Annotated in this window: 48 protein-coding genes (1 of these 48 only partly in view); 18 read left to right on the forward strand and 30 right to left on the reverse strand. The window is 70.9% G+C overall.

Annotation, left to right across the window (positions count from 1 at the left end):
- Positions 1-461 precede the first annotated feature (461 nt).
- Together ACZ4VI_RS27135 and ACZ4VI_RS27140 are read right to left on the reverse strand one after the other, a co-directional pair.
- Complete coding sequence (locus ACZ4VI_RS27135; protein ID WP_468003320.1) at positions 462-1,004, reverse strand: SMI1/KNR4 family protein; 543 nt, start codon at positions 1,002-1,004, stop codon at positions 462-464.
- Positions 998-9,511, reverse strand: a complete 8,514-nt coding sequence (locus ACZ4VI_RS27140; protein WP_468003606.1) for a golvesin C-terminal-like domain-containing protein — start codon at positions 9,509-9,511, stop codon at positions 998-1,000. Before ACZ4VI_RS27140 ends, ACZ4VI_RS27135 begins: the two co-directional genes overlap by 7 nt.
- 417 nt (positions 9,512-9,928) lie before the next feature.
- Here ACZ4VI_RS27140 and ACZ4VI_RS27145 point away from each other — a divergent pair, with 417 nt between their 5' ends.
- Positions 9,929-10,447 carry a hypothetical protein gene (locus ACZ4VI_RS27145; RefSeq protein WP_468003322.1) on the forward strand — a complete coding sequence of 173 codons (519 nt, stop codon included), beginning with the start codon at positions 9,929-9,931 and terminating at the stop codon, positions 10,445-10,447.
- Positions 10,444-11,574 (forward strand): peptidoglycan recognition protein family protein, encoded by a 1,131-nt coding sequence (locus tag ACZ4VI_RS27150; protein ID WP_468003324.1) that lies wholly within the window; start codon positions 10,444-10,446, stop codon positions 11,572-11,574. The genes ACZ4VI_RS27145 and ACZ4VI_RS27150 overlap by 4 nt, the downstream gene beginning before the upstream one ends.
- Positions 11,575-11,694: 120 nt before the next feature.
- On the opposite strand, the gene ACZ4VI_RS27155 is transcribed toward ACZ4VI_RS27150, so the two are convergent.
- Complete coding sequence (locus ACZ4VI_RS27155) at positions 11,695-12,243, reverse strand: hypothetical protein (RefSeq protein WP_468003326.1); 549 nt, start codon at positions 12,241-12,243, stop codon at positions 11,695-11,697.
- Complete coding sequence (locus ACZ4VI_RS27160; protein ID WP_468003327.1) at positions 12,243-12,377, reverse strand: hypothetical protein; 135 nt, start codon at positions 12,375-12,377, stop codon at positions 12,243-12,245. The genes ACZ4VI_RS27155 and ACZ4VI_RS27160 overlap by 1 nt, the downstream gene beginning before the upstream one ends.
- 126 nt (positions 12,378-12,503) lie before the next feature.
- Between ACZ4VI_RS27160 and ACZ4VI_RS27165 the strand changes: the two genes are divergently transcribed.
- Complete coding sequence (locus ACZ4VI_RS27165) at positions 12,504-13,163, forward strand: TetR/AcrR family transcriptional regulator (protein ID WP_468003329.1); 660 nt, start codon at positions 12,504-12,506, stop codon at positions 13,161-13,163.
- 4 nt (positions 13,164-13,167) lie between these two features.
- Here ACZ4VI_RS27165 and ACZ4VI_RS27170 read toward each other — a convergent pair whose 3' ends face one another.
- From ACZ4VI_RS27170 to ACZ4VI_RS27220, 11 genes are all read right to left on the reverse strand, one after another.
- Positions 13,168-13,650, reverse strand: coding sequence for a cupredoxin domain-containing protein (locus ACZ4VI_RS27170; RefSeq protein ID WP_468003331.1), 483 nt, complete (start codon positions 13,648-13,650; stop codon positions 13,168-13,170).
- A 257-nt stretch (positions 13,651-13,907) separates the two neighbouring features.
- On the reverse strand, positions 13,908-15,314 hold the full coding sequence (locus tag ACZ4VI_RS27175; RefSeq protein WP_468003333.1) for an NADH-quinone oxidoreductase subunit N: 1,407 nt from the start codon (positions 15,312-15,314) through the stop codon (positions 13,908-13,910).
- A complete protein-coding gene (locus tag ACZ4VI_RS27180) occupies positions 15,311-16,816 on the reverse strand; it encodes a complex I subunit 4 family protein (RefSeq protein WP_468003335.1) in 1,506 nt (501 codons plus the stop codon). Before ACZ4VI_RS27180 ends, ACZ4VI_RS27175 begins: the two co-directional genes overlap by 4 nt.
- Before the next feature lie 3 nt (positions 16,817-16,819).
- Positions 16,820-18,673, reverse strand: coding sequence for a proton-conducting transporter transmembrane domain-containing protein (locus ACZ4VI_RS27185; RefSeq protein WP_468003337.1), 1,854 nt, complete (start codon positions 18,671-18,673; stop codon positions 16,820-16,822).
- Entirely contained in the window at positions 18,670-18,975 is a 306-nt protein-coding gene (locus ACZ4VI_RS27190; protein WP_468003339.1) for an NADH-quinone oxidoreductase subunit NuoK, read from the reverse strand. The genes ACZ4VI_RS27185 and ACZ4VI_RS27190 overlap by 4 nt, the downstream gene beginning before the upstream one ends.
- On the reverse strand, positions 18,972-19,478 hold the full coding sequence (locus ACZ4VI_RS27195) for an NADH-quinone oxidoreductase subunit J (RefSeq protein ID WP_468003607.1): 507 nt from the start codon (positions 19,476-19,478) through the stop codon (positions 18,972-18,974). Before ACZ4VI_RS27195 ends, ACZ4VI_RS27190 begins: the two co-directional genes overlap by 4 nt.
- A 50-nt stretch (positions 19,479-19,528) precedes the next feature.
- A complete protein-coding gene (locus tag ACZ4VI_RS27200) occupies positions 19,529-20,425 on the reverse strand; it encodes an NADH-quinone oxidoreductase subunit H (RefSeq protein ID WP_468003341.1) in 897 nt (298 codons plus the stop codon).
- The gene (locus ACZ4VI_RS27205; RefSeq protein ID WP_468003343.1) at positions 20,418-21,623 is read right to left on the reverse strand and encodes a hypothetical protein; all 1,206 of its coding nucleotides are present in this window, start codon (positions 21,621-21,623) and stop codon (positions 20,418-20,420) included. Before ACZ4VI_RS27205 ends, ACZ4VI_RS27200 begins: the two co-directional genes overlap by 8 nt.
- Entirely contained in the window at positions 21,614-21,970 is a 357-nt protein-coding gene (locus ACZ4VI_RS27210; RefSeq protein ID WP_468003345.1) for an NADH-quinone oxidoreductase subunit A, read from the reverse strand. The genes ACZ4VI_RS27205 and ACZ4VI_RS27210 overlap by 10 nt, the downstream gene beginning before the upstream one ends.
- A gap of 147 nt (positions 21,971-22,117) precedes the next feature.
- Positions 22,118-22,960 (reverse strand): DUF2182 domain-containing protein, encoded by an 843-nt coding sequence (locus tag ACZ4VI_RS27215; RefSeq protein WP_468003346.1) that lies wholly within the window; start codon positions 22,958-22,960, stop codon positions 22,118-22,120.
- Positions 22,961-23,045: 85 nt separating this feature from the next.
- Entirely contained in the window at positions 23,046-23,522 is a 477-nt protein-coding gene (locus ACZ4VI_RS27220) for an Lrp/AsnC family transcriptional regulator (protein WP_468003347.1), read from the reverse strand.
- A gap of 127 nt (positions 23,523-23,649) precedes the next feature.
- Here ACZ4VI_RS27220 and ACZ4VI_RS27225 point away from each other — a divergent pair, with 127 nt between their 5' ends.
- Together ACZ4VI_RS27225 and ACZ4VI_RS27230 are read left to right on the forward strand one after the other, a co-directional pair.
- Complete coding sequence (locus tag ACZ4VI_RS27225; protein ID WP_468003349.1) at positions 23,650-24,654, forward strand: DMT family transporter; 1,005 nt, start codon at positions 23,650-23,652, stop codon at positions 24,652-24,654.
- Positions 24,647-25,828, forward strand: a complete 1,182-nt coding sequence (locus ACZ4VI_RS27230) for an amino acid aminotransferase (RefSeq protein WP_468003351.1) — start codon at positions 24,647-24,649, stop codon at positions 25,826-25,828. The genes ACZ4VI_RS27225 and ACZ4VI_RS27230 overlap by 8 nt, the downstream gene beginning before the upstream one ends.
- Positions 25,829-25,835: 7 nt before the next feature.
- Here the strand turns inward: ACZ4VI_RS27230 and ACZ4VI_RS27235 are convergent, their stop codons facing one another.
- A complete protein-coding gene (locus tag ACZ4VI_RS27235; RefSeq protein WP_468003353.1) occupies positions 25,836-27,767 on the reverse strand; it encodes a glycoside hydrolase family 5 protein in 1,932 nt (643 codons plus the stop codon).
- 215 nt (positions 27,768-27,982) lie between these two features.
- Between ACZ4VI_RS27235 and ACZ4VI_RS27240 the strand changes: the two genes are divergently transcribed.
- The gene (locus tag ACZ4VI_RS27240; RefSeq protein WP_468003355.1) at positions 27,983-30,043 is read left to right on the forward strand and encodes a SpoIIE family protein phosphatase; all 2,061 of its coding nucleotides are present in this window, start codon (positions 27,983-27,985) and stop codon (positions 30,041-30,043) included.
- 34 nt (positions 30,044-30,077) lie between these two features.
- On the opposite strand, the gene ACZ4VI_RS27245 is transcribed toward ACZ4VI_RS27240, so the two are convergent.
- Positions 30,078-32,822, reverse strand: coding sequence for a SpoIIE family protein phosphatase (locus ACZ4VI_RS27245; protein WP_468003357.1), 2,745 nt, complete (start codon positions 32,820-32,822; stop codon positions 30,078-30,080).
- A 241-nt stretch (positions 32,823-33,063) separates the two neighbouring features.
- Between ACZ4VI_RS27245 and ACZ4VI_RS27250 the strand changes: the two genes are divergently transcribed.
- Both ACZ4VI_RS27250 and ACZ4VI_RS27255 read left to right on the forward strand, forming a co-directional pair.
- Positions 33,064-34,572 carry an AlkA N-terminal domain-containing protein gene (locus ACZ4VI_RS27250; RefSeq protein WP_468003359.1) on the forward strand — a complete coding sequence of 503 codons (1,509 nt, stop codon included), beginning with the start codon at positions 33,064-33,066 and terminating at the stop codon, positions 34,570-34,572.
- 29 nt (positions 34,573-34,601) lie between these two features.
- Entirely contained in the window at positions 34,602-35,099 is a 498-nt protein-coding gene (locus ACZ4VI_RS27255; protein WP_468003361.1) for a methylated-DNA--[protein]-cysteine S-methyltransferase, read from the forward strand.
- Here the strand turns inward: ACZ4VI_RS27255 and ACZ4VI_RS27260 are convergent.
- Positions 35,096-35,812, reverse strand: coding sequence for an SIR2 family NAD-dependent protein deacylase (locus ACZ4VI_RS27260; RefSeq protein ID WP_468003363.1), 717 nt, complete (start codon positions 35,810-35,812; stop codon positions 35,096-35,098). The two genes, ACZ4VI_RS27255 and ACZ4VI_RS27260, sit on opposite strands and share 4 nt — an antisense overlap.
- Positions 35,813-35,876: 64 nt before the next feature.
- Here ACZ4VI_RS27260 and ACZ4VI_RS27265 point away from each other — a divergent pair, with 64 nt between their 5' ends.
- Genes ACZ4VI_RS27265 through ACZ4VI_RS27275 form a run of 3 tightly spaced genes read left to right on the forward strand, consistent with a single transcriptional unit; the run spans position 35,877 to position 36,741 of the window.
- Positions 35,877-36,083: a type II toxin-antitoxin system VapB family antitoxin gene (locus ACZ4VI_RS27265; RefSeq protein WP_468003365.1), complete on the forward strand. Its 207-nt coding sequence runs from the start codon at positions 35,877-35,879 to the stop codon at positions 36,081-36,083.
- 3 nt (positions 36,084-36,086) lie between these two features.
- A complete protein-coding gene (locus tag ACZ4VI_RS27270) occupies positions 36,087-36,563 on the forward strand; it encodes an NUDIX hydrolase (protein ID WP_468003367.1) in 477 nt (158 codons plus the stop codon).
- 1 nt (position 36,564) lies between these two features.
- Positions 36,565-36,741 (forward strand): hypothetical protein, encoded by a 177-nt coding sequence (locus ACZ4VI_RS27275; protein ID WP_468003369.1) that lies wholly within the window; start codon positions 36,565-36,567, stop codon positions 36,739-36,741.
- 21 nt (positions 36,742-36,762) lie between these two features.
- On the opposite strand, the gene ACZ4VI_RS27280 is transcribed toward ACZ4VI_RS27275, so the two are convergent.
- The 3 genes from ACZ4VI_RS27280 to ACZ4VI_RS27290 form a co-directional block, all read right to left on the reverse strand.
- Positions 36,763-37,257: an NUDIX domain-containing protein gene (locus tag ACZ4VI_RS27280; protein WP_468003371.1), complete on the reverse strand. Its 495-nt coding sequence runs from the start codon at positions 37,255-37,257 to the stop codon at positions 36,763-36,765.
- Positions 37,254-38,327, reverse strand: a complete 1,074-nt coding sequence (locus ACZ4VI_RS27285) for an ADP-ribosylglycohydrolase family protein (RefSeq protein ID WP_468003373.1) — start codon at positions 38,325-38,327, stop codon at positions 37,254-37,256. Before ACZ4VI_RS27285 ends, ACZ4VI_RS27280 begins: the two co-directional genes overlap by 4 nt.
- 121 nt (positions 38,328-38,448) lie before the next feature.
- Entirely contained in the window at positions 38,449-40,113 is a 1,665-nt protein-coding gene (locus ACZ4VI_RS27290; protein WP_468003375.1) for a BCCT family transporter, read from the reverse strand.
- A 113-nt stretch (positions 40,114-40,226) separates the two neighbouring features.
- Here ACZ4VI_RS27290 and ACZ4VI_RS27295 point away from each other — a divergent pair, with 113 nt between their 5' ends.
- Entirely contained in the window at positions 40,227-41,381 is a 1,155-nt protein-coding gene (locus ACZ4VI_RS27295; RefSeq protein ID WP_468003377.1) for a glycerate kinase, read from the forward strand.
- 399 nt (positions 41,382-41,780) lie between these two features.
- On the opposite strand, the gene ACZ4VI_RS27300 is transcribed toward ACZ4VI_RS27295, so the two are convergent.
- A complete protein-coding gene (locus tag ACZ4VI_RS27300) occupies positions 41,781-42,980 on the reverse strand; it encodes a PucR family transcriptional regulator (RefSeq protein ID WP_468003379.1) in 1,200 nt (399 codons plus the stop codon).
- A 179-nt stretch (positions 42,981-43,159) separates the two neighbouring features.
- Here ACZ4VI_RS27300 and ACZ4VI_RS27305 point away from each other — a divergent pair, with 179 nt between their 5' ends.
- From ACZ4VI_RS27305 to ACZ4VI_RS27330, 6 genes are all read left to right on the forward strand, one after another.
- On the forward strand, positions 43,160-43,981 hold the full coding sequence (locus ACZ4VI_RS27305) for an ABC transporter ATP-binding protein (RefSeq protein ID WP_468003381.1): 822 nt from the start codon (positions 43,160-43,162) through the stop codon (positions 43,979-43,981).
- Positions 43,982-43,986: 5 nt separating this feature from the next.
- Positions 43,987-44,757: an ABC transporter ATP-binding protein gene (locus ACZ4VI_RS27310; protein WP_468003609.1), complete on the forward strand. Its 771-nt coding sequence runs from the start codon at positions 43,987-43,989 to the stop codon at positions 44,755-44,757.
- A complete protein-coding gene (locus ACZ4VI_RS27315) occupies positions 44,754-45,644 on the forward strand; it encodes a branched-chain amino acid ABC transporter permease (protein WP_468003383.1) in 891 nt (296 codons plus the stop codon). Before ACZ4VI_RS27310 ends, ACZ4VI_RS27315 begins: the two co-directional genes overlap by 4 nt.
- The gene (locus ACZ4VI_RS27320) at positions 45,637-46,776 is read left to right on the forward strand and encodes a branched-chain amino acid ABC transporter permease (protein ID WP_468003385.1); all 1,140 of its coding nucleotides are present in this window, start codon (positions 45,637-45,639) and stop codon (positions 46,774-46,776) included. The genes ACZ4VI_RS27315 and ACZ4VI_RS27320 overlap by 8 nt, the downstream gene beginning before the upstream one ends.
- Positions 46,773-48,047, forward strand: a complete 1,275-nt coding sequence (locus ACZ4VI_RS27325) for an ABC transporter substrate-binding protein (RefSeq protein ID WP_468003387.1) — start codon at positions 46,773-46,775, stop codon at positions 48,045-48,047. The genes ACZ4VI_RS27320 and ACZ4VI_RS27325 overlap by 4 nt, the downstream gene beginning before the upstream one ends.
- 107 nt (positions 48,048-48,154) lie before the next feature.
- A complete protein-coding gene (locus tag ACZ4VI_RS27330; RefSeq protein WP_468003389.1) occupies positions 48,155-48,685 on the forward strand; it encodes a GNAT family N-acetyltransferase in 531 nt (176 codons plus the stop codon).
- 146 nt (positions 48,686-48,831) lie between these two features.
- On the opposite strand, the gene pssA is transcribed toward ACZ4VI_RS27330, so the two are convergent.
- The 8 genes from pssA to ACZ4VI_RS27370 form a co-directional block, all read right to left on the reverse strand.
- A complete protein-coding gene (pssA, locus tag ACZ4VI_RS27335; RefSeq protein WP_468003611.1) occupies positions 48,832-49,707 on the reverse strand; it encodes a CDP-diacylglycerol--serine O-phosphatidyltransferase in 876 nt (291 codons plus the stop codon).
- Positions 49,700-50,356: a phosphatidylserine decarboxylase gene (locus ACZ4VI_RS27340; protein WP_468003391.1), complete on the reverse strand. Its 657-nt coding sequence runs from the start codon at positions 50,354-50,356 to the stop codon at positions 49,700-49,702. The genes pssA and ACZ4VI_RS27340 overlap by 8 nt, the downstream gene beginning before the upstream one ends.
- Positions 50,357-50,525: 169 nt before the next feature.
- Positions 50,526-51,731: an acyl-CoA dehydrogenase family protein gene (locus tag ACZ4VI_RS27345; RefSeq protein WP_468003393.1), complete on the reverse strand. Its 1,206-nt coding sequence runs from the start codon at positions 51,729-51,731 to the stop codon at positions 50,526-50,528.
- Between the two features lie 2 nt (positions 51,732-51,733).
- Positions 51,734-52,258, reverse strand: a complete 525-nt coding sequence (locus tag ACZ4VI_RS27350) for a MaoC family dehydratase (RefSeq protein ID WP_030320137.1) — start codon at positions 52,256-52,258, stop codon at positions 51,734-51,736.
- A gap of 5 nt (positions 52,259-52,263) precedes the next feature.
- Complete coding sequence (locus tag ACZ4VI_RS27355) at positions 52,264-53,247, reverse strand: HpcH/HpaI aldolase/citrate lyase family protein (RefSeq protein WP_468003395.1); 984 nt, start codon at positions 53,245-53,247, stop codon at positions 52,264-52,266.
- A complete protein-coding gene (locus ACZ4VI_RS27360; RefSeq protein ID WP_468003396.1) occupies positions 53,244-55,256 on the reverse strand; it encodes a protein meaA in 2,013 nt (670 codons plus the stop codon). The genes ACZ4VI_RS27355 and ACZ4VI_RS27360 overlap by 4 nt, the downstream gene beginning before the upstream one ends.
- Before the next feature lie 14 nt (positions 55,257-55,270).
- Positions 55,271-56,608: a crotonyl-CoA carboxylase/reductase gene (ccrA, locus tag ACZ4VI_RS27365; protein WP_468003398.1), complete on the reverse strand. Its 1,338-nt coding sequence runs from the start codon at positions 56,606-56,608 to the stop codon at positions 55,271-55,273.
- 367 nt (positions 56,609-56,975) lie between these two features.
- Positions 56,976-57,363, reverse strand: partial view of a TetR family transcriptional regulator gene (locus tag ACZ4VI_RS27370; protein WP_468003399.1) — the end only. The gene runs 440 nt beyond the window's last position; the window shows 388 of its 828 coding nt (coding positions 441-828); the start codon falls outside the window, past its right edge — the gene reads right to left on this strand; it ends in the stop codon at positions 56,976-56,978.

Raw genomic sequence — 57,363 nt, forward strand, 5'->3', positions numbered from 1 at the left:
GCACACCACTGCCGGCTCTCCCGGTCCATGCGTGATCACCCTTCCGCCCGAGTCGACGAGTTCTCCAGATGATCAAGCGGATCCCTCCCCGGAATGATCACGGCGTGAGTGAGTGATGTCCGTCATATAGGCCGCCGCCTCACGCGTTGGGCAGCTGCCCGCCGCTACAGGTGGCGCGACCGAAGCCACCCAGGGTGGTGCCGCGCTGGACGTGCTCGCCCCGGATCGCGATCGTGCAGGCGCTGCCTGCCCGCCCTCCTCGTCGAGGCCGACAGCCACGCTGGTCGTCTGCCCCAGGGGATCCGTAACGCTCTTCTTCCACGGCAGGATCACCGCCCTCTCGACGGTCGCAGTACCGGCCGTACCGCGGGGGCCCCTGTGCCCTTTTCTCCGAATGACGATCGCCCCCAGTAACCCTGGGGGCGATCGCCATTCACATGTGCTTGCGGCTCAGCTGCCGATCAATCGATGCGGTCGCTCAGGCCCAGCACCTGCGGGCTGTCGCTGGGGAAGTCCCTGGGCATACCGGGTACGTGGATGGTTCGCCGGTACACGCCGGTCAGGAACTCGACAGCGCCGACCGGGAACTCCGACCAGTCTCCGTTGTCTCCGCGGACGACCACCGGCCACAAGTCCGGGTCGGGAGGACTCGTCTTCCAGTAGATGCTGTCCCCCGAATTGGACTCCGCCCAGCAGACCAGGCCACCCGGCTCCGGGTAGGGCACGTAGTCCTCGGTGTCGCCCATCTCGTACAGATCCTGAAGGATCTCGTCCTCCCTGGACTCGGACGCCCATGACGCCTCGGCGCCGGGTCGGGGAACGGACACCGTCAGGAAGTCGTCGACGACCAGGACGGGATACGCCTCCGCCAGAGAACGGAAGTCCGAGGGCAGCGCCGTCCCGAGGCCGGCCTCAAGGGCAGCCCAGTCCACGCCGCGCCCCTCAGGCACACGCCACCGTGTCATCGACGGCAGCACCGCCTCCAGCTCTTCGACCCTCAGCATGTCGTCTGCCAATCCGTGATGTTCTTGACCACAACGTTCTCGAACAGTACTCCGTCCTCGGTGTAGGCCGACATGGTGATGCTGTCCGCATATCCCGTGCTGTGGCTGTAGTTGACCTTGCCGGTGTACATGACCCACTTCTGCGCCGCGAGCTGCTTCTCCATCTTGATCTCGCAGCGCCGCATGCCGCTCCTGTTCATGCGCTTGAAGCCGGTGAACAGGTTCTCGTCGACCCAGTCGCCGCTCACCTTGTCGCCCACGATGTGCGTGCGGTCGAGGATGTTGCCCTTCCCCGACCTGGGGGTGTTCTGCTCCGGGTCCGGGAATCCGTACACGTCCACCGAGCCCGTGTCCCTGTCCGCGAGCGGCGGCTTGAGGTCGCCCGGGCAGAGCAGCGCGGTCGCGCCCTGGGCACGGCCCGCGCCGTCCAGCGGCATGTAGTTGAAGCGGGACGACTTCGGCTCGGACTCGCACCGCTTCTTGTTGTCCGTGTCCGTGCCCCCACCGTCACCCGGCCGGGGGCCGGGACGCGGCTGAGCGGTCGGACCCGGCGCCGGCTCGTCGTCGGCTTCCTCCATGGCTTCGTCGATGGCGTCGTCGATGGTGTCGATGGCTGCCTCGACGGCGACGGTCACGGCTGCCGCCACGACCGCCGCGGCCACCGCGACGACCACGACAGCGGCCACGGGCACCAGTACGGCGAGGAAGGCCAGGTGGCCGTCGAGTTCGACGAAGCTGGTCGGATTGCCACCCGTGAAGGCGTACCTGTTGCCGGTGTACGGGTCCGTGCCGAGGTTCATGTCGGCGAGGGCCCCGGTGTACATGTCCCGGGTGGTGAAGCGGTTCAGACCCGGGCTGTAGTCGCGGAAGCCCATGTCGTACGTACCGGACTGCGCGTCCCAGCGCTTGGAGTTGTACCGGTAGGGGTTGTACTCCTCCTTGGACGGGTTGGCCGCGTCGGGCTTGTCGATGCCGGTGAACTCGGACGTGTCGTCGCCGCCGTAGGCGGTGTAGCCGTACGTGGACTTGGTGTTGCCGGTCTTGTCGGTCACCGCGTCGACGTCCGTGCGACGGTTGTAGCTGTAGTAGGCGTCCTCGGTCGTACCGTCCGTGTTGCGCTTGACCTGGGAGAGCCGCTCGCCCCACGGGCTGTACTGGTAGGAAGCCGTCAGCTGGCCGGCGACCTCCTCACCGAGCACCTCGCTCGACAGACCGAGGTAGCTGAAGCTGGTCGTCTTGCCGTCGGCGGTCTTGGACTGGGTGCGGTCGAGCGGATCGAAGGTGTACTTCGTCGACTTCATCGCGCCGGTCCCGTCCATCTTCTGGGACTCGACGACGTGGTCGAAGCCGTCGTACACACTGCGTCCGACGACCTTGCCCGCGCTCGTGACCGACTCCTGGCGGCCGAACGGGTCGTAGTTGTACTGGAACGCCGTGCCGGCCACCGACGCGCTCAGCAGCCGGTTGCGGTCGTAGGTGAACGTCGTGGCCGTGCCCTGGACGTTCTGGCTGACGACGTTGGCGTTGTCGTCGTGGACATAGGTGTCCGTGCCCGAGCCGTTGCCCGTCTTGACCGACTTGGCGAGGCGGTCGACAGGGTCGTAGCTGTAGTCCGTGGTGGAGTCGAGGTACGCCGCGTGGTTGTCGGCGTTCATCTTCTTCGCCACGTCCTGCGCCACGTTGCCGTGGGCGTCGTACGTGTAGGAGTGCGAAGCGACCAGCGAGCCGGCCGCCTTCTTCTCCGTGCTGCTCCTGACCGCGCCGTCGAGGTAGTAGACGAAGTCGACCGTGTTGCCGTTGGCCTTCGTCTCCCGCAGGACCTGACCGCGATCCGTGTACGTGTACGACGTGACCTTGGGAGCGGGATCCGTGGGCGTGTTGCCGATGGAGACCGTCTTGGTCAGATCACGTGCGTCGTAGGAGTACTGCGAGAACTGGTCGGGATGGGTGACCGAGAGCGGCTGGCCCGTGGAGTCGTAGGTGTAGGAGGTGGACTTCTTCTCCTGACCCGTCAGCGACTCGGTGACCTTCTGGATCTGGTCCAGGCCCGTGTACGCGATGGCGTACGCGTCGACCTTGGAGCCCGGTGTGGTGTCGTCGATCGACGTCAGGTTGCCGTTGACGTCGTAGGCGTAGGCGAAGGTGCGCTTCTCGGTGTCGGTGTCGCCGGAGTTGTTCCGTACCAGCTTGACGCCGTCGGCGACGACCGCGCCGGCGCTGTTCTGGAACAGCTGGAGCTTGGCCGCGTTGCCCTGCGTGAGGGTGAACGAGCCGAGGCTGACCCAGCCGCCCGCGCCCGTGCTCTGGTCCCGGACCACGTCCGTGGTCGTGCCGTCGGACTTGGTGACCGTGTACTTGGCGGCTGTGGCCGCGCCGGCGACCTGGGGGTACCTCACGTAGGCCGTGTAGGTGCCGTCCTTGGGGATGTTCAGCGTCCAGGTGAACGCGTCGGTCCCGGTTCCGGCGGCGTGGACCTGATGGTCGTAGCCCTGCTGACCGGTCAGGCTGCCCTTCGTCCAGGTGCCGGTGAACGTGGTGTGCTGCGTGTCGGAGTTGTCGACGAGGGTGACGCCGGTACCCACCGGCACACCGTCGTCCGACTTCGTCCTGAGCTTGCCGTCCGGGTAGAACGACCAGCTCATCGTGCGGTTGGCGGAGCCTCCCGCCGAGTTCAGGGTCCGGGTCGTCTGCCGGCCCAGCTCGTTGTAGTCGTACGTGGTGACGATGTCCCACGGGTCGGTGGCGGACTTGGTCCAGCCGTTGTCGTAGTAGGTGAAAGCGGTGTCGTTACGGACCGTCTGGCCCTCGGACGGCGGCATCGAGGTCTTGGAGACCCGGCCCACCGCGTCGTAGAACGTCTGGGTGTAGACGTTCGGGTTGTTGTACCGGGCGTCGGCCGGGTCGTACGGCTGGAACTGCTTGACCGGGCGGTTCATCGCGTCGTACTCGGTACGCATGGTGAAGTCGTCCGCGGCGGCGGTGTCCACGCCACGCGGAGTGATCACCTTGACGGTGTTGCCGGCCTGGTCGTACTCGTACTTGGTCGTCCGGTACGTGATGTTCGGGCTGGTGCCCGAGTGCGGAGCCTTGACCTGCGTCGTCTTGCCACGCTCGTCGTAGGTGGTCAGGGTCTCGTTGTTGTCGGCGTCCTTGGTGGAGACGACCAGCGAGTCCTTGTCGTACGTACGCGAGGTGGTCTTGCCCAGTGCGTCGGTGACCGAGACGGACCGGTGGTTCAGGTCGTAGGCGGACTTGGAGGTGAAGTCGGTGGTGTCGGCGGTCGCGTTCTTCTTCGGGTCGATGACCGTGACGAGGTTGCCGACGTTGTCGTACTCGTAGGAGATCTTGTCGCCGACGGAGTTGACCACCGACGTCAGCTCGTAGATCTCGTTGTAGTTGTGGGTGGTGACGTAGTCGTTCGGGTCCGCGGTGGTGGCGGTTCCCTTCGGCTGGGTGGTCGTCTTCAGGTGACCGGTCTTGTCGTGCGTGTAGAAGGTGGTGCGTTCCGGACCGGTCGGCGTGTCCTTCGGGTCCGAGGACGAGAGCATCTGGTCCGCGGCGTCATAGGTCGCCGTCATCACCGCACCGTTGGGAGCGGTGGAGGAGGTGACGTTGTCGTTGGCGTCGTAGACCGGGGCCGGCGTGGTGAGCAGGACACCGGCTGCCTGGTCCTTGGGCACGGTCTTGCTCAGCGGACGGCCGAACGTGTCGTACGTCTGCGTGGTGCTCTTACCGAGCGCGTCGGTGATCCGGGTGACCTGGCCACGCTCGTCGTAGACGAAGGTCGACGACTTGTTCAGCGCGTCCGTGATGGTGCTCGGGTAGCCGACCGGGCCGAAGCCGCTGTAGCTGGTCGGGTTCCCGTTCGGGTCGGTCGACTTCGTCGGCTGGCCGTACGCGTCGTACTCGTACGTCGTGGTGTAGTCACCGGCGACGGAGGTCGTGGCGACGCCCTTGGGGTCGGTGACCGTCTTCAGGTTGCCGAAGGTGTCGTAGCCGAACTGCCACTTCCGGCCCTCCGGGGAGGTCTTGGTGAACAGGTCGGCCGAGTAGCCGTCCGCACGCGTCTGGTACGCGTACTGGGCCGAGTTCGCCGGGTAGACGCCCGGGTCACAGTCCGAGGGCAGCGGGATGCCGGTCTTGTTGTTCTCTGCGTCGCGCTTCCAGAGCGGGTAGCCCGTCTTCTGGTCGAAGCAGTACGCGGTCTTGGCGCCGTTGGCCTCCTCCAGGTACGTGACGTTGTTGTCGGCGTCCCACGCCATCTTCGTCGTCTGCGACTTGGCGTTGGTCGTCTGGACCGGACGGCCGAAGTCGTCCGTCACGAAGTTCGTGGCGCGGTTCTCCGCGTCGGTGACCTTGGTATCGGTGAACTTCGCGTTGGTGGCGTTCGCCGCGTAGGCGAAGCCCGTGGTGCCCAGGAGACGGTCGGTGATCGTCTTGGTCCACCAGTGGTACTTCGGGTCGTCACCGGTCTGCGGGGCGTAGTAGGCCATCGCGGTCGCGTTGCCGCGCGGGTCGGTGGCCTTGACGAGCTTGACGTTCTTGTTGCCCTGGGTGGCGTCGTACTCGAAGGTGAACACCTTCGGCTGGGACGAGCCCGCGCCGTCGGTGAGCGTGGTAAGCAGGCCCTTGTCGGAGTACGCGAAGGTGAGCTTGCGCAGCGAGATGTCGGTCATCGACTTGATGTGGTCGATGATCTTCGGGTTGCTGCTGTCGGCCTTCGTGTAGTACTCGACGGTCAGCGACTGCCTACCGGCCGGGTCGGTGATGTACTTGAGGAACTTGGTCGGCTTGTTGTTGGACTTCCGCTCCTCGTACGTGTACGTCTGCGTGTTGCCGTTCTTTTCGATGACCGACGTCATGAAGCCGTCGCAGCCGAACACGAACCGCGTCCCGTCGGGACGGGTCATCGTCCACGCGTCGGGAACCGGGTCCTTCAGCGGGGTGCAGTCCAGACCGGGCTTGGCCGTCAGCTTGTAGTGGACGCCCGCGGGGGCCTTCCAGGCGTTGGCGGTCGAGTCCCAGCGGAAGACGTGCGTGGTGCCGTCGCCGTCCGGGAGGCGGATCTCCGTCGGGTTCGGCTTCGGGTGGAACTCCAGCGGCGCGCCGAGCCGGATCGGGCCCGCCACCTGGAAGGACCAGCCGTGGCCGGAGACCGTGTCGGACGTGTCCAGCGAGTTGTACGCGAACCGGGCGAAGGTGGTGACGCCGCGGCCGGGGTTGGTGAATGCGTTGTACTGCCAGACGCTGTTGCCGGACGCCAGGTTGTTCATGACCGTGGAACCGGCGCCGGTGTTCTTGCCCGTGTAGGAGTAGAACTTCTCCATGCCGAGCTGGTTGGAGGTCGGGTCCTCCACGGCCACGTTCTGCTTGAGGCCCGGGATGCCGGAGGTGCCCGACACCCAGGTGCCGGTGGTCTTGTTGTAGACGTCCCAGGTCAGGACGTAGTCGGTGCGCTTGTTGCCGTTGTCCGAGTTGATCGGGGTCTTCACCAGGGCCTGGAGGTTCACCGAGTCGCCGGGCGCGACGTTGGCGGGCAGGGCCGTCTGGACCTGGTTGCCGGCGTTGGTGACGTCGGTGCCGTCCGGCAGGGCCCACTTGTAGGTGAGGACCTGGTCGGCCGCCGCCCAGGTGGAGGCGGTGGTGTTGGTGAGGGTGAAGTCGACCGTGTAGTCGGTGTTCGGAGTCATGCGCGCAGGGGTCTGCGGCGCGTAGTACGTCGACTCGGTGGTCGAGTCGATGTACGTGACCACGATGCGGGGCCGCAGGCGCTGCTCGGTGCCCTCGGAGGACAGGAACAGGGTGCGCTCCTGCGAGGCGACCTCATCGGCCATCTTGATGACGACGCCCTGCTGGGAGGCGGGGGTGGTCACCCAGGACTGGGCGAGGGAGGTGACGCTCCAGTCGTGACGGGCCGGGTCGTTGGTCTTGGACCCGGTGTTGCCCGCCACGGCGCCGAAGTCGCCGCCCGCGGTCGTCCAGTTGGTGGTCGCGTTCGCCTTCACCCAGGTCGCCGCGGCTTCGTCGAAGTCACGGGTCAGCGGGCGGATCTCGTACAGCGCGCCGGCGCTGTCCGTGGCGGTCTGCGTGCTCCACAGACGCACCTTGGCGTCCAGGACCCGGGCCGTGGTCGGAATGCCGAGGGCCGGGAACTTCAGGACCGCGCGGGTGTCGCCGTAGGTGGCGGAGTTGTTGCCCACCGACAGCCAGTTCTTCGGGCCGCCGTCGTCGATCGTGTCGTGCGTCGACGTGGTCCGCACGGACGAGAGCGTGGTGTCCTGCGTCGCGTCGAGGACCTTCGTCGTGCGGCCCGCCTTCGGCAGCCGCACGAGCTGCGTCGGGGCGCCGACGACCTGCCCGTCCTTCGTCTTGACCGCGACCATGTAGTAGTACGCCCGGCCGAACGGGTCCGGGTCGTCCGCCTTCGTGGGCGTCGCCGTGGTGTCCGTGAACGCGGTCGTGCCCGGGGCAACCGGGGAGACCAGCGTCGACGCCGACGGCGTGAAGGTCTGGCTGATCGAACGGTGGACCTGGTACTCGACGATGTCGTCGCCCGTGGCGACCGGGTCCTTGTCCTGGTACGCCGACCAGGACAGCTCCGCGCCTGTGTCGTGGATCGTCGTCGGGGCCGCGAGGTCCACGCCCTGCCGGCCGAAGGTCAGAACCAGGCGCGGGTAGTTGGCGGTCTCGCCACCGTACCCGAACTCGCTGCCCTCGTACCGCGGACCGCCCTTCGGACCGCTCGCGGACTCGTCGCCCGCCTTGATCACGAAGCCGTTGTTCGTGTACGTGCCGTCGACCCACTGCTGGACGGTCTTCGTCACCGGGAAGGTGTGCCAGGCGTTCAGCTCACCGGCCTGCTTGGTGACCACACCGCCCTTGGTGAACCGCACCGCGTCCGCGATCACCGAAGTGGTCGTCGACGCCGGACCGTCACCGAGGACGATCTTGCCGAGCGTGCCCGCCTTGAACGGGTGATTGCCCAGCGTCTTCCACACCCCGGCGGTACCGGCCTGCTGGTTCACCAGGTACTGCTTCGACCCGCCGTCGTACGTCACCGTGTACGGGGCGTTCGTCGCACGGTCCGACGCCGGAACGTAGTGCGCCTCGACCTGGTACGTACCGTCCTCGGGAAGACTCGGCTGCCAGGTGTACGTGTCACCGGCGACCGTGTCCTTGTTGTACAGATAGTCGCTGTTCACCGCGTACTGCGTGTACGCCGTGTTCCCCGACGCCGGCCACGCACCCACCGCCGCGGTACGGCCCGCGTCGCCGTCATCGACCACGACCGCGGTACCCGACAGCTCACCGGTGAACGTGTTCGCACTGTTCCACGTCGCCGTGTCCTCCGACCACGCCTGGGTGGCCCGGTGGGCCTCCAGCTGGACCTCGGAGTCACCCGTGGTGTGCGTCTGGTCGAACCACAGCTTCAGATCGGCCGAATCCAGCCTCGTCCCCGCCGGAACCCCGGTGATCGGGAACTTCAGCAGCGCACGCGAGATGCCTGCGCTGGTGTTGCCGACCGACAGACGCCAGTTGTCCTTGTAGTTGGTCGTCGGACCGTCCGAGGAGATCATCACGTCCTGCGCCGTGGTCGGCGTCGGCGCAATGGATATCGTCGGATCGATGATGACCGGGTACTCCCGCTCGGGCGCGGCAAGCCACTTCGCGTCCGGCGTAACCGTCAGCTTCCAGCCCTTGCCCGCCCGCGTGAGCTTCTGCTGCACGGCCGAGCTGTAGCCCGTCCCGTACGTGGACGCGGCGTCCTTCTTCGCGTCCGTCATGAACGCGGCCGGGATCACCAGGACCGGATCCGCGCCCTCGCCGAAGAAGGAGACGGAACCGTCCTTGTTCGCCTTCGGCGTCAGACCACCCGCATCAAGGGTGAAGGTGAAGGAGACCGGGCCTTGCGGCTTCCGGTCGAGAACGATGTTCTCCTTCACCCGGCCCGGACCGACCTGGTACGACAGGTCGGCACCGAAGACTGCGTCCTTGTACGTGACGGTGTCGCCCTTGGCGACGGGGGCGAGCTTTCCCGCGCCCTCGATGCCCAGGGTCACCGCATGTCCGTCACCGGACTCGAAGCGGAGCAGCCTGTGGGCGTCCGATCCGAACCAACTACTTGCGGCATTGGTCGTGTTGGCGAACACGAAACCCTTGGTGTCGGTCGGGGTGACCGTCGGGTCGATGTCCTTCCAGGACTTCCCCGACCGGTACCCGGTCGGCACCGCCGACACCTCGGCCTGCACCCGCCCGTCGGACAGCTGCCAGTACCGTGCATTCGCCGTACGACTGCCCGTCAGTTCCGCAACGCGCTTCGGCTTGGGAGCCGCCTTACCCTCCGGCAGCTTCTCCCGACTCGGCAGCACGGGAGTCCCACCGGTCGACGGCTGCTCCGGTCTGCCCGGCTCGCCCTCGTCCTCCGAGAACCAGCCGGCGAAGGCATCGACGATACCCTCGCCATTATCACTCGAAACCGGTGCCGCATAAGCGACTTGTGGAAGCATGGTCCCGACGACCGCCGAAACCACGAGGCAGGCTATTGCCCGCCCGTATGTCACTTTCACGCCATTCCCTTCATCGGCACCATTCCGCGCTAGGCGAAAAAAGCGCACCGACGCGCCGGCACGGGCACTCCGTCGCCGGTCACGGTGGACCTGACCTCGACCGGAGCACCTCAAGGCATGGCAAACCAGGCCACCTTCCGTATGCGGAAAATTGACCTCGCAAGAGGTGATCCGATCGTGCGGGGGGATCTTCAACACGGAGTTGATGGTTCGTCAACCGATTACGCATACAGGGCATTTCGCTGGCCAGGTCGATGGCGATTGAGGTTACCTTGCCCGACTTTTCCGATGCCTGGCGTCCGTTGAATCTGATGGTGTATAACCCTGGCGAATTCACTCTCGACAGAAAGCGCGGCCATGCCGACGACCGAAGAACCGGCAGGGCCGGACGAGTTCGAACTCCCGGATGCCACAGGGGTTTCCCGGCCCTCGGACCACCGTCGCATCGATCGCGGTGGCATCGCCGTCGCCGCGGCTCTGCTGCTCGCGTGCGGCGCGTTCGTCACCTACGGAGTCCTCGACTCCGATGACAAGCCGGCGGACCGGCGGGAGGCGGCGACGCCCACCGCCGAGGTGACCTACGAGGTGCTCGGCGAGGGCGCCGCCGGGATCTCCTACCGCGGAGCCGACGGCGACAAGGCGAGCGTCGTCACGAACGTCGGCCTGCCGTGGCGGAAGACCGTGATCGTTCCGCTCGGCGCTTCCCCGATCGTCCATGTCACCCTCGGCGAGAAGGGCGGCACGGCCAGCTGCACCCTGGTCGTGCGTGGCAAGCACGTCCAACGCGCCACAGCCACCGGGGCCTTCGGCCGGACCACGTGCAGCAGTGAACTCCCCACCCCCGAAGCGTCCGCAGCCCCTGAAGGAGCCCAGTGAACCCGCACCTCAACCGTCGTACGGCCAGAGTCGTGGCGGCCACCGCCGTCGCCCTCGCGACCCTCGGCCTCACCTCCCCAGTGACGCCGGCGGCGCAGCTTCCGGCCGGAGTGCGGAGCATCGCCCTGCACGGTTCCGACCCCGCCCAGCGCGTGCTGTCCGCTCGGCGCACCGAACCGTTCAGCATGCTCGGCATCACCTGGGCCGACCCGCGCGCCGAGCTCGGCGGCACGGCGCAGATCCGTACCCGCGACAGCGTCACCGGCGTCTGGTCCGGCTGGCGTGAGCTCGAACTCGACATACGTACGCCCGAGGTCGGGGCCGCCACCGAAGCCGGCGAGGTGCGCGCCGGAACCCAGCCGTTGTGGACCGGGCCGTCCGACGGTGTCCAGGTCAGGGTGACCGGTCAGCACGGCAAGCTGTCGCAGCTTCCGACGGGGCTGCGCGTGGAACTGGTGGACCCGGAGGTGGCCGCGGCCTCCACGTCGTACGCCACCACCACGGCCACGGCTACGGCGAGCACGGCTCCTCAGCCCGTCGTGACCCCACGTTCGGGCTGGGGCGCCGACGAGTCACTGGTCAAGGACCCGGCGACGTACACCACGGACACGAAGGTGGTGTTCGCCCACCACACTGCGGGCACCAACGACTACACCTGTGAGCAGTCCCCGGACATCATCCGCGCGATCTTCCTCTACCACGTGCAGAGCCAGGGCTGGAACGACATCGGCTACCACTTCCTCGTCGACAAGTGCGGCACGGTCTTCGAGGGCCGCGCCGGCGGCATCGACAGGCCACTCCTCGGGGCGCAGACTTATGGCTTCAACACGGACACCTCGGGCGTCGCGGTGCTCGGCAACTACAACGACGCCCTCTCCACCCCCGCGGTGCGGGAGGCGGTCGCGTCCGTCGCCGCCTGGAAGCTCGGCCTGTACGGATACGACGCTGCCGGCACCGTCGTTCTCACCGCTGCCGCCGACAACGGCAAGTACGTCAAAGGCCAGAAGGTCACCCTGAACCGGATCTCCGGCCACCGCGACGGCTACCCGACCGAGTGCCCCGGCAACAACCTGTACGCCGACCTGCCAGCCGTCCGCACGGTCGCCTCGGCGGCACAAACGGGTTGACCCTGCCGGGAAAGGACCGCCGCTGACCGCGGTCGAGGAGGTCAGGTTCGTCCTCTTCGACGAACAGGCGTACCAGGCGTTCGCCGAGCAGGTCCACACCTCGTGACTCGGCCCTGGGACTCAGCCCTGGGACTCCCGCGTGCGGAGCCCGGGGGCCTGGTTCGAGCGCTGCTGTGCGCGCTGCCCATAGCGCGTCCGGCCCGGTGGCTTGTACGTCGACAGGGCGATGGCCACGACGAGGACGACCAGGGCCGCGGCAGACTGGACGACGAGCTGGGTCCGCAGGCCGGTGAGGGTGTCACCGGTCCAGTCCGGCGCCGCCGCCGCGCGGGCGATGCGGCTGATGGGCGGCATGTGGAGGAGCAGAGCACCGGTCGCGAGCACGGTGATCGCGAGCTTCACCGTGACCCAGTAGTAGCGCAACAGCCCCCACGTGGTGCCCAGGGACGACACGATGCCGGTCGCCAGTGAGGCGAAGCAGAGCGGCACGATGACGTACCAGCCGGTCACGTCCATCGAGACGTACACCGACCTGACCGTCAGGGCGTCCTCGGCGGTCAGCCCGGCGACGGCGAGGGCGAGGAAGACGGCGACCGCGCCGAACCAGCCGACGGAGGCGGTCACATGGGCGGTGAGGGCCAGCTTGCGCACCCGTGGGGACATCGGCATCAGCCGTGGCCCCGCATGCCGCCGCCCGCCAGGTGCAGGGCGAGGAAGGCCACAGCGAGGAGGACGGCGCAGATCAGCAGCGCGGTCACCCAGCGCGGCCTGGGCGTGTGCGGGGGAGTGGTCTGGTCGGGCATGGAGAACTCCGCTTCGTACGCCGGGCAACAGGGGGGCGGCGGGTGCCGGGGCCGCCCACCTTTTCGAGACAGGGTGTCTCTGTCAAGTCATGGTGTCACGCTCTCGTCGTCCCGTACATTGTGGGGATGCCGAAGCTGTGGAACGAGACGATCGAGGCGCACCGCAGCGCCGTGCGGGACGCCGTGCTCGACGCGGCGGCGGCGCTGGTCGCCGAGCACGGTCTGCTGTCGGTGACGATGTCGCGGATCGCGCAGGACACCGGCATCGGGCGGGCGACGCTGTACAAGTATTTCCCGGACGTCGAGTCGGTCCTGGCCGCCTGGCACGAGCGCCAGGTGGCCGGTCACCTCGAGCGGCTCGAAGCCGTACGCGACCGGATCGCCGACCCCGGCGAGCGGGTGGAGGCGGTCCTGGCGGCGTACGCGCTCATCTCGTACGAGCGTCACGAGCACCACGGTGCCGACATGGCCGCCGTCCTCCACCAAGGCCCGAGCATGGCCCGCGCCCACGAGCGGCTCGTGTCGCTCGTACGGGACCTGGTCGCCGAGGGCGCGGCGAGCGGAGTGCTGCGTTCCGACGTCGCCCCGGACGAGCTGGCCGGCTACTGCCTGCACGCTCTCGGCGCGGCGGCGGGACTCCCGTCGAAGGCGGCGGTCCGGCGGCTCGTCTCGGTCACCCTCGCGGGGCTGCGTCCCCCGGATCACCCGGTCGAAGCCGTCCCGTCGTCCCAGGCCGAGGCGGATCCGGCCCTCGGCCGCCATCACCACCGTCACGGCTCCCCCTGACCCGTCACTCGACGGTCATGGTCGCCGTCATCTGTGGGTGAATCGAGCAGAAGAACGGGTACGTGCCGGGCTCGTCCGGCGCGGTGAAGGTGGCGGATCGCCCGCCGGCGATCTCGCCGGTGTCGAACGCCCTGCCCTCCGTGGCCGTCACCGTGTGCGCGGTCGAGTCCTGGTTGACCACGGTGACGACGGTGCCGGGGCGGACCTTCAGGTCCTTCGGCAGGAACGCGAAGCCTCGGATGGTGATCCGGGCTTCGACGGCTGCCGTGGGGCTCGCGGGCGGTGGGCTGGGCGACGTGGTTGCCGTGGGGCTCACGGGCGGTGGGCTCGGCGAGGTGGCTGCCGTGGGGGTCGCGGGCGTTGGGCTGGGCGAGGTGGGCGTCGTGCCGTCGCCGCCGTCGTCGCCACAGCCGGTGAGCAGCGTGGCGAGACAGACAGCGACGAGCACGGCGACACCGGCGCGGCGTGAGAGGCGGAGAGGCGGCATGGGAACCCCGGTGAGGTCGGTCGCGTGACGGGATGGGCTGGGCGGTCGAGCCGAGGCTCACGACCAGCCTCGCCGCCACGAGGCCATCCGGCAGAGACCACTCGGCCGTTCGGCCCGGTCCCTCATCCGCACGGGGGCCCCGGGTTCCGTAGAGCAGCCGCGACCAGGACCCCAGGAGCGTGGCCGACCGTGCCACCACCACGGTCATCACCGCCGCGGTACGAAACCGGCGGTTCCTCCGTGCCGATTTCCCGGGATCAGCCGCTCAGGGCGGGGAGAACCGGCCCCGCGGCCAGGCCGAGGCCGACGGAGAGCGCGGCGGTCGCGTAGGCGACGGCTCGTGCCGGGCGGCTGCCGTCGGCCGGCTCGTCGGCGGCGCCTCGCGACACGGCGGGCACGATCCAGCGCAGGTAGTAGAAGAGCGAGGCGACGGTGTTGACGGCGGCCAGGACGGCCAGCCAGGCGTAGCCGCCGTCGAGCGCGGCGCTGAACGCCTCCAGCTTGCCGACGAACACCGCGGTGGGCGGCGTGCCCACGAGGCCGAGGAGGCAGACGGCGAGGCTCGCGGCCAAGAGCGGGCGCCGTCGGGCGAGGCCTCGGTAGTCGCGGAGCCGGGTGGCACGGGGGAGCGCACACACCACGGCGAAGGCTCCCAGGTTCGTGACGGCGTACGCGGCCACGTAGTACAGCAGCGCCTCCTGGGCGAATCCCGACCGGCCGGCCACCGCGACGGGCAGCAGGAGGTAGCCGACCTGGCTGATCGTCGAGTACGCGAGGAGCCGCTTCACGTCGTCCTGGAAGAACGCGGCCAGATTGCCCAGCGTCATCGAGGCCGCCGCCACGACGGAGATCACGGCCGCCCATGGCATTCCGCTGTCGGCGAGGACGGCCTCGCCGAGCCGCAGCAGGGCCGCCAGAGCGCCGGCCTTCGGGATCGTGGTCAGGAACGCGGCGACCGGAGCCGTACTGCCCTGGACCGCGTCCGGCACCCAGAAGTGGGCCGGGACCGCTCCCGCCTTGAACAGCACGCCGGCGAGCAGCGCGACGGCCCCCGCCGCGACGAGCGACTCGGGCGCCTCGGGCAGGGCGGGGCCGAGCAGAGGGTATCCCGTGGCCCGCCCCGCCGCGTAGAGCACGGTGATGCCGGCCAGCATGAGGACGCCGAGCAGCGCACCGATCACGAAGTACTTGAGCGCGGCCTCGGTCCCCGGGCCGTCCTTGCGGAAGCCCGCGAGCGTGTACGCGGGGATGCTCGCGAGCAGGTATCCGGCGGAGAGCAGCAGCAGGTCCTGCGCCCCGGCCAGGACGAGCGCACCCAGGGCGGAGAGCTGGAGCAGGACGTAGAACTCGCTCTCGCGCGGGTGGGCGTGGAACGGCCGGGAGGCGAGGACGAGGACGAGCACGGTGCCGCCCAGGACGACGACCCGGGACGTGCTCGTGACCGGATCGACGGTGAACGCCTCGCCGAACGCGGTCACATCGGGGCGGGCGGCGGCGACGGCCGCCGCCATGAGTCCCGCGCTCGCCGACACCGTCGCGAGGAGCCCCACGAGCCATTGCCGGCCGCGCGGCAGCCATGCCCCGAAGAGCAGTCCGAGGACGGCGGAGGCGGCGAGGAGCACCTCGGGGAGGAGGTCGAGCGGGTTCTCGTTCATGCCGGTCATCGGCCGACCAGTTCCAGAACGGTGCGGGAGGCGGGCTCGATGACGCCGAGGAGGAAGCGCGGCGTGATGCCGAGGACCACGGCGAGCAGGAGGAGGGGGACGACGGCCGCCTTCTCGTGGGCGCGCATGTCGAAGAAGGCGCGGGGGGTGCCCGGGGCGTCGGGCAGCCGGAGCGGGCCCATCAGGATCTGTCGGAGCGCGCGCAGGAACAGTCCGGCCGTGAGCAGGATGCCGAGTACGGAGAGGGCGGTGGCGAGCGGCCTCGGCCCGAGCGCGCCGGTGAAGATCTGGAACTCCGCGATGAAGCCGGAGAAGCCGGGCAGCCCGAGAGACGCGAAGGCGGCGGTGCCGGTGAGGGCGGCGAAGACGGGGGCGCGGGCGGCCACGCCGCCGTACGCGCTCATCTCGTACGTCCGCCCCCGCTCGTACAGGACCCCGGCGAGGAGGAACAGCGCGCCGGTGATCAGGCCGTGGCTGACCATCTGGGTGACCGAGCCGGTGATCGCGAGGGAGCGGGCCTGGACGGAGGTGCCGGCGGTCGCAGCGGCGGCGCCGACGGCCAGGATGATGTACCCCATGTGATTGACCGAGGTGTACGCGATCATGCGCTTGAAGTCGGTCTGGGCGAGCGCCACGAGCGCGCCGTGGAGGACGGACAGGACTCCGACGACGACCAGCACGATCGCGTACCGCCGCCACGCGTCGGGCAGCATCGGCATCGCGATGCGGAGGAACCCGTACGTCCCCATCTTCAGGAGCACGCCGGCGAGGATCGCCGACCCGGCCGCCGGGGCCTCGGTGTGGGCGGGCGGCAGCCAGGTGTGGAACGGGACCGTCGGCGTCTTCACTGCGAGGCCGACGACGACGGCGAGCAGGACCAGCGTGGCGTAGGCGGACCGGCCGGCGAGCGGGTTCTGGCGGGTCAGTTCGACCATGTCGAAGGTGTGCGGGGTGGCGGCCAGGTAGAGGCCGATGAAGCCGAGCAGCAGGGCGAGCGATCCGGTGAACGTGTAGAGGAAGAACATCAGCGCCGCCCGCTTGGCGTCGCGGTGCCCCCATCCGGCGATGACGAAGTACATCGCCACGATCGACAGGTCGAAGAAGACGAAGAACAGAATCAGGTCGAGGGCGCTGAACAGCCCGAGGCACGTGGTCTGGAGGAAGAGGAAGAGCGCGGCGAACTCGCGGAAGCGGCGGCTGTCGCGGAGCGAGTACAGCGCGCAGGCGAGGAACAGCACGCACGTGAGGGCGAGCAGCGGCAGGGACAGACCGTCGACGCCGATGTGATAGCCGACCCCCGCGTCGGGGATCCACCGCGCCCGTACCTCGTACTGCGTACCACCGCCGGTCCGGTAACCGGCCCACATGGCGACGACCAGGCCGAGTTCGGCCGTGGCCGTCGCCACCCAGACGGCGCGCAGAGCCTGGACGGGGGTACGGGAGGGCAGGGCGAGGAGCAGCAGGGCGAACGCGGTCGGGGCGAAGACGAGGGCGGTGAGCATGGGTTACCTCGCGAGGACGAGCACGACGGCGATGACGGAGAAGGCCGCGACGGCCTGGGCGAGGTACTGGTGCAGCTGGCCGGTCTGGGGCCTGCGGGCCCACCGGCCGAGCGCCCGTGCGCACGTGGCGACGCCCTCGACCGCTCCGTCGACCGCCCGCTCGACGACCCGGTTCGTCCAGCGGGCGATGCCGAGCGCGCCCCGGGCGGTGGCGCGCACGGCCCGGTCCAGGATCCGGTCGTCGAACGTGGCGGCGGCGCGGGCGACCCGGAGAGTGGGGGTGACGAGGAGGGCATGGGCGGCACGCTCGAGCCCCAGCCACTCGCGGCACATCCCCGTCACCCGGCGGGGAAGGGGGAGCGGGCGATCGCCCCAGGCCCAGGCGATGGCGCCGGCAGCGAGTGCGAGAGTTCCGGAGAGGGCGAACTCCCAGCCGTACGGCTCCGGTTGACCTCCGCTGCCGAGATAGTCGGCGAGCCTGTCGCGCACCGGTGGGAAGGCCACGGGCGTGAGAGCGAGGCAGCCGGCGGCGAGCAGAGCGAGCGGGGGAACCACGGCGCCGGGAATCCGGGGCCGGCCTTCAGTCAGACGTGCAGGTGCGGTGGGACGCCACACGAACCAGAGGATCTTGACGCTGTACACGGCGGAGAGCACGGCGGCGGCAAGCCCGGCCGCGTACAGCCACGGACTGTCGTCCAGAGCCCCCGCGAGCAGCACGTCCTTCGCTGCCCACAGAGAGAGCGGTGGCAGCCCGGCGAGCGACAGCGCGCCCACGGTGCAGAGGGCGCCGACGGTACGGTACGACCGGGCGGCCCCGCGCAGGGCCGGGAGCCGCTGGGTCCCCCACACGGTGAGCCAGGCCCCGGCCACGAGGAACAGCAGGCTCTTCGCGGCTGCGTGCGCCATCAGTTGCAGGGCCCCGCCGGTGGTCGCCCCGGCGCCCGCGGCGAGCACCATGAACCCGATCTGCGCGCACGTGGAGGCGGCGAGCAGCTGTTTGACGTCGCTCTGCGCCACGGCGACGAGCCCGAGGCCGACCGCGGTCGCCGCACCCACCCACGCCGCCGCGGGCGCGCCCCAGCCGGAGGCTTCGAGCAGCGGCCCTGTCCGCAGCAGCAGATACGCCCCCGCCACCACCATGGCCGCGGAGTGCAGCAGAGCCGATACCGGGCTCGGACCCTGCATGGCTCGCGACAGCCAGAAACCGAAGGGTAGTTGGGCCGACTTGCCGAGTGCCGCGACAAGGATGCCGGCCGTGACGAACGACAGCCACGGTTCGTCTGCCCGTACGAGCCCGTCGAGGGTGAGCGGACCGGGTCCCGCGGCGAGGGCGGCGCCCGCGGCGAGGTAGAGGCCGAGGTCGGCGGTGCGGGTGGTGAGGAAGGCCGTGTCGGCCGCCGCGGTACGTTCCGGCTCGCGCCACCAGTAGCCGATGAGCGCCCAGGAGGTGGCGCCCATGACCTCCCAGCCCATGAGCAGCACCGGCAGGGTCGTCGAGGTGACCGTGACGAGCATGCTCCCCGCGAAGAGGAGCATCAGCCCGAAGAGGCGGGCCCGTGCCTCGGCGGCGCCGAACTCCGCCGCGCTGAACAGCAGTACGGCCGTCGTCACGGCCGTGACGGTCACGACGAGGACCCCGGAGAGGCCGTCCACCGCGAACCGTACGGGGAGCCCTTCCAGCAGAGGCGCCTCGACGGCCGGGTGCCGCAGGGCGGCGGTGACGGCGAGTGCCAGGGCCGCCGCCGAGACGCCCACCGCGAGCGGCGGCGCCCACCGGTCCGCCCGCCGTCCGGCCAGGGCGAGCAGCGCCCCGCCCGCCGACGGCAGGGCGATCAGCGACCACAGCAGCAGGCTCACTCCCTCAACTCCGCCGCCATGTCGGTCATGTCGACCTCGCGCGACCGGAACAGCGCGGTGACCACGGCGAATCCGATCGCCATCTCCACCGCCATGGCCGTGATGACGAGCACGATCAGGACCTGTCCGTCCGCCGAGGCGGGAGCGATGTAGTGCCATGCGGCGCCGGCGGCCAGGATGATCCCGCCGATCATCAGCTCCAGGCCCATCATCAGCATCACGATCGACTGCTGGGTCAGCGCGCCGAACAGACCGACGCAGAACAGCGCCGAAGCCACGATCAGGAACAGCTCCAGGTTCACCGGCCCACCCCGCCGCGTACCGGATCGTCGGGCCGGGGTGCACGGACGGTGTCGCCGAAGCGGTCGTACCGGCCGCGCCGGGTGGAGAGCACGACGGTCGCGACGATCGTCGCGAACAGCGCCATGCCCAGCGTCATCATGGTGAGCATCTGCGGCCCCATCAGGGACATCCCGAGGTCCATCGTCGGATCGGCGGGGGCCCGGCCGCGGCGGGACGGCCAGGGTGCGAGGAGAACGCCGGCGACGAGCAGCGCGAACGACAGGGTGCAGATGACCGCCGCGCCGCGCTTGTTGTGCACCATCGTCATCGGCATGAGTCCGGCCGGGTTCATCATGAACATGATCATGAAGACGGCCATGATCGCCATCTCGATCGTCATCATCAGCACCGTGACGATCCCCAGATAGTCCAGGCCGAGCACGATCAGCTCCCCGCCCACACACAGGAGCGCCGTGAGCAGCGAGAACGTCGCGCGCGCCATCGAGTCGAAGCGGAAGACCATCACGCCGCTCGCTACGGCGAGAACGGCAAGCGCCCAGAACGCGGCCGTGCTCACCGCCCCAGCACCACCACGGCCACGACCAGCGCCTGCGCCACCGCCAGCGGTGTCAGGACCACCCAGGCCAGCTCCACGTACCGCTCCATTCGTACGGTCGGCACCCGGCGCCGCGCCCAGACCAGGAGGCCCAGCACTGCGGCGGTCTTCAGCACGGTCCACGCCCACCCGGGCAGGAGCGGACCGTGTCCGCCGCCGAGGAACAGCGGTACGGAGAAGGCGGCCGCCACGACGAGCAGCAGCCACCGCCCGCCCAGGAACACCAGCCGGTCCACACCGGACAGTTCGGCCGCGGCGCCGCCCGCCGCGTCCGCGCCCGCGGGCTGGTCGAACGGCCCCCAGAAGGCCATGGCGAGCGCGCTCAGCAGATAGATCCCGAACGCCGCCGGCATCCACACCGCGAACCAGAGCCCGCTCTGCGCGTCCACGACCGCGCCGACCCGCAGGGACTCCGCACCGAGCGCCGCTGTCGTGATGGCCAGCATGTGCGGCAGCTCGTACGCCAGCCCCTGCGCGAGAAAGCGGTAGCCGCCGATGAGCGAGAGGGACGAGTTCGGCCCCCAGCCGGTCAGCCACACCGCCGCCCAGGCCAGCGCCTCCATGGCGTTGAACCACACGATCCCATCCGGCAGATCGGACACCGAGCGGAAACCGAAGGGGAGCACGACCGCGGCGAGGACCGCAGCCACCGGGAGCAGCGTCGTCCCCAGCCGGACGAGAGGGACATCGGCCGCCCTCGTGACGCGCCGCTGCTGCACCAGCAGCCGCACCACCTCACGGCCCGGGCCGGCCGACCGCGCGTCGACGTTCGCGACGCTTGCCACGCCCCACGCGACGAGCGTCAGCGCGACGGGGAGCACGGCAACCGCCCACAGCGGAGCGGGCTCAGCCATCGGTGTGCCCTTCCGACGTATGCGGCCGGGCGAGTTCGTCGAGATCGGGGTCGAGGCTTGCCACGATGAGCCGAGCGCAGGCGAACTCGGCGCCTTCGAGCAGTTGGGGGAGTACGTCAAGCAGCGCTCGGGACGGCGGGGTCTGCGCGTCGACCTGGCCTCGGGGTCCGACCAGCGGCCGGGCGGTGAGGGCGCCCCCGTCGTCGCAGAGGCCGAGGGCGCGCTCAGTCTCGTCCAGCCAGACGGTCAACCGGTCGTGCACGTCACCGTCGGCAAGGAGGGCGGGCCCGCTGACCCGGTGGTGGTGCGCGAGCTCGGCGGACAGCTCTCCCACGCCCGCGGTGAGCCAGCGCAGGGTCCACGACGTGCGGACCCGCCGGATCAACCTCCGTACGAGCGGACGGAGTTCGGCCACCGGCGCGTCGGCGAGAACGCGGTCACGGGCCGTGCGGGCCGCGGCCGCGGTGTCGCGCCAGCCCGCCACGGCGAGGAATCGGCCGATGCTGTCGAGATGGGCCGCGCACCGACGCCGAGCGGCCTCGCCGACGGTCACCCGCTCGCCGGCCAGGGCTCTGAGCCACGGCTCGCTCCAGAAGGCGAGCCGTGGCGAGGGATACGGAGGGATCGGTTCGACCTCGGCGCGCTGGACGACATCCCCCTGAAGCTCCACCCGCAGCACGAGCCCGGCGGGCCAGTCCGGCAAGGCCGGTCCGAGTGGCACGTGCAGCCGATCGAGCCTCAATCCGTCCCGGTCGTCGGCACGTTCCGCCATCGGCAGCCCGGCCACGACGCCCATGTGGTGACCGTGATGGTCATGGCCCTCGTGATGTCCGTCAGGCTCGTGGTGATCGTGATGACCGTGAGGGCCGTGATCGTGCTCGGCGCTCGGCTCCAGGAGCGCGGCGTGACCCTCGTCCAGGGCGTGTGCCACATGCGCGGTATCCGTCACGGCCACCCGCGCCTTGGGAGCCGGTACGCCGAGCCACAGGCGCTGCGCCCAGTCGTCCTCGTGCACGGGAACCGCCGTACCCGTGAAGACCACGAGGTCCGCCGAGGCTGGGCCGTCGACCTGTGGCCAGCGCCTGCGCGCGAGTTCGGCCTCCACCGCCAGCCGCTCGCGCGTTCCCCCGGGAGAGGCGACGAGCAGCACACCGGGACGGCCCATCGCCGCCGCGATCACCCGGGTCCTCAGGTCCACCGGAACGCCCCTTCGCGCCAGGCGTATCCGACTCCGGCGAGCAGCACGCCGAGAAAGAGGAACATCTCCACGACCGCCGGGACGCCGACTTCGGACACGACCCTCGTCCACGGGTACATGAAGAGCATCTCCATGTCGAAGGCAAGGAAGATCATCGTGACGGGATACCAGCGCACATGGAACCGGGACACCGGGTGCTCCCGTGGTTCGAGTCCGCCGCTGAACGGCCCGGTGTGCAGCGGCTTCCGGACGGTGCGGGCGGCGGCCCCGAGACAGTGGAGCAGGAAGACGCCCGCCAGGACGACCGCGAGCAGGACGGCGACCGGCTCCCAGGCGGCGGCTTCCACGTGATCCCCTTCCCGGCGGACCGATCGCTCCCGCCCACCATCGGCAGGCAGCATCTCAACGCGTACAGCCGAGAACGAAGAACAACACGGGTGAAACGGAATCTTCTTCGCAGGGTGGCGATCAAGGCACCCGCAGCAGGACGGCGGTCAGAGCGCGCCGCCCGCCCGCATCTGGTCCATGTCCATCGGCGGACCCGAGTCGTCAAGGCCGGGAAGCAGCCAGTCCTGGAAGGGGGCGAGTACGGCCAGGACGAGGAAGGCGAGCCCGACCGCCCAGCTGAGCCAGGGCCCTTGCCGCCACAGCTTCTCCAGGAAGATCACCGCTGCGACCCCCGCCATCGCGGCCACGTTCATGACGCCCAGCGGGATCAGGACGACCATGAGTCCCCAGCAGCATCCGACGCAGTAGAGCCCGTGGTGCGCGCCCACGCGCAGGTCCTTCGCCCAGGGACGGAAGCGCGCGTACCGGAGCAGTTGGAACATCGGGTTCCGGCAGTGCCGCAGACAGACCCGCTTCAGCGGCCCGAACTGTTGCAGCGCGGCCAGCAGGAAGGCGCCGGCGCCGATCCACCGCCCCGCGTCCGGATGGTCGTCGACCAGGCGTCCGGTCAGTGCCAGGGCGCCGTAGATGACGACGCCGAAAGCGGTCCAGACGAGCAGATACCCGCTGAGGAACGCACCGGTCCGCAGCGCCCGTGTCCAGCCCGCCGAGACGCGGCGGATGCCCCGCACCCAGGTGATGGCCACGGGCGCGACCGACGGCAGCATCATCGCCGCCATCATCACCACCCACAGCAGGAGGAACAGGGGAAGAGCCAGGCCCATCGTGCCCGGCTCCATCCCCATGTCACGGGCCTGGCCGACCGTGAGCACCCACGCCAGAGCGGCGAGGAGCACCAGCAGAATCCAGGCGGCCGCGATCTCGCGACGCGGCAGCAGAACACCTGGCCGCGTGGGTGCGGGCGGGGCTACGCGGAGGTGGTGCGCCATGGAAAGCCTCCCAGGGGGCGCGCGAGCTACCGCAGCTACACCTCCAGCAGAGCACACAACCCACGGCCCCAAAACCGGGGACGGTTCACCTGAGGGGGGCGCCGGGGCGCGGATAGACCCGGGACTGCTTCACGCTGCCGTAGGCGAAGCTGGACTCGATCGAGGCGATGCCGGGGATGGCGTGGATCCGGTCGCGCACCAGGGATTCGTACGCCTCCAGGCTCTCGATCACGACCCTGAGCAGGTAGTCGCTGCTGCCCGCCATCAGATAGCAGTCCTGGATGTGCTCGATGAGAGCGACCTGCCGCTCGAACACGTTGACGGCCTCGGCGGTGTGGCGTTCCAGCCGGATCCGTACGAAGACGGTGATCGGCAGGCCGTACGTGACCTGGTCCACCATCGCCGTGTAGCCGCGGATCAGGCCCGACTCCTCCAGGCGGCGCACCCGGCGCAGACACGGCGAGGGGGACAGCCTGATCCGGTCGGCGAGGTCCTGGTTGGACAGCCGCCCGTCCGCCTGCAACTCGTGGATGATCTGGAAGTCGACGGCGTCCAATGTCACTCCTTTGCCACTCCTTGGCAGATTCTGCTCCCACGCTATGGCCGGCTGGCAGAACTGGCAATCGGCTGCCCCGCCCAAAGCCCTACCGTTGCTTGAGGCAGCGGTTCGGCGAGCGGGAGGCTCTTCGGTGAGTGGGATACGTACGGCGGGGGCACCGCCGGCAGGGCCGGCGCCAGGCATCGGCCGGGTCCGGAGCCGGACCGGAGCGCTCTCGCCGCAGACCGTGGGCCTCGTCGCCCTGCTGCTCACCGTCGCCATCTGGGCCGCGTTCGCCCTGAGCGCCCGGGCGCTCAGCGCCTCCACCCTGCTGCCCGCCGACGCAGCCCTGCTGCGCTTCGGTGTCCCCCTTGTGGTCCTCGCGCCCGCCCTGTGGCGGCGCAGGCGCCTGCTGGCCGCGGTGCGGCCCGGTCCCGCCGCCAAGATCATCTGTGGCGCGGGCGTCCCGTTCTTCCTCGCCGCCATGTTCGGCGGCTCGCTGACGTCGGCCGCGTTCGTCGGGGCGATCGTCCCCGGCATGGTCCCGCTGTTCGTCTCCGGCCTCATGGTCGCGGGCGGCAAGAGCGTCCCGCGCGGTACGCAGTCGGCCGGTCTCGCCCTGATCGTGGCCGGAGTCGTGGCCCTGGTCTGGCGCTACACGGCGGCCCTGGACGCGGACGTCCTGCTCGGCGCCGGAACGCTGCTCGTCGCCAGTGGCCTGTGGGCGCTGTACACCGTGGGCCTGCGCGAGGTGGACCTCGACCCCGTCGGGTCCATCGGACTGCTGTGCCTCCCCTCCTTCGCCGTCATCGCGCTCCTCGCCCTGACCGGCGTCCTGCCCACCGGCCTCGCCCACGCCGCCGGCGCCGACATCGCGCTCTTCCTCGTCGTCCAGGGCCTGGGCGTCGGCCTGTGCGCCGGTCTGCTGTACGCGTTCGCCATCCGCCGCCTCGGCCCGGAGCGCAGCTCGGTCGTCGGCAGCCTCAGCCCCGTCGCCGTCGTCCTGCTCGCCGTACCCCTCCTCGACGAGTCGCCGACCGTGTCCGTCGTGGTCGGCGTCCCCCTCATCACCCTCGGCGTCGCGCTCGCCAACCGGCGCCCCCGACACCCCCGCCTTCCCCACCTCCACCGATCCAAGGTCTCCGCCGATGCTTGAGCTGCTTCCCGCCCCGCCCGTCGACCCGCTGTGGGACCTGTCCGCCGAGTTCGCCGCCGACCCGCGCCCCGAACGCCTCGACCTCGTCCTGGGCGTCTACCGCGACCACACCGGGGCCACGCCCGTCATGGGCGCGGTCAAGGAGGCCGAGATACGCCTGGCGGACCGCTCCGACTCCAAGGAGTACCGCGGCCTCTCCGGCCACACCGCCTTCAACCGGGCCATGCTCGCCATGGTCCTCGGCACCGAGGCCAGGACCGCGCGGGCGACGGCCGTCCAGACCGTGGCGGGCACCGGCGCCCTGCGCCTCCTCGCCGATCTCGTACGCCAGACCCGCCCCGGCACCACGGTGTGGATCAGCGACCCCGCGTACGTCAACCACCGCCCCATCCTGGAGGGCGCCGGACTGACGGTCCGGACGTACGGGTACGCCGACGGCATGCTCGACGACCTGCGTGCCGCGCGCCGTGGCGACGTGGTCCTGCTCCAGGGCTGCTGCCACAACCCCACGGGCGTCGACCCCTCCTACGAGACCTGGGAGGAGCTGGCCGGTCTCGCCGAGACGAACGGCTGGGTCCCCTTCGTCGACCTCGCCTACCACGGCCTCGGCGACGGCCTCGACGCCGACCTGCGGGCCACCCGGATGCTGGCCGACCGGCTGCCTGAGGTGCTGATCGCCGTCAGCTGCTCCAAGAACTTCGGCCTCTACAGCGACCGCACCGGCTGCGCCATCGTCATCGGCCCGTCGCGGCAGACGCTGCGGCACGTCGAGACGGCCCTGCAGAACGCCGCCCGCGTGATGTACTCCATGCCGCCCGACCACGGCGCCGCCGTCGTCGCCACCATCCTGGAGGACGATGGCCTGCGGGCCGCCTGGCGGGCGGAGCTCGACGTCATGCGGCAGCGGATCACGGCCAACCGGTCGGACCTCGTCGCCCACCTGAACGCCCTCGGGTACCCGGACGCCGCCACCTCTCTCGGGCGCCAGAAGGGCATGTTCTCGATGCTGCCGCTCACGCCGGACCAGATGCGCCGGATGCGCGGGCAGTCCGCCATCTACGGTACGAACGCGGGACGCATCAACATCGCGGGCGTCTGCGCGCACCGCATCCCGTTCCTGGCGCAGGGCATCGCCACCGCCCTGGAGACACCCCGCGCCGTGTCCGCGGTCTGAGAATCCCCTACGCCTCCGGGGGCGCCGGGCGGCAGAGCAGGGCGGCCGGGGAGGGCCGGGAGCCGACCCGCGTGGTGAAGGCGATCCCGGCCGCGTACTCGCCGGGTGCGCACTGGCCCTTGTAGTGGCCGTGCGCGTACTCCCCGCCGGGCGCGCCCGCCGGGCGGTTGTCGCCGCGGTCGAACCACACCGTGCGGCCCCCGCTCTCCGGCAGCGCCGTACGGGCCGGAGCGCACAGGGCGGCGGAGACCCGCTCGCCGCGCACGCTGTAGCCGATGAGGAACTGCCCCGCCGGGCACTGGAACTTGGTGTAGCCGCCGGCCCAGTCGCCGCCCGCCGGGACGTGCGCCTCGTCGCGGACGACCGTGTGGCCGCCGGTGCCGGACCGTAGCGCCGAACTCGCGCACAGGCCGCGGCCCCCGGTGTGGCTGAGCCCGGCCAGCCGGGACCCGTCGGGGCAGACGGCCTTGCGGGCGCCGCTGTCCCAGTCCCCGCCGGCCCGCACGCGCAGCGAGGCGTTGTGGTCACGGTGGTCGGTCGTCAGCTGGTACCAGCCGGGGGTGAGCGGAACCGCTCCGGTGCGGCCGGGCGAGCCCGTCAGTCCGGTCCAGGCGGGGGTCCGCCAGTCGCCCGCGTCGAGGACCCCGGTCCGCCAGCCTTCGGTGTCGTACCGCAGCAGCGCCCAACTGTCCCCGCCGCCACCTGGGTTGTTCCAGCCGACCAGCGGCCAGTACGCGTAGTCCACGTCGGCGTCGCCGAGCAGCTCGGCCAGGTGGTGGAACCAGTCGCGTGGGCGGCTGTTCTGTTCGTCGGCGCCGATGCCGAACTCGCTGATCCAGACCGGAGCGGTGAAGTGCCGGCCGGTCTCTGCGGAGACGTAGAGCGCCTGGTCGTGGACGACCTGGCGGAGCTGCTCGCGGGTGAGGTCCTGGTAGCGCGGGTCGCTCGTCTCGCCCAGGCCGGTGGCGCCACTGTGGTTCGGGCCCGTGTAGCCGTAGAAATGGGCCGAGTAGACGAGCTTGTTCGACACGACCAGGGTGTGCGAGAGGGTACGGACCGGGGTGAGGGCCGGACGGCCGTGCGCGAAGCCGTCCACCGGAATGCCCTGCCAGTTGATGCCCTCGACGACGATGAGCAGGTCCGGGTTGGCCTCGGCCAGGATCCGGTCACCGGCCTCCTGGGCGGCGGCGTGCCAGTCGTGGTTGTCGCCCAGGCCCCAGTTGGGGTCGTCCCAGACGTCACGGCGGACCTCGTTGTACAGGTCGGCGCCGACCACGCGCGGGTTGGCGCGGTAGCGCTTCGCCATGAACACCCAGTCGTCGGCCCACTGCGCGGTGGACTGCCCGCTGCTGTTCCAGCGTTCGTTGCCGTCCACGCCACAGCACCAACGGGTGGTCACGGTGTGGTTGTTGAGGATGACGGCGAACCCGCCGTCGGTGAGGGCGGCGACGACGGCGTCGAAGACCTGGAGCGGGGTCCTGCCGCGCAGGGCCGGATTGGCCGCGACGGCCGCATCGGGCACGGGGGCCGTGTCGCGCAGCATCCGGTTCGAGAACGGCAGCCGGACGCTGTTCAGGCCGAGGGCGCGGAAGTCGGCGAGAAGGGTGGGGAGCGGGGTGCGGTCCAGGCCGATCGGGATCCCGTGGGAGTTCTGCCCGGCGTGGTGGTTGGCGGGGTCGGCGATGTCGCCCGAGCCGTTCCAGGAGCCCTGGGCGCCGTCCCAGTTGGCGGACCGCAGCCGGAAGCGGTCGCCGTCGGCGTCGACGATGTACCGGCCGCGGGTGGACAGCGGCGGGGTCCAGTCGGGTGCCGCGGCGGCGGTCGTGGCCGGTGCCTCGGGAAGCGGACCGGGCTGCGCCGCGGCGGCGCCCGGCAGGGCCGGTGCCAGAAGGGCGCCCACGAGGAGGGCGCCTCGGACCACACGTAACAAGCTCTGCATCTCGTACCTGCCAGGACGGTGGGGAGTGGGCGGCGCAAAGTTACCGGCGGGTCGGTACGAGTGGAACCCCTGGAGCGCATCGTCCGCCACCACCGTCGCCGCAGCCGCGGCGACCGCACGCACCCACCGTCCGGAGCCGTACCCGCAGGGCCCCGTGTCGACTGCTCGGATAGGGTGATCGGGTAGGAAACACCCCCCGGGGTTAGGTCGGACCGTTGGACACTGATCAGTCGCCGCGTGAGACGCCGGAGCGGCCGCCGGCGGCCATCGGTTACGCCGGTGTCCTGCGGGAACTCCTCCCGATCGCCCTGTGGCGGGAGGACGCCGACGGGTGCGTCGTCGAGTGGTCGCTGGCCGCCCAGGACCTGCTCGGATACCGCCCCGAGGACGTGCTCGGACGCCCCGCGTCACCCATTCTGGTGCCCGACGCCAACAAGGAGCTCGCCGATCAGCTGACCCGGCGCGTCCAGGCCGGCGAGACCGTCGTCGGCACCCTGCCCACACGGCACCGCGACGGTCACGAAGTGACCATGGAGATGTGGATCGTCCCGGACGTCGACCCCCAGGGGCGGCCCGGAGCGATGCTCATCGCGGTGGAGACCTCCGAGGTCCTGCGCATGCGGGACTCGCTCGCCGCCCTCCAGAGCCTCTTCACCCAGTCGCCCATCGGCCTCGCCACCCTCGGCCCCGACCTGCGGTTCATCCGGGTCAACGACGCGCTGGCGCGGATGAACGGCGTACCGCCCGCCGAGCACGTCGGCAAACGGCTCACCGAGGTGGTGCCCGGCGTCAACGCGGTCGCCCTCGAATCCACCATGCGGCAGGCCCTGGAGAGCGGCCGGGCCTTCGTCGACGTACGCCGCACCGGCCGCACCCCGGCCGACCCCGACCACGACCGGACCTGGTCCTGCTCGTACGCCCCGCTGCTCGACGGCTCCGGCCGGAAACTCGGACTGATCGCCTCCCTCATCGACATCACCGAGGGCCAGCGCGCGCTCGTCGAGGCCGAACGGGCCCGCCGCCGCTTCGCCCTGCTCGCCGAGGCCGGCACCCGGATCGGCACCACCCTCGACCTGCACCAGACCGCCGAGGAGATCGTCCAGGTCCTGGTCCCGCAGCTCGCCGACTCGGCCGACGTCCAGCTGCTCGAATCGGTGCTCGAACCCGACGAGGCCGGCGCCTCCGCCCACGGCCTGCTGCGCCGCCTCGCGGCCGTCTTCCCCGACCCGACGGCCCCCACCGCGCTGCTGAGCCCGGGGCAGACCTTCCAGATCCCGCCCGGCACCGTGTACGAGCAGGTCATCGCCGACGCCCGGCCGATGAACCTCTACCACTCCGACCTCCCCGCCCTCTTCCCCGATCGCCGCACCACACCCCTGCGGGCCTACTTCGAGTCCGCCCTCGGATCCGCGCGCCTCGTCCCGCTCGTCGCCCGCGGCAAGGTGCTCGGTGCCGTCACCGTCACCCGGGTCCGCCGCCGCGAACCCTTCGACGAGCAGGACTGCGTCCTCATCGACGAACTCGTCGCCCGAGCGGCCCTGAACATCGACAACGCCCGGATGTACACCACCCAGCGCGAGGCCGCCCTCACCCTCCAGCGCAGCCTCACCAACAACCCCCTGCCCAGGGTCGACGGCCTGGAGCTGACCGGCCGCTACCTCCCCGCGAGCGACCACGACGTCGGCGGCGACTGGTTCGACGTCATCGCCCTGCCCGAGGGCCGGACGGGGCTCGTCATCGGCGACGTCATGGGCCACGGCATCCACGCGGCGGCCGTCATGGGCCAGCTCCGTACGGCGGTACGGACCCTCGCCCGGCACGGCGTGCCGCCCGCGGAGCTGCTCCGGTCGCTCGACGCCGTCGTCGCCGACCTCGGGGAGTACGAGATGGCGACCTGCGTGTACGCCGTCCACGACCCGGCCACCGACGGCGTCGTCATCGCCCGGGCCGGCCACCCGCCACCGGCCGTGGCCACCGCCGACGGGGCCATCACCTTCCTGGAGGGGCCGCCCGGCACACCGCTCGGCACCGGCGGCCAGGACTTCAGCACCGAGGAGCTCAGACTGCCGCCCGGCAGCCTGCTGGTGCTCTACACCGACGGCCTCATCGAGGCCCGGGACCGCGACCTCGACGAGGGCATGGACCGGCTCGCGGAGGCGCTGCTCCATCTCGAACGGCCGCTCAGCCAGCTGTGCGACGACATCCTCGAGCAGCTGCTGCCGTTCGCGCCGCCGGACGACGTGGCCGTCCTGCTGGCCCGCACGTCGCTGCGGTGAGGGGCCGGGCGGGCTGCGGTGAGGGCCGGGCGGCTCACCAGGCGAGGTCCTCCAGCGTGTCCAGGTCCGGTACGGCCGTCGCCGGCAGCCCCGAGTCGGCCGTGCTCAGGGGGAGTTCGGCCCAGATGACCTTGCCCCGCTCGGTGTAGCGCGTGCCCCACCGCTCGGCGAACTGGGCCACGAGGAACAGTCCACGGCCGCCCTCGTCGGTGGTCGCCGCGTACCGCAGATGCGGAGCCGTACTGCTGCCGTCGGAGATCTCACAGATCAGCCGGCGGTCACGCAGCAGCCGGACGCGGATGGGCTCCGCGCCGTACCGGATCGCGTTGGTGATCAGCTCGCTGAGGATGAGCTCGGCCGTGAACGCGATGTCGTCCAGGCCCCAGGCCGCGAGCTGCCGGGCGCCCGCGCCGCGGACCCGGGAGACGTCCGCCGGATCGGGCGGCACGTCCCACTCCGCGATCCGCTCCGGGTCCAGCCGGCGGGTGTCGGCGACGAGCAGCGCGATGTCGTCGTCCGGCGCGGGCACGAGCAGCGACGCCAGGACGTCCGCGCAGGCCTGCTCGGGGCTGCGGCCGGTCGTGGCCAGCGCGTCGCGCAGCAGTGCGAGACCGGTGTCGAAGTCCCGCTCGCGGCCCTCCAGGAGGCCGTCCGTGAACAGGACAAGTCGGCTCCCCTCCGGCAGGTACAGCTCCTCGGCCTCGAACGGCATCCCGCCCACGCCCAGCGGCAGCCCGGCGGGCAGCTCGGGGAACTCCACCCGGCCGTCCTGGTGGACGAGCGCGGGCCCCAGGTGACCGGCCCTGGCCATGGTGCAGCGGCCGTCGGCGGGGTCGTAGATGACGTACAGACAGGTGGCCCCGGTGATCCGCTCGTGCCCGTCGCCGCCGCCCGCACCGCCCTCGGAGCCGGACTCCGACGCGCTCGTGTCGATGCGGTCGATCAGCTCGTCGAGGTGGCCCAGGAGCTCGTCCGGCGGCAGATCCAGGGTGGAGAAGTTGTGCACCGCCGTACGCAGCCGCCCCATCGTCGCCGCGGCGTGCAGCCCGTGCCCGACCACGTCGCCGACGACCAGCGCCACTCGCGCGCCCGGCAGCGGGATGACGTCGAACCAGTCCCCGCCCACCCCGGCCTTGGCCGGCAGATAGCGGTACGCGACGTCGACCGCGGACAGGTCGGGCAGGATCCGCGGGAGCAGGCTGCGCTGGAGCGTGACCGCCATATCGTGCTCCCGGGTGAACCGGCGGGCGTTGTCGATGGAGACCGCGGCGCGCGCGGTCAGCTCCTCGGCGAAGTTCAGATCCTCCTCCCCGAACGGCTCCGCCGTCTCGGACCGCCAGAAGTTCGCCATCCCCAGGACCACGCCCCGGGCAAGGAGCGGCGCGGCGACGAGCGAGTGCAGCCCGTACGCGAGAGCCTCCGCGGCCCCCTCGGGGTCCTGGGCCCGCCAGCCGTCGGCCGAGGACAGGTCGGCCACCAGGACCGCGTGACCGCTGTCCAGCGCCATCGCCATCGGCGTCGTCGGCACGACACACCGGATCCGGTCGCCCACCGGCTGGAACGGATGCTCGGCGCGGATCCCCGTCATCGCCGTCCGCCGCATCTCGGTGAATGCGCCCGACGGCTCCTCGCCGCGCAGCACCGGTTCGAGCAGCTCCACCGTGACGAAGTCGGCGAAGCGCGGAACGGCGACCTCCGACAGTTCCTCGGCCGTCCGCCCCACGTCCAGGGTGGTGCCGATCCGCACCCCCGCTTCGTACAGCAGCTGCAGCCGCCCCTTGGCCACCTCGGCGCGGCCGGAGAGCGTGGCGAGCTCCGTCGAGTCCCGGAGCGTCATCACGGTCCCGGTGGGCCGGCCCCGGTACGGCGCGGTGGGCCGTACGTTGATGGCGAGCAGCCGGTCGCCCGCCAGATGCACCTCGTCGGTCACCTCCCGGCCGGAGGAGAGCAGCGCGGCGGTCTGGGGAGCCAGACCCAGCTCGGTGACGTGCCGCTGCTCGGCGTCGGGCGCCAGGTCGAGCAGCCGCCGGGCCTCGTCGTTGGCGAGCAGCAGCCGCCGGTCCGCGTCGATGATGAGCACCCCCTCGCGCACTGCGTGCAGGACCGCCTCGTGGTGCTCGTTGATCCGGGTCATCTCTTCCGGCCCCAGGCCGTGGGTCTGCCGGCGCAGCCGACGGCTCACCAGCGCCGCGCCGCCCATCGCGAGGGCCAGGGCGCCTGCCGCCGTGCCGAGGAGCAGCGGCAGTTGGTCCTCGACGACGTTGCCGACGTTCTCGATCTCGATGCCGGTGCTGACCAGACCGACGATGTCGCCGTCCTCGGTACGCACCGGGACGATGGCGCGGACCGCGTCCGACGGCTCCCCGGTGAAGATCTCGGTGAACGACTCGCCCGCCCTGGCGCGCGCGATGTCGCCGGTGGTGCGCTGCCCGATCAGCTCCGGGCGGGAGTCCGTGTAGCGGATCCCGTCCGTCGTCAGCACGGCGACGAAGTCGAGCCCGGAGGCCTGCCGGACGCCCTCGGCCCGCTCCTGGAGCACGGCGGTCGGGTCGGGGGTCCGCAGGGCGTCCACCAGCCCCGGAGCGTGCGCAAACGCCTCCGCGGCGGCGAGCGACCGGTTGCGGGCGTCGCGCTCCGTGTCGTAACGGGCCTGGAGGATCAGGGCCAGCGCGCCGACGGCGACGAGCAGCACCACGATGATCGCCTGGAGGGCGAACACCTGCCCGGCGACGCTGCGCAGCCCCCACCCCTTGGGCCGATGGCCCAGACGTCCGGTCATGGGGTGCTTCTCTGAGATTCGTCTGTCGTCAGGGATTCTGCATTCACCCGTCCACTTCCTCGGTTCCTCGGCCCGCCGGCGGCGTCGGGGATCCGCTCCTTCCATGCTGCTCCAGTGTCGACGGGATATCGAGGCGGGGCACGCCGGGCGGCCGGACGAGGACCTTGCAGGGCCCGCTCGCGGAACGTCCATGTCGTTTTCTCGCCAGCGGACGACCCCTCCGGTCCCCGACGATGGAGCCATGCACACCGACACCGAGCGCTGCGTACGGGCCGTCCACTCGAAGGATGCCCGTTTCGACGGCGTGTTCTTCACCGCCGTCCTCACGACCCGGATCTACTGCCGTCCCAGCTGCCCGGTCGTGCCGCCCAAGGCCGAGAACATGGTGTTCCACCCCAGCGCCGCGTCCTGCCAGCGCGCCGGATTCCGGGCGTGCAAGCGCTGCCGCCCCGACACCAGCCCCGGCTCTCCCCGGTGGAACGTGCGCGCCGACGCCGTCGCCCGGGCCATGCGGCTGATCCAGGACGGGATCGTGGACCGCGAGGGCGTTCCGGGTCTTGCCGCCCGCCTCGGCTACTCCACCCGCCAGATCGAGCGCCAGCTCCTCGCCGAACTCGGCGCCGGACCGCTCGCCCTGGCCCGCGCCCAGCGCGCCCAGACCGCGCGGCTGCTCATCGAGACGACGCCGATGCCGATGGCCGAGATCGCCTTCGCGGCCGGGTTCTCCTCGATCCGTACCTTCAACGACACCGTCCGCGAGGTCTTCGCGCTGGCCCCCGGCGAGCTGCGCGCGAGGGCCGCCCGGTCCTCGGCCGCACAACCCGTGACCCCGGGGGTGATCGTGCTGCGGCTGCCGTACCGCGCGCCCCTCAACCCCTCCAACCTCTTCGGCCATCTCGCCGCGACCGCCGTCCCCGGCGTGGAGGAGTGGCTCCCCCACTGCCTTGACGGCGTGGGCGGTACCCCCACCGGCGCCTACCGGCGCACCCTCGCCCTGCCCCACGGCCACGGCATCGTCGCCCTCGCCCCCCGGCCCGACCACATCGCCTGCCGGCTCTTCCTCACCGACCCCCGCGACCTGACCCTCGCCATCAGCCGCTGCCGCTGGATGCTCGACCTCGACGCCGATCCGGTCGCCGTCGACGAGCAGTTGTGCACGGACCCGCTGCTCGCCCCGCTGGTCCAGCGGGCGCCCGGGCGGCGTGTGCCGAGGACCGTCGACGCGGCCGAGTTCGCCGTACGGGCCGTGCTCGGCCAGCAGGTCTCCACGGCTGCCGCCCGCACGCACGCCGCCCGCCTCGTCACCGCACACGGCGTGCCCGTCGAGGACCCCGAGGGCGGCCTCACCCACCTCTTCCCGGCCCCCGAGGCGCTCGCCGGGCTCGACCCCGAGACCCTCGCGCTGCCCCGCAGCCGCCGCACGACCCTCCTCACGCTCATCGAGGCCCTCGCGGACGGCTCACTCAGCCTCGGCCCGGCCACCGACTGGGCCGAGGCCCGCGCCCGGCTCCTCGCCCTGCCCGGCTTCGGACCCTGGACCACCGAGGTCATCGCGATGCGGGCGCTCGGCGACCCCGACGCCTTCCTCCCCGGCGACCTCGGCGTCCGCCGCGCCGCCGAAGGCCTCGGCCTGCCGTCCACCCCTGCCGCGCTGACCGCCCGCGCCGCGCGGTGGCGGCCCTGGCGCGCGTACGCCGTCCAGTACCTCTGGGCCACCGACAGCCACCCGATCAACCACCTCCCCGCGTAAGCCTCTCCGCACAAGGAAGCCGACCCGCCATGCCCGACATCCGGCACACCGTGATCGACAGCCCCTACGATGCGCTGACCCTGGTCGCCGTCGACGGCGTCCTGAGCCGTATCCACATGACCGACCAGCGTCACCGCCCCGCCGAGGAGACCTTCGGCGATCCCGACCCGCGCCCCTTCGACGAGGCGATCCGTCAGCTCGACGCGTACTTCGCCGGTGAACTGACCGAGTTCGACCTGCCGTTGAGGCTGATCGGCACCCGGTTCCAGCTCCGCGTCTGGGAGCAGCTGTGCCGCATCCCGTACGGCGAGACGTGCACGTACGGCGAGTTGGCCGAGGCCCTCGGCAACCCCGGTGCCTCCCGCGCCGTCGGCCTCGCCAACGGCAAGAACCCGGTCAGCATCGTCGTACCGTGCCACCGCGTCGTCGGGGCGAGCGGCTCCCTGACCGGGTACGGCGGCGGCCTGGACCGCAAGAAGCGCCTGCTGGCCTTCGAATCGGGCGCGGAGCCGGACGCGTTGTTCTAACGCAGCTGTTCGAGGAGCGCGGGCAGCGAGGTGCCGATCGGCTCGCGCACGATCTCGTCGGCGAGTTCGTCGTACGGAGTGGGTTCGGCGTTCACGATGATCAGCCGGGCCCCGTGCTCGGCGGCGATCCCCGCGAGGGAGGCGGCCGGCTGCACCTGGAGGCTCGTACCCACCGCGATGAACACCTCGGTGGCCTTGGCGATCGACATCGCCTCGCCGAGCACGACCGGGTCGAGCCGCTGCCCGAACATGACCGTCGCCGACTTCAGGATCCCGCCGCACAGCAGGCACTTCGGATCGTCCTCGCCGGCCTTCACCCGCTCCAGGGCGTCCGCCATCGACGACCGGGCATGGCACCCGGTGCACACCACCGACCGCGCCGAGCCGTGGAGTTCGAGCACCTTCCGCTCGGGCACCCCGGCGAGCTGGTGCAGCCCGTCCACGTTCTGCGTGATCACCCGGAGCGCGTGGCCGCTCGTCCCGAACGCGGCGACGGCCCGGTGCGCCGCGTTCGGCTCGGCCCGCAGCACCGGGCCGTCGAGCCGCATCCGCCACGCGCGGCGCCGGATCTTCGGGTCGCGCATGTAGTGCTCGTACGTGGCGAGCTTCTCGGCCTCCGGGTCGCGCGTCCACACCCCGTTGGGGCCCCGGTAGTCGGGGATGCCGGAGTCCGTCGAGATACCGGCTCCGCTGAGAATCGCGACCATGGTCATACCGCGAGCGTAGGCAGGTCCGCGCGCCGCCCGCGAGCGGATTACCCGGTGCTAGGTTCCCGGCATGGCCAAGGTGAACATCGAGCTCGACGCCGAACTCGTCGTGGACGTCATGGTCCTCGCGGGCATCGGCAACCCGCAGGACGCGGTGGAGGCGGTCGTCCGGGACTACATCGCCCGCGGCCACCGCACGGAGGCCCGCACGGCCTCCCGCGAGGAGTCCCACCGCACCGGCGAGGGCCTCGTGCAGCCCGAACCCCCGCAGGGCTGACCGATGAGCACCCTGCGACGCACCCCACGACGGGCCGCCCGGGTCGCCGTACTGGATCCCGACGGGGCCGTCTTCCTCTTCCGCTACGACAACGAGGAGGTCGGCGTGCACTGGGCGATGCCCGGCGGCGGCCTGGAGCCGGGGGAGAGCCCACGGGACGGTGCCGTGCGCGAGCTGCGGGAGGAGACCGGCTGGGAGGGGATCGAGCCGGGCGAGCTGCTGTGCACCTGGGAGCACGACTTCACCCGCGCCGGAGTACCCGTACGCCAGCACGAACACGTCTACGTGGCGTACGCACCACGCCGCGAGCCGGCCGGGGACCTGGCCGCCGCGCACGCGGCCGACCGCATCCAGTACGGGCGCTGGTGGAGCCCGGAGGAGCTGGCGGCGGCCGAGGAGGCGCTCTGGCCGCCGGACCTGGCCGCCCGCCTCGCCCGCTTCCGCGTGGCGGGCCGCGACGGCCGTGCGGCGGCGACCTGACATGCCCGGAGATCCCGTCGGACGGGCCCGCGTCACGCTCGGGATCATCTACGCCGTCATCGGCGCCGTCCTCCTGGCCGTGGTCGGCCTCCTGCTCGCCTCCGTCATGACCACCGGGTTCTTCGACCGGCCCGGCGAGCCGCCCAAGAAGGTCGTCGGCACGACGGGCGCGGGGTGAGCCGCTGCACAGGGGAATCCCTCACCCGCGCGCCGGGCGGCCGTTCTCCAGTTCCGCCGGGCCCGTGCCGGCCCTGAGGGCGTCGAGGGCCGCGAGGACCCGCAGGCCGAGGTTGACAGGCATATGGGCGGTCGCCTCGGCGGGGTCGATCAGCTTCCAGGAGAGCAGCTCCTCCTCCTGGAGGCGGATCGCGGCGAACCGCTCGTCGGTCAGCACCCCGCCGTCGTACACGTACGCCACGATCGGCGGCCGCGCCGCGCCGTGCACCCAGTCGACCGCGAGCAGCGCACCCAGCTCCAGGTCGAGGCCGATCTCCTCCGCCGTCTCGCGGCGCGCGGCCTGACGGGGCGTCTCGCCCGTGTCGGACTCGATCGTGCCGCCCGGCAGCGCCCAGCCCTCGCGGTAGTTCGGCTCGACGATCAGGATGCGGCCCGCCGCGTCCCGGAAGAGCGCGGCGGCACCGGCGAGGACCCGGGGCAGGCCGGCGATGTACGTGGCGTAGTCGGTCGTCGTCATACCGTCAGCGTAGCCAGCCGCAGCGTCCGTTCGGCCAGGTCGCTGATCCGTACCCCGTCGAAGCCGAACACCGCGCTGCGCACCCGGTCCCGCAGCGGCTCCGACCACTGCGGCGGGATCGCCGCCGCGCCGCACAACACCCCGGCCACCGAGCCCGCCGTCGCCCCGTTCGAGTCGGTGTCCAGGCCGCCGCGGACGGTCAGGGCGATCGTGGCGGTGAAGTCACCGCCGCCGTAGAGCAGTCCGGCCGTGAGGACCGCCGCGTTCGGGACCGTGTGGATCCAGCCCAGGCCTGCCGTCCGCTCCGCGAGTTCGGCGAGGGCGTCGGACCACTCCACCCCCGACTCGTACAGGGCGATGGTGTGCCGCACCGTGCGCGCGAGCCGGCTGCTCGCCGGGATCCCTTCGAGTGAGGTCTCCAGGGCCGTGCGCACGTCGGGCGCCGTGAAGGCGGCGGCGATCAGGGCGGCCGCCCACATCGCGCCGTACACGCCGTTCCCCGTGTGGGACAGCACGGCGTCGCGCCGGGCCAGGGAGGCGGCCCGGCGGGGGTCGCCCGGGGAGGTCCAGCCGAAGACGTCCGCCCGGATCAGCGCGCCGATCCACTCCTGGTGGGGGTTGTCGTACGTCGCGGTCAGCGGCGGCTTCAGACCGTTGGCGAGATTGCGGTAGGCGGCTCGCTCGGCCGTGAACGTCTGGAGGTACGGGAGCCGCAGCAGCCAGTGCTCGCCGACCTGCTCGGTCGTGAACGCGAAGCCGCGGGTCTCCAGGAGGTGGAGGCCCAGGATCGAGTAGTCGATGTCGTCGTCCCGGCAGCTCCCGTGGATCCGCCCGCGCACGCACTGGGGCCACTCGGGCCGCAGCTCGAACCCCTCGGCCAGGGCGTCGGCGGGCGGTGGCGGCAGGTAGTCGGTGAGCGGGAGCGCGTCCGTCAGCCGCAGGTACCGGTCGATGCGCTCGGGCGTCCAGTGGTCGCCCCGCTCGACGGGCTTGCCGAGCATGTTCCCGGCGATCCGTCCCGTCCAGCCCCCGAGGATGCGGTCGGCGAGTTCGCCGTGCTTGAACGCCATACGTCCGGTGTACCGAATGGGGCGGCGCGGCGCGCGCGGGACGCGCCGCGAGGCGCCGGTCCGGTGCCTCCGGCGACGGGGCGCGCCGGCCTCGTGCCGGACGCTCTGCGCGGCCGCTGCCTCAGCCCACCCCGCGCGGCGGCACTTCATCCCCCGCCCGGTGCGGGCGGTGGTGGCGGGAGTCGGCGTCCCGTTCCGTCAGCGTCTCGCCGACCATCGCCGGTACCGCGTCCCGTACGCCGTGCAGCGCGTGGTGCCGGGCCGGGCCCGCGCCCGGGTCCTCGCGTAGTTCCTTCAGGAGCGCCCCGCACAGGCCCAGCATCACGATCACGAACGGCAGCGCCACCAGGATCGTCGCCGTCTGCAAGGAGGTCAGCCCGCCCGCCACAAGCAGCACTGCCGCCACCGCGGCCATGAGGATGCCCCAGGTGACCACCAGCCACGTCGGCGGGTGGAGCGAGCCGCGGCTCGTCAGCGAGCCCATCACGAGGGACGCCGAGTCCGCGCTGGTGATGAAGTACGTCATCACCAGGAGCATCGCGATCACCGACGTCACCGTCCCGATCGGCAGCGCGTCCAGCATCGCGAACAGCGCGGCCTCCGCGCCGTCCTCCACCGCGCCCGAGAGATCCGCCGCCCCCGTCGACTCCAGCCGGATCGCCGTCCCGCCCATCACGCAGAACCAGACGACCGTCGCCCCGCTGGGCACGAGCAGCACGCCGGTGAGGAACTCCCGGATCGTGCGGCCCCGCGAGATCCGGGCGATGAACGTGCCGACGAACGGCGCCCAGGACAGCCACCACGCCCAGTAGAAGATCGTCCACGCGCCCAGCCAGGCCGGGTCGGTGAACGCGCCGGTACGGCTCGCCATCGGCAGCAGCTGGTGCAGATAGCCGCCCACGGACGCGGGGACGGTGTCCAGGATGTAGACCGTCGGTCCGAGGAGGAAGACGAAGAGCATCAGACACGCGGCGAGCACGACGTTGATGGTCGACAGCCACTTCACGCCCTTGTGCAGCCCGGAGAACGCCGAGAGGACGAACGCGGCGGAGAGCGAGGCGATGATGATCAGCTGGGTGGCGGTGGAGTCCTCGACGTCCATCGTCAGATTCAGGCCCTTGGAGACCTGGAGCGCGCCGACGCCGAGGCTGGTCGCCGTTCCGAAGACCGTCGCGAAGACGGCCAGCAGGTCGATCGCCCGGCCCTGCCACCCGGCGGCCCGGCCCGCGCCGATCAGCGGCACGAACGCGGAGCTCAGCCGGCTGCCGCGGCCCTTGCGGAAGCCCGCGTAGGCCAGCGAGAGGCCCGCGATGCCGTAGATCGCCCAGGGCGTGAGCGTCCAGTGGAAGAACGAGGTCTCCATGGCGGCGCGGGCGGCCGTGCCCGTGCCGGCAGCGGCGCCGCTCGCCGGGGGCGGCGACAGATAGTGCTGGAGCGGCTCCGCGACCCCGTAGAACATCAGACCGATCCCCATGCCCGCGCTGAACATCATGGCGATCCAGGCGAGACTGCCGAACTCGGGCTCCGAGTCGTCGGCACCGAGCCGGATCCGGCCGAAACGGCTCAGCGCGATCACCACGCACAGGACGAGGAACGCGTCGGCGGCGATCACGAACAGCCAGGCGAAGTTGTTCAGGACCCAGTTCAGGGCGGTGGACGAGGCGCTGTCGAAGGATTCCTCGCCGAGGGCGGCCCACGCCACCATCGCCACGACCGCCGCCACGCCGATGCCCACGACCGCGAGGTCAGGGGCCTTTTGATCGATCGGATCCGGTTCCGTGCTCATATGGCCCCACTATGGTGCGGAATATCGCCTTATCAGGGGGTGGCACGCCGTCCGAGCGTGCGGATAGGCTCGGCCCCGGCGCGACTGCACGTTCGAAAGCAAAGGGATGCAAGGTGACGGACGGAGCAGTAACTGAGGTCGCACGCGTACTCGTCGCGGCTGACAAGTTCAAGGGCTCGCTCACGGCCGTACAGGTCGCGGAGCGGGTCACAGCAGGTCTGCGACGGGTCGTCCCGGAGCTGGAAGTGGAGACCCTGCCGGTGGCGGACGGCGGCGACGGTACGGTCGCGGCCGCGGTGGCGGCCGGTTTCGAACGCCGTGAGGTACGGGTGACCGGACCCCTCGGCGACCCGGTGACGGCGGCCTTCGCGCTGCGCGGCACGACGGCGGTCGTGGAGATGGCGGAGGCCTCGGGCCTTCAGCTGCTGCCGGCCGGTGTCTTCGCGCCCCTCACCTCGACGACGTACGGCTCGGGCGAGCTGCTGCGGGCCGCGCTGGACGCGGGCGCGACGACGATCGTCTTCGGTGTGGGCGGAAGCGCGACCACGGACGGCGGCGCCGGGATGCTGGCCGCGCTGGGCGCGGTCTTCCTGGACGCGGCGGGTGAGCCGGTGGGCCCGGGCGGAGCCGCGCTGGCGGGGCTCGCCTCAGCGGACCTGTCGGGCCTCGACCCACGCTTCGCCGCGGTCGACCTGATCCTGGCCAGCGACGTCGACAACCCGCTGACCGGCCCGAAGGGCGCGCCGGCCGTGTATGGCCCGCAGAAGGGCGCGACGCCGGAGGACGTCGAGACGCTGGACGCGGCGCTCGCGCACTTCGTGACCGTCCTGGAGAAGGCGATCGGGCCCAAGGCGGCGGAGTGCGCGGTCGCGCCGGGCGCGGGTGGCGCGGGCGGCATCGGGTACGGGGCGCTCGTCGGCCTGGACGCGAGCTTCCGCCCCGGCATCGAGCTGATGCTCGACGTCCTCGGCTTCGCGCCGGCGCTGGAGCGGGCCACGCTCGTCATCACCGGCGAGGGCTCGCTGGACGAGCAGACCCTCCACGGCAAGGCCCCGGCGGGCGTCGCGGCGGCGGCGCGGGCTGCGGGCAAGGAGGTCGTCGCGGTCTGCGGCCGCCTGGCCCTCACCCCCGAGGCCCTTTTGGCGGCGGGCATCCGCCGCGCCTACCCCCTCACCGACCTCGAACCCAACCCCGCCAAGTCCATCGCGAACGCGGGCCCGCTGCTGGAACAGGTGGCGGCGAACATCGCCCGGGACTACCTGGCGTAGCCCGGGGCGGGGCCCTCGGGGCCCCGTCGGCGGGCGCCGCGCCCAAGGCCCTCCGGGTCCCCGGCGGCGCGAAGCTGCCGCGTTCGTGGGCGCCGGACTCACGGGGCTACCGTGTCCTGGCGGCGCGCGCGACCGAATGGCCCAACGGGCGGGGGCAGCGGCGTGAAGCCGCCGCTCACGTGGGGCCGGGCCCACCGGGGCGGGCGCGCGGCGCGAAGCTGCCGCCCTCGGGGGCGCCGGGCCCATGGAGCGGACGCGCCCGCAAGGGCGCCGTCCGTTGTGCCCACCCGTTCCGCCCCAGCGGAACGATTGCCCACAACGGGGCCCCCGGCAGCCCGCGGCGGAGCCGCTGATGGGGGCTGCCGGGAAGGGGCGGGGTGGGGGGAAACCCCCGCCCACTCAGCCCGCCGCCGTCAAGCGGAACGCGTCCAGTGCCAGCGTCATCTCCGTCAGGTCTCGCGGCCGGGACAGGGAGCGGGACGTCAGCTGCTCCAGGCGGCGCAGGCGGTTGAAGACCGTGTTGCGGTGGCAGTACAGGCGGGAAGCCGCCCGGCCCGCCGAGCCCTCGCAGTCCAGCCAGACATCCAGCGTCTCCAGCAGGACCGCCCGGTCCCCCGGGTCCAGTTCCAGCAGGCCGCCCAGGACGTCCGTCACCAGGAGCCCCGCCAGTTCCGGCTGGCCCACCACCAGCGCGCCCGCCATCCGGCGGTCCAGGCGGACGATCTGGTGGGAGTCGGGCGGGCAGGCGCGCAGGGCCAGTTCCGCCAGGCGACGCGCCCGGCCCAGCTCCGAGAGGCCGGCCACCACCGGGCTGATCCCGCCCGGCCCCGGGCACCGCCCCTCCAGCAGCTCCGACAGCGCGTCCAGACCCGTGCCCTCCGCCAGCGACACCACCCCGATCTCGCAGTCCGCGCCCATCCGCCACAGGAACCGCACCCCGGCCCCCTGCAACCGCCGGTGGAACGGCTGCGGCACCTCACGGCGGTCGTGCCGCAGCACCACCACCGCGTACCGCCCGTGCTCCGGCAGGTCCAGGCCCGCCGCCGCCCGTGACGTGACCTCCGGCGAGCGCTGCCCCTGAAGCAGCGCGTCGAGCAGCGCCTGGAGCTGCTCGTCCGTGCGCCGCCGCAGCTCCAGCTCCGTCGCCCGGTACGCCTCCGACGCCGTGTCCGCCTGCGCGTCCACCGCCGACCAGATGATCGTCGCCGACTGCGTCAGCGCGGCCAGCCTCGGCGGGAACGCCGACGCGTCCTCGATCAGCGCGTCCCACACCAGATGGCCGGCGCGCCGGTACGCGTGCACCACCAGCTCCAGCGGCATCCCCTGCTCCGCCCGCCGCCGCCCCAACTCGTCCGCGTGCTCCAGATCCCGCCGCGGCGAGTCCCGCGGCGCCGAGATCATCTCGATCCCGATCCGCAACGCCTCATGGGCCTCCTGCCAGTGCTGGTCGTACGGCACGATCCGGCCGTACGCCGGCTCGTACTCGTGCAGCTCCCTCAAGTGCTCGTCCACCAGCTCCGGCAGCCGCTCCAGAAGCGCCGTACACGCCTCTGCCAGCAGCTTCCAGTCGTCGCCGGTCCGCGGTCTGCGCCGTCCCATGCCCGGAGGATGCCACCCCGGCCCCCTTCCCGACAGGCCCCCGACACGCGGTGTTGTGCGCGTGCACAACCCACCGCCGTGCCCGCTGGTCACCGGCAGCGTTTCGGCCGCCGCACGTGGACGGACGGCCACCGCGGTGCTGGGGTGAGCGCCACTGAACGGGCCACGGAAGGGGAACCATGGGAGGGACCGCACTCGCCCTCGAGGTAGCGGACCTGTCGGCGGGGTACGGACCGGTACGTGCGCTGAGGCAGGTGTCGCTCTCCGTGCCGGAGGGCGGCGTCGTCACCGTCCTCGGCGGCAACGGAGCGGGCAAGTCCACGCTGCTGCGCGCCGTCTCGCGCACACTGTCGTTCCACGGCGGAGCCGTCACCTCCGGCACCGTGAGCTTCGACGGCCGCCCGATCGGCGGGCTCGCGCCCGACCGGGTCGTCGCCGCCGGGGTCTCCCAAGTGCCGGAAGGCCGACAGGTCTTCGCCCGGATGACGGTCGAGGACAACCTGCGGGCGGGAGCGCTCGGCGCGCGGGGAGACCGGGCCGCGAAGGCGGCGGCGCTGAAACGGGTTCACGAACTCTTCCCCGTGCTCGCCGAACGCGCCCACCAGCGCGCCGGACTCCTCTCCGGCGGCGAACAGCAGATGCTCGCGGTCGGCCGCGCCCTGATGGCCTCGCCGAAGCTGCTGCTCCTGGACGAGCCCTCGCTCGGCCTCGCGCCGCTGATGGCCGCCCGCATCGCCGACACGATCCGGGAGATCAACGCCCAGGGCACGGCTGTCCTCCTCGTCGAACAGAACGCGGCGCTCGCGCTGCGGCTCGCCTCCCGGGCGTACGTCCTGGAGGTCGGCGAGGTCACCCTCTCCGGCCCGGCCGCCGAACTCGCCGCCTCCGACGAGGTACGCCGCCGCTACCTGGGCGTCGTGGACGAGGAGGCCGCCGCCGACGCGGCGACCGCCGCGACCACGCACCCGGTGCTCTCCCCCTGGCAGGAGGCCGTCCGGTGACCGCCATACCCGCCCTCGACGTCCGGGCCGTCACCGTCCGCTTCGCCGGGCTCACCGCCCTCGACTCCGTCTCCTTCACCGTCCGCCCCGGCACCGTCCACGCCGTCATCGGCCCCAACGGCGCCGGCAAGTCCACCTGTTTCAACGTGCTCTCCGGCGTCTACAAGGCGACCTCCGGCAGCGTCCGGTTCGGCGAGCACGAGCTCACCGCCCTGCCCCCGCACAAGATCGCCGACCTCGGGGTCGCCCGCATCTTCCAGAACCTCGCGCTGCCGCCGCGCGCCACCGTCGAGGACAGCCTGATGCTCGGCCGCCACCGCCTCACCCGGACCGGCTTCCTCGCCGCCGGGCTCCGGCTGCCCTCCGCCGCCCGCGAGGACGCCCGCCACCGCGCCCGCGTCCGGGAGATCGCCGCGTTCGTCGGCCTGGAGAAGCAGCTCGCGCAGCCTGCCGGATCCCTCCCGTACGGGCAGCAGAAGCTCGCCGAACTGGCCCGCGCCCTCTGCATGGAGCCCAAGCTGCTCCTCCTCGACGAACCCGTCGCCGGCATGACCGCCGACGAGCGCCGCCGTACCGCCGCCGTCATCGCCGGTGTCCGCGACAGCCTCGGGATCTCCATCGTCCTCGTCGAACACGACATGGGAGTGGTGATGCGGCTCGCCGACGCCGTCACCGTCCTCGACTTCGGCCGTCGCATCGCCGACGGCGCCCCCGGCGACGTACAGAACGACCCGGCGGTCGTCCGCGCCTATCTCGGAGAGGAGACCGCCGAGTGACCACCTTCGCCGAACTCCTGCTCAACGGCGTCTCGTTGGGCTCCATCTACGCCCTCATCGCCCTCGGCTTCGTGGTGATCTTCCGCGCCACCGAGGTCGTCAACTTCGCCCACGCCTCACTCCTCCTCGCCGGTGGGTACTTCACTGCCGTCCTCCATGACGACATCGGCTTCTGGCCCGCGCTGCTCGTCGGCATCGGCGGCGCGGCCCTCGTCGGCGCGGCCGTCGAGTTCCTCGTGATGCGCCGCTACCGCGGCTCGGACCACAGCGTCCTCGCCATCGTCACCATCGGCGTCGACATCCTGCTCGCCACCGAACTGACCCGCCGCATCGGTACGGACATCCTCTCGCCCGGCGACCCCTGGGGCGACGCCGTCGTCACCCTCGGACCGATCACCCTCGCGCAGACCCGGATCGCCGCCTTCCTCGCCGCCGCCCTGCTCATCAGCGCGTTCCTGCTCGCCTTCCGCCACACCTCCTGGGGCGTCGCCATGCGCGCCGCCGCCGAGAACCAGGAGACCGCCGCCCTCATGGGCATCCGGCTCGGCCGCGTCTCGCTCGGCGCCTGGGCCGTGGCCGGCGGACTCGCCGCCGTCGCCGCGCTCTTCCTCACCGTCTTCCCGACCCCCGGCCTGGAGCGCACCACCTCGCTCGCCGCGATGAAGGCCTTCCCGGCCGCCATCCTCGGCGGCCTGGACTCCACCACCGGCGCCCTCGTCGGCGGCCTCCTGGTCGGGATCACCGAGTCCCTCGCCACGGGCTACCAGGGCGATCTGACCTTCCTCGGCCGGGGCATCGGCGACCTCGCCCCGTACCTCGTGATGGTCGCGGTGCTGCTGATCCGACCGGCCGGACTCTTCGGTACGAAGGAGCTCGCCCGTGTCTGAGACCCTCGCACCCCGCGCCTTCGCCACGCTCGCCCGACCCCGCGTCTACGGATGGGCCGCCGCCGGTCTCGTCCTCGCCGCCTTCCCCTTCTACCTGGACCGCTTCTGGCTCCAGGCCGGGCTCTTCGCCATGGCCGCCGCGATCGGCGCCATCGGCATCAACCTGCTGACCGGCGCCACCGGCCAACTGTCCATGGGCCACGCCTTCTTCCTCGCCGTCGGCGCGTACGGCTACTGCGTGTTCGCCGGTGACGGGAAGGACGGGCTCACCGGGCTCGGCCTGCCGGGCTGGCTCGCCGCCGTCCTCGCCGTCGTCCTCGCGGGCCTGGCCGGCGGGGTGTTCAGCCCCATCGCGGGCCGGCTGCGCGGCGCGTACCTCGGCATCGCCACCCTCGCGCTCATCTTCATCGGCCAGCACGTGCTGTTCAACGCGCACGACCTCACCGGCGGCTTCAACGGCCGCGCGGTGCCCCCGCTCAGCCTCTTCGGGATCACCTTCGACGACAGCGAACTCCTCGTCGCACAGGTCCCGTTCGGCTCCGCCGAGAAGCTCTGGTACCTCGGCCTCGTCCTCCTCCTCGCGGGCGCCCTCTTCGCCCGCGGAGTCCTCCGCGGCCGCCCCGGCCGCGCCATGAACGCCATCCGGGACCACCGGATCGCAGCCGGAGTCATGGGCATCCCCGTGGCCCGCTACCGCGCCGCCGTCTTCGTCCTGTCGTCCATGTACGCGGGACTGGCGGGCGTTCTCCTCGCGCTGGTCTTCCAGCGCACCGTGCCGGAGTACTTCGGCATGCTGCTCTCCCTCGAATACCTGGCCATGATCGTCATCGGCGGTCTCGGTTCGGTCGCCGGTGCGGTGGTCGGAGGCGTCTTCGTCTCCCTCCTGCCGCAGCTCCTCAACCGGTACAGCGACGCGCTTCCCCTGGTCTCCGCCCCCGGGACGGGCGGGATCGCACCGGGGGAGGCCGCGCGCTATCTCTATGGCGCCGCCGTCGTCGCGGTGGTGCTCTTCCTGCCCGGAGGCCTGGTCCGGCCGGCCTTCCGGACATCCGCCTGGAAAACAGCCCGGAAAACAGCCCGGAAAACCCAGCGAACCGCCCAACCCTCGCACTCCTCTGGGGAGGAACGATGATCCACCGACGACAGGCGACCAGAACCATGGCCGTCGCGCTCGCCACCCTCGTCGCCCTGACCGCCGCCGGCTGCAGCTCCAAGGCCAAGAGCGGCGACGACAAGGACACCGGCGCGGGCGGGGTGAAGACCGGCAAGGGCGTCACCGACAAGACCATCGCGGTCGGCGCGCTCACCGACATGACCGGCGTGTACGCCACGCTCGGCAAGAGCGTGACACAGGCTCAGCAGCTGTACGTGAAGCAGGTCAACGCGGCCGGCGGGATCTGCGGCCGGCAGCTGGAGCTGACGGTCCGTGACCATGGCTACGACCCGCAGAAGGCGCTCTCCGCCTACACCGAGCTGGAGCCGAAGGTCGCCGGCTACATGCAGTTCATCGGCTCCCCGTTCGTCGCCGCCGTCAAGCAGCGCGTCGACGGCCAGGACAAGGGGCTCGTGCTGCCGCAGGCCTGGTCCGCCTCGCTCCTCGGTTCCCCGTACATCCGGGTCCTCGGCTCCACGTACGACGTCGAGACGATCAACGCCGTCGACTTCCTGGTCAAGGAGAAGGGCCTGAAGGCGGGCGACAAGCTCGGGCACGTCTACTTCGAGGGCGACTACGGCGAGAACGCGCTGACCGGCTCGAAGTACGCGGCCGGGAAGGCCGGGCTCACGGTCGTCGAGCAGAAGATCAAGCCCACGGACAACGACATGTCGGCGCAGGTCGCGGCGCTCAAGCAGGCGGGCGTCAAGGGCATCGTCATCAGCGCGGGCCCGCGCCAGGCGGCCTCGCTGGTCGGCGTCGCCGCGGCGACGAAGCTCCTGGTGCCGGTCATCGGCAACAACTCGGCCTTCGCGCCGCAGCTGCTCGGTACCCAGGCCGGGCCGGCGCTGGAGAAGCTGTACTGGTTCGCCTCGCCGAGCCTGCCGATCGGCGCGGACACCCCGGCGGCGAAGAAGCTCGTCGCCGACTACAAGGCCGCCTACCCGAGCGACAGCCTCGACAACGGCATCGTCGCCGGCTGGACCGCGGCGAGCGTCTTCGGCGAGGCCCTGAAGAAGGCCTGCGACGCCAAGGACCTCAGTCGCGAGGGCATCGACAAGGCCCTGCTGACCCTGAACGCGTACGACGCCGGCTTCGGCATGACGCACGACCTCAGTGACCCGAAGGCCCCCTCCTCCCGCCAGTCCGTCATCCTCCAGCCGGACAAGTCGGTCCCGGGCGGCATGCGCACGGTCCGCGAGCCCTTCGTCTCGGACGCGGCGAAGGAGTTCACCCCGAAGGCCGGCTGACGTCGGCGGTACGGAAGGCCCCGCCGCGCGCCCGCGCGGCGGGGCCCCGGCGTGTCACCTCCACGAAACACGGAAGTGTGAAGCTCGGGCCCATGCATGATCACCTCATGGCGCCACCCGGAATCGACCGCCTGGACCCCGCCCGGATCCGAGCCCACGCCCCCGACGGACTCGCCGCCCTCCTCGTCGACGCCGTCGACGGCGGGGCCTCCCTCGGCTTCCTCGCGCCCCTGGACCCGGCAGAGGCGGCGCGCTGGTGGCAGGGCGTCGCCGACGAGGCGGAGCGGGGCGTACGGGACGTCTGGGCGGCCCTCGGCCCCGACGGCGAGGTCCTCGGGGCCGTCACGCTCGTCCGGACCGACAAGCCGAACGGCCGCCACCGCGGCGAGATCGCGCGCCTGATCGTCCACCGGGGCGCCCGCGGCCGGGGCCTGGGCGCCCGCCTGCTCGACGCGGCGGAGGCGCACGCGGCGCGGGAAGGCCTGACGCTCCTGGTCCTGGACACCCAGACCGACAGCCCCGCCGAGGGCCTCTACCGCAAGGCGGGCTGGACCCCGGCCGGCACCATCCCGGACTTCGCCGCCGACCCCACGGGCACGCTGCGTCCGACGACGCTCTACTACAAGCGCCTCGGCTGAGCGCGTCCGCGAGGGGGAGGGACCCGTCCGCGAAACGGCGCCGAACCCGGCGACCGCGCGGGCGACCCGGCCCGACCCGTCTGCGGGCAGACGAAGGGCCCGGTGCTTTCCGCACCGGGCCCTTCGTCGTACACGTACACGTACCGCTACGGCAGCTGCGCCGCCTCCGCCTGACGGGCCTCGCGGCTCTCGCGGCGGTTGTCGCGGAAGGTGTTCACTCGCCGGGCCGTCGCGAAGAGGGGGATCACGGCGCCCATCACCACCTGCAGCGCGCAGCCGGTCTGGAGCAGGAGCTGCCCGCCCGGGGCGTCGAACGCCCAGGCCGCCAGCATGGCCATCGCACCCACGATCCAGCTGAGCATCGCCACCGCGAGGATGCCCCGCGGCTTGGGGTACTCGACCCGGCTCACCATCAGCCAGGCCACTCCGATGATCGCGAGCAGCGTCGGGATGAACGGCAGCTCCAGGAGCACGATCGAGACCACCGTCAGCGCGCCGAAGGGGGACGGCATGCCCTGGAACATGCCGTCCTTCATGGTCACGCACGAGAATCTCGCGAGTCTCAGCACCACCGCGAGCAGCACCACGATCGCGGCCACCGCCGAGACCTTCTGCATCGCGTCGTTCAGGTCCGCGACCATCCCGTACACGAGCACGAAGTAGGCCGGGGCGAGACCGAAGCTGATCAGGTCCGACAGGTTGTCGAGCTCGGCGCCCATCGGCGACGAGCGCAGCTTGCGGGCCACGATGCCGTCGAAGAGATCGAAGATCGCCGCGGCCAGCATCAGGATCACGGCGGTGGCGGCGCTGTTGCGCGCCATGCCGGTCTCCGTGCTGCCGGTGAGGTGCGGGATGAGGATGCCGGTGGTGGTGAAGTACACCGCCATGAATCCACACGTCGCGTTACCGAGCGTGAGGGCGTCCGCTATGGACAGCCTCAGCGACAGCGGCATCTCCTCGGCCTCGTCGGCCGCCTCCGCGTCGGCGACCCAGTCGGCGGCCCGGGTGTCGGGATCAATCACGGTCAATGCGAGTCACCCCCGCGGTCGTGGTCTGACCGACCTCGACGGCGACGTCGACACCTTCCGGAAGGTAGATGTCAACGCGCGACCCGAAGCGGATCAGACCAATGCGCTCGCCCTGCTCGACCTTCGTCCCCTGGGGGATGTACGGCACGATGCGCCGGGCGACCGCCCCGGCGATCTGCACCATCTCGATGTCACCGAGCTCGGTGTCGAAGTGCCAGACAACGCGCTCGTTGTTCTCGCTCTCCTTGTTGAACGCCGGGACGAACCCGCCGGGGATGTGCTCCACGGACGTCACCGTGCCGGCCAGCGGCGCGCGGTTGACGTGGACGTTCAGCGGGCTCATGAAGATGGCGACCCGGGTGCGTCCGTCCTTCCACGGCATGATGCTCTGCACCACACCGTCGGCGGGGGAGATGACCCGGCCCTGAGCGATCTCACGCTCGGGGTCGCGGAAGAACCACAGCATGCCCGCCGCCAGGGCGGTGGTGGGCACGGCGATGGCCGCGGCGCGACGGGACCTGCGCGCACGCGCGAGGCTCAGCGCCGCGGTGGCGACGGTCGGCAGAAGCCACGGCGATGCTCCGCGTGCGATGCGTACGCCGGCGAGGCTGTCGCGAGGTGCAGAGGTTTGGCTGTGGGGCATGGATGACCTTCGTAGCGGATGATGCCGCACTGGCAACGGGGGACGGCGGCTTTCAAACGATGCTATCGGTTGCGGGCCGCAACTGGGTAAGCCAGAAGCCGAGTCGGCGGCCGGAAGACGAACACGGGGTGTGATCTTCTTCGCGGCCGAACCGACTCAAAGGCGACAATCAACCCTGGAACCGGTACTCCTCGAGCAGCCGACGACCGATGATCATTTTCTGGATCTCGGCGGTACCTTCACCGATGAGCAGCATCGGAGCCTCTCGGTAGAGACGCTCGATCTCGTACTCCTTCGAGAACCCGTATCCGCCATGGATACGGAAGGCGTCCTCCACGACTTCCTTGCAGTATTCGGAGGCGAGGTACTTCGCCATCCCTGCTTCGAGGTCGTTTCGTTCCCCGGAGTCCTTTTTGCGTGCTGCGTTCACCATCATGGCATGAGCGGCCTCGACCTTGGTAGCCATCTCGGCGAGCTTGAACTGAATCGCCTGGTGCTGAGCGATCGGCTTGCCGAAAGTGTGACGCTGCTGGGCATACGAGACACCCAGTTCGAAGGCACGCTGAGCGACGCCGCAGCCACGCGCCGCGACGTTCACGCGGCCGACCTCGACGCCGTCCATCATTTGGTAAAACCCTCGGCCGGTGACCCCGCCGAGGACCCGATTGGCCGGAATGCGCAGTCCGTCCATGATGAGTTCGGTGGTGTCGACCCCCTTGTAACCCATCTTGTCGATCTTCCCGGGGATGGTGAGGCCGGGGCGGACCTCTCCGAAGCCGGGCTCCTTCTCGACGAGGAAGGTCGTCATCGACTTGTGGGGCGCGGTGCCCTCGGGGTGTCCTTCGTCACTTCGGACGAGAACGGCGACCAGCGTTGACGTTCCGCCGTTCGTCAGCCACATCTTCTGGCCGTTGAGGACGTACTCGTCGCCGTCCTTGACCGCCTTCGACGTGATGGCCGACACATCCGAGCCGAGGCCCGGCTCCGACATCGAGAACGCGCCACGCGTCTCGCCGGCCGCCATCCGGGGCAGGAAGTAGTCCTTCTGCTCCTGGGTGCCGTGCTGCTTGAGCATGTACGCCACGATGAAGTGCGTGTTGATGATGCCGGAGACCGACATCCAGCCGCGGGCGATCTCCTCCACGCACAGCGCGTAGGTGAGCAGCGACTCACCCAGACCGCCGTACTCCTCGGGGATCATCAGACCGAAGAGGCCGAGCTCCTTGAGCCCGTCGACGATCTGCTGCGGGTACTCGTCGCGGTGCTCCAGCTCCGTCGCGACCGGGATGATCTCCTTGTCGACGAACTCCCGGACAGTCTTGAGGATCTCCTGCTGGACGTCCGTGAGCCCGGCGGTCTGGGCGAGTCGGGCCATGGCTACTTCTCCGTCTTCTTCGCGGGCTCGATGAGCTCGGGGCGGCCGGGCTGTTCGCCGCCGCGCTCCTTGATGTACGTCTCGGTGGGAACCATGACCTTGCGGCGGAAGACGCACACCAGGGTGCCGTCCTGCTTGTAGCCCTTGGTCTCCACGTACACGATCCCGCGGTCGTTCTTCGACTTCGACGGGGTCTTGTCGAGGACCGTGGTCTCGCCGTAGATGGTGTCGCCGTGGAAGGTCGGCGCGACGTGGCGCAGCGACTCGATCTCCAGGTTGGCGATCGCCTTGCCCGAGACGTCCGGGACGGACATGCCGAGCAGCAGCGAGTAGATGTAGTTGCCGACGACGACGTTCTTGCCGAAGTCCGTCGTGTTCTCGGCGTAGTTCACATCCATGTGCAGCGGATGGTGGTTCATCGTCAGCAGGCAGAAGAGGTGGTCGTCGTACTCGGTGACCGTCTTTCCGGGCCAGTGCTTGTAGACGGCGCCGACTTCGAACTCTTCGTAGGTGCGGCCGAACTGCATGGGACTCAGGCCTCCGCCTTCTTTTCCGAATCGGGCTGTTCGAACTTGCTGGTGCGCTGCATGCCGGCGGCGCGGCCCTTGCCGGAGATGACCAGGGCCATCTTGCGGGAGGCCTCGTCGATCATCTCGTCGCCGAGCATGGCCGAGCCCTTCTTGCCGCCGGCCTCGGACGTGTAGTAGTCGTACGCGTCCAGGATCAGCTCGGCGTGGTCGAAGTCCTCCTGCGAAGGGGAGAAGATCTCGTTCGCCGCGGCGACCTGGTCCGGGTGCAGCACCCACTTGCCGTCGAAGCCGAGGGCGGCGGCGCGGCCGGCCACCTCGCGGTAGCCCTCCTGGTTGCGGATCTGGAGGTAGGGGCCGTCGATCGCCTGGAGGTTGTTGGCGCGGGCGGCCATCAGGATGGCCATCAGGATGTAGTGGTACGCGTCGGCGCCGTAGCCGGGCGGCTGCTCGCCGACGACCAGGGACTTCATGTTGATGGAGGCCATGAAGTCGGCCGGGCCGAAGATGATCGTCTCGACGCGCTGCGAGGCCGTGGCGATCGCGTTGACGTTGTTGAGACCCTGGGCGTTCTCGATCTGCGCCTCGATGCCGATCTTGCCGACCTCGAAGCCCATCGTCTTCTCGATCTGGGTCAGCAGGAGGTCGAGCGCCACGATCTGCTGGGCGTCCTGGACCTTCGGCAGCATGATGCAGTCGAGGTTCTGGCCAGCGCCCTCGACGACGGTGACGACGTCACGGTACGTCCAGTGGGTCGTCCAGTCGTTGACCCGCACGACCCTCGTCTTGCCGGTCCAGTCGCCCTCGTTGAGGAACTTGACGATGGTGTGCCGGGCCTCGGGCTTGGCGAGCGGCGCGCAGGCGTCCTCCAGGTCCAGGAACACCTGGTCGGCGGCGAGCCCCTGGGCCTTCTCCAGGAAGCGCGGGTTCGAGCCGGGCACCGCGAGGCAGGAGCGGCGGGGGCGAAGCCGGTTCACGGGGCTGGTCATGCGGGGACCTCCAGAGGGTCGAGCTTGTTCGCTTTCCGGATCTCGTCGACGATACGGCCGATGATCTCGGTGATACCGAAGTCCTTCGGTGTGAAGACGGCGGCCACACCCGCGCGCTTCAGTTCTGCGGCGTCGGCGTTCGGGATGATCCCGCCGACGATGACGGGAATGTCGGTGGCGCCGGCCTCCCGGAGGCGGTCGAGCACGTCGGGCACCAGCTCGGAGTGCGAGCCGGACAGGATCGACAGACCGACACAGTGCACGTCCTCGGCGAGGGCCGCGTTGACGATCTGCTCGGGCGTCAGCCGGATCCCCTGGTAGACCACCTCGAAACCGGCGTCACGCGCGCGTACGGCGATCTGCTCGGCCCCGTTGGAGTGCCCGTCCAGGCCCGGCTTGCCCACCAGGAGCCGCAGCCGCCCGGAGCCCAGCTCCGTCGCGGTCCGCGCCACCTTCTCCCGTACGAGAGCCAGTGGGGTGCCCTCCTCGGCCGTCACCGCGACCGGGGCGGAGGAGACGCCCGTGGGGGCGCGGAACTCGCCGAAGACGTCCCGCAGCGCCCACGACCACTCGCCGGTCGTGACACCGGCCCGCGCGCACTCCAGGGTGGCGGCGAACAGGTTGCCCTCCCCGGCCGCCGTCGCCTTGAGGGCGGCCAGCGATTCCTGGGCACGGTTCTCGTCGCGGTTGTCGCGCCACTCGTGGAGCTTGGCGACGACCTTGGCCTCGTTGGCCGGGTCGACCGTCATGATCGCCGTGTCGAGATCCGCGGTGAGCGGGTTCTCCTCCGTCGACTGGAAGATGTTGACGCCGACGATCTTCTCGTCGCCGGCCTCGATCCGGGCGCGCCGCTCGGCGTGCGAGGAGACCAGCTGCGACTTGAGGTAGCCGGACTCGACGGCGGCCATCGCGCCGCCCATCTCCTGGATCCGGTCGATCTCGGCCAGGCACTCCTCGACGAGGGACTCGACCTTGGCCTCGATGACGTGCGAGCCGGCGAAGATGTCCTCGTACTCAAGGAGGTCGGACTCGTGGGCGAGTACCTGCTGGATGCGGAGCGACCACTGCTGGTCCCAGGGGCGGGGCAGGCCCAGCGCCTCGTTCCAGGCGGGCAGCTGGACGGCACGCGCGCGTGCGTCCTTGGAGAGCGTCACGGCCAGCATCTCCAGGACGATCCGCTGGACGTTGTTCTCCGGCTGCGCCTCGGTCAGCCCGAGCGAGTTGACCTGGACGCCGTAACGGAACCGGCGCTGCTTGGCGTCCTCGATGCCGTACCGCTCGCGGGTGACCTTGTCCCAGATGCAGCCGAAGGCGCGCATCTTGCACATCTCCTCGATGAAGCGGACACCCGCGTTCACGAAGAACGAGATACGGGCGACGACCTCGCCGAAGCGGTCCGCCGGGACCTGGCCGGAGTCCCGGACCGCGTCGAGCACCGCGATCGCGGTGGACATCGCGTACGAGATCTCCTGGACCGGAGTGGCCCCCGCCTCCTGCAGGTGGTAGCTGCAGATGTTGATCGGGTTCCACTTCGGGATGTTGTTCACCGTGTAGGTGATCATGTCCGTCGTGAGGCGGAGCGAGGGGCCGGGCGGGAAGACGTGCGTCCCGCGCGACAGGTACTCCTTCACGATGTCGTTCTGGGTGGTGCCCTGGAGCCGGGTGACGTCCGCGCCCTGCTCCTCGGCGACCACCTGGTAGAGCGCCAGCAGCCACATCGCCGTGGCGTTGATGGTCATCGAGGTGTTCATCTGCTCCAGGGGGATGTCCTGGAACAGCCGGCGCATGTCACCGAGGTGCGAGACCGGGACCCCGACCCGGCCGACCTCGCCGCGGGCGAGGATGTGGTCGGGGTCGTAGCCGGTCTGCGTGGGCAGGTCGAAGGCGACCGAGAGGCCGGTCTGACCCTTGGCGAGGTTGCGCCGGTACAGCTCGTTGGACGCCTCGGCGGTCGAGTGACCGGCGTAGGTCCGCATGAGCCACGGCCGGTCCTTCTGACGCTCTGTCATATGCGGTCCCGGGTTCAGATGTTACGGAAGCGGTTGATGGCGTCGATGTGCTTCTCGCGCATCTCCGGGTTGCTCACGCCCAGGCCCTCCTGCGGGGCGAGCGCGAGGACGCCGACCTTGCCCTGGTGCAGGTTGCGGTGGACGTCGTACGCGGCCTGGCCGGTGTCCTCCAGGGAGTAGACCTTGGAGAGCGTCGGGTGGATCTTGCCCTTGGCGACCAGGCGGTTGGCCTCCCACGCCTCGCGGTAGTTGGCGAAGTGCGAGCCGACGATCCGCTTCAGCGACATCCACAGGTAGCGGTTGTCGTACTCGTGGTTGTAGCCCGAGGTCGAGGCGCAGGTCACGATCGTGCCGCCCTTGCGGGTGACGTAGACGCTCGCGCCGAAGGTCTCGCGGCCCGGGTGCTCGAAGACGATGTCCACGTCCTCGCCGCCGGTCAGCTCGCGGATGCGCTTGCCGAAGCGCTTCCACTCCTTCGGGTCCTGGGTGTGCTCGTCCTTCCAGAACTTGTAGCCCTCGGCGTTGCGGTCGATGACCGCCTCCGCGCCCATCGAGTGGCAGATGGCGGCCTTCTCCGGGGAGGAGACGACACAGATCGGGTTGGCGCCGCCGGCCAGTGCGAACTGGGTGGCGTACGAGCCGAGGCCGCCGCTCGCGCCCCAGATCAGGACGTTGTCGCCCTGCTTCATGCCGGCGCCGTTGCGGGAGACCAGCTGGCGGTACGCGGTGGAGTTGACGAGGCCCGGGGACGCCGCCTCCTCCCAGCTCAGGTGGCCCGGCTTCGGCATCAGCTGGTTGGACTTCACGAGCGCGATCTCGGCCAGGCCGCCGAAGTTGGTCTCGAAGCCCCAGATGCGCTGCTCGGGGTCGAGCATCGTGTCGTTGTGGCCGTCCGAGGACTCGAGCTCGACCGAGAGGCAGTGCGCGACGACCTCGTCACCGGGCTTCCAGGAGTTGACGCCCGGGCCGGTGCGCAGCACGACGCCCGCGAGGTCGGAGCCGATGATGTGGTACGGCAGGTCGTGGCGCTTGCTGAGGTCGCTGAGCCTGCCGTAGCGCTCCAGGAAGCCGAAGGTCGACACCGGCTCGAAGATCGAGGTCCAGACCGAGTTGTAGTTCACGGAGCTGGCCATGACGGCGACGAGGGCCTCGCCCGGGCCGAGCTCGGGGAGCGGCACGTCGTCGAGGTGGAGCGACTTGCGCGGGTCCTTGTCTCGGCTGGCGAGACCGGCGAACATCTCGGTCTCGTCCTTGTGGACGGTGATGGCGCGGTACGACTCGGGGAGCTTGAGGGCGGCGAAGTCCGAGGACGTGGAGTCCGGGGACTGGATCGCGTCCAGGATGTCCTTCACGGGGTGCCTCCGGCGGTGCGGTTACGTCAGGGGAGTTACTGGCGGTGGAGGTGTGCCGTCGGTTCGGCGGGTGGAGCGGTGGCTGCGCCGGGTGGGCGCTGAAGTTTGCCTGTGACGCAGGCGTCCGGGCGCACAATCACGATCGCTTGTGGGGACAGCCGGCGCACGAGGAGACCTCTGCGCGCCGACCGCCCGGACAACATCAACGTATGGCACCGCGTGTCACCTGACAAGGCACTGCGTGCCAACAATTTCACTCATATGCAATCTGCCGGTCACACATGAGCGATGATCGATCGAAGGCCCGCCACAAAAGCGACGAAGGCCGCCCCGTATCGGGAGCGGCCTTCGTCGTACGTGGGGTGTCTCACCTCTTGAGGGCTTGCTGGATCGTCCGCATGACCTCGTCCAGCGGGGCGTCCGTGCGGGCCACGGCGATCACCACATCGCCCTCGGCGGCGGTGGTCGCCTTCGGCCCCGGTGCGGCCGTCTGCGGGCCCCCCTGCGCGGCCGAGGACGGCCGGGCGCCTATCCCCGAGCCGAACGTCTCCCGCACGATCGCGAACGCGTGGTCCAGCTGCGCCTCCACGTCGCCCTGACCCCCCGCCCGCAGCCAGCGGCGCAGCACGTGGTTGTGGGCCGTCACGACCGCCGAGGCGGCCACCTCGGCGAGCAGCGGGTCGTCGTTGCCGACGTGGTGGTCGCGCTCGTCGAAATGGCCCAGCAGATAGCGGGTGAACAGCCGCTCGTAGCGG

This window comes from Streptomyces sp. NPDC029169 (genome assembly GCF_055563935.1).

Excerpts from the sequence above, each read along its gene's own strand:
- ACZ4VI_RS27345 (WP_468003393.1), bottom strand. The coding sequence starts at position 51,731 with ATGGCCCGACTCGCCCAGACCGCCGGGCTCACGGACGTCCAGCAGGAG.
- ACZ4VI_RS27280 (WP_468003371.1), bottom strand. The coding sequence starts at position 37,257 with ATGACGACGACCGACTACGCCACGTACATCGCCGGCCTGCCCCGGGTC.
- ACZ4VI_RS27355 (WP_468003395.1), bottom strand. The coding sequence starts at position 53,247 with ATGACCAGCCCCGTGAACCGGCTTCGCCCCCGCCGCTCCTGCCTCGCG.
- ACZ4VI_RS27265 (WP_468003365.1), top strand. The coding sequence starts at position 35,877 with ATGGCCAAGGTGAACATCGAGCTCGACGCCGAACTCGTCGTGGACGTC.
- ACZ4VI_RS27290 (WP_468003375.1), bottom strand. The coding sequence starts at position 40,113 with ATGAGCACGGAACCGGATCCGATCGATCAAAAGGCCCCTGACCTCGCG.
- ACZ4VI_RS27215 (WP_468003346.1), bottom strand. The coding sequence starts at position 22,960 with ATGGCGCACCACCTCCGCGTAGCCCCGCCCGCACCCACGCGGCCAGGT.
- ACZ4VI_RS27340 (WP_468003391.1), bottom strand. The coding sequence starts at position 50,356 with ATGCCCCACAGCCAAACCTCTGCACCTCGCGACAGCCTCGCCGGCGTA.
- ACZ4VI_RS27135 (WP_468003320.1), bottom strand. The coding sequence starts at position 1,004 with ATGCTGAGGGTCGAAGAGCTGGAGGCGGTGCTGCCGTCGATGACACGG.
- ACZ4VI_RS27160 (WP_468003327.1), bottom strand. The coding sequence starts at position 12,377 with ATGCCCGACCAGACCACTCCCCCGCACACGCCCAGGCCGCGCTGGGTG.
- ACZ4VI_RS27175 (WP_468003333.1), bottom strand. The coding sequence starts at position 15,314 with ATGACCGGCATGAACGAGAACCCGCTCGACCTCCTCCCCGAGGTGCTC.
- ACZ4VI_RS27170 (WP_468003331.1), bottom strand. The coding sequence starts at position 13,650 with ATGCCGCCTCTCCGCCTCTCACGCCGCGCCGGTGTCGCCGTGCTCGTC.
- ACZ4VI_RS27235 (WP_468003353.1), bottom strand. The coding sequence starts at position 27,767 with ATGCAGAGCTTGTTACGTGTGGTCCGAGGCGCCCTCCTCGTGGGCGCC.
- ACZ4VI_RS27330 (WP_468003389.1), top strand. The coding sequence starts at position 48,155 with ATGGCGCCACCCGGAATCGACCGCCTGGACCCCGCCCGGATCCGAGCC.
- ACZ4VI_RS27275 (WP_468003369.1), top strand. The coding sequence starts at position 36,565 with ATGCCCGGAGATCCCGTCGGACGGGCCCGCGTCACGCTCGGGATCATC.
- ACZ4VI_RS27145 (WP_468003322.1), top strand. The coding sequence starts at position 9,929 with ATGCCGACGACCGAAGAACCGGCAGGGCCGGACGAGTTCGAACTCCCG.
- ACZ4VI_RS27305 (WP_468003381.1), top strand. The coding sequence starts at position 43,160 with ATGGGAGGGACCGCACTCGCCCTCGAGGTAGCGGACCTGTCGGCGGGG.
- ACZ4VI_RS27165 (WP_468003329.1), top strand. The coding sequence starts at position 12,504 with ATGCCGAAGCTGTGGAACGAGACGATCGAGGCGCACCGCAGCGCCGTG.
- ACZ4VI_RS27245 (WP_468003357.1), bottom strand. The coding sequence starts at position 32,822 with ATGACCGGACGTCTGGGCCATCGGCCCAAGGGGTGGGGGCTGCGCAGC.
- ACZ4VI_RS27255 (WP_468003361.1), top strand. The coding sequence starts at position 34,602 with ATGCCCGACATCCGGCACACCGTGATCGACAGCCCCTACGATGCGCTG.
- ACZ4VI_RS27140 (WP_468003606.1), bottom strand. The coding sequence starts at position 9,511 with ATGCTTCCACAAGTCGCTTATGCGGCACCGGTTTCGAGTGATAATGGC.
- ACZ4VI_RS27155 (WP_468003326.1), bottom strand. The coding sequence starts at position 12,243 with ATGCCGATGTCCCCACGGGTGCGCAAGCTGGCCCTCACCGCCCATGTG.
- ACZ4VI_RS27200 (WP_468003341.1), bottom strand. The coding sequence starts at position 20,425 with ATGGCTGAGCCCGCTCCGCTGTGGGCGGTTGCCGTGCTCCCCGTCGCG.
- ACZ4VI_RS27195 (WP_468003607.1), bottom strand. The coding sequence starts at position 19,478 with ATGGTCTTCCGCTTCGACTCGATGGCGCGCGCGACGTTCTCGCTGCTC.
- ACZ4VI_RS27300 (WP_468003379.1), bottom strand. The coding sequence starts at position 42,980 with ATGGGACGGCGCAGACCGCGGACCGGCGACGACTGGAAGCTGCTGGCA.
- ACZ4VI_RS27350 (WP_030320137.1), bottom strand. The coding sequence starts at position 52,258 with ATGCAGTTCGGCCGCACCTACGAAGAGTTCGAAGTCGGCGCCGTCTAC.
- ACZ4VI_RS27250 (WP_468003359.1), top strand. The coding sequence starts at position 33,064 with ATGCACACCGACACCGAGCGCTGCGTACGGGCCGTCCACTCGAAGGAT.
- ACZ4VI_RS27325 (WP_468003387.1), top strand. The coding sequence starts at position 46,773 with ATGATCCACCGACGACAGGCGACCAGAACCATGGCCGTCGCGCTCGCC.
- ACZ4VI_RS27260 (WP_468003363.1), bottom strand. The coding sequence starts at position 35,812 with ATGACCATGGTCGCGATTCTCAGCGGAGCCGGTATCTCGACGGACTCC.
- ACZ4VI_RS27360 (WP_468003396.1), bottom strand. The coding sequence starts at position 55,256 with ATGACAGAGCGTCAGAAGGACCGGCCGTGGCTCATGCGGACCTACGCC.
- ACZ4VI_RS27270 (WP_468003367.1), top strand. The coding sequence starts at position 36,087 with ATGAGCACCCTGCGACGCACCCCACGACGGGCCGCCCGGGTCGCCGTA.
- ACZ4VI_RS27285 (WP_468003373.1), bottom strand. The coding sequence starts at position 38,327 with ATGGCGTTCAAGCACGGCGAACTCGCCGACCGCATCCTCGGGGGCTGG.
- ACZ4VI_RS27180 (WP_468003335.1), bottom strand. The coding sequence starts at position 16,816 with ATGCTCACCGCCCTCGTCTTCGCCCCGACCGCGTTCGCCCTGCTGCTC.
- ACZ4VI_RS27230 (WP_468003351.1), top strand. The coding sequence starts at position 24,647 with ATGCTTGAGCTGCTTCCCGCCCCGCCCGTCGACCCGCTGTGGGACCTG.